At 72.1% G+C, this 42653-nt stretch carries 37 protein-coding genes and 1 pseudogene (1 of these 38 only partly in view); 17 read left to right on the forward strand and 21 right to left on the reverse strand.

What is annotated here, in order from left to right:
* Positions 1-316, forward strand: the end of a protein-coding gene (locus tag KME79_RS29715; RefSeq protein WP_148031320.1) for a DUF1444 domain-containing protein. The gene continues 542 nt to the left of window position 1, outside the view; the window shows 316 of its 858 coding nt (coding positions 543-858); its start codon lies off the left edge, out of view; its stop codon occupies positions 314-316.
* Positions 317-319: 3 nt separating this feature from the next.
* On the opposite strand, the gene KME79_RS29720 is transcribed toward KME79_RS29715, so the two are convergent.
* Both KME79_RS29720 and yczE read right to left on the reverse strand, forming a co-directional pair.
* Positions 320-2089 carry a glycoside hydrolase family 15 protein gene (locus tag KME79_RS29720; protein WP_219547723.1) on the reverse strand — a complete coding sequence of 590 codons (1770 nt, stop codon included), beginning with the start codon at positions 2087-2089 and terminating at the stop codon, positions 320-322.
* 15 nt (positions 2090-2104) lie between these two features.
* A complete protein-coding gene (yczE, locus tag KME79_RS29725; protein ID WP_219547725.1) occupies positions 2105-2707 on the reverse strand; it encodes a membrane protein YczE in 603 nt (200 codons plus the stop codon).
* Between the two features lie 63 nt (positions 2708-2770).
* On the opposite strand from yczE, the gene yczR reads away from it, so the two are divergent.
* Positions 2771-4201 carry a MocR-like transcription factor YczR gene (yczR, locus tag KME79_RS29730; protein WP_219547726.1) on the forward strand — a complete coding sequence of 477 codons (1431 nt, stop codon included), beginning with the start codon at positions 2771-2773 and terminating at the stop codon, positions 4199-4201.
* A 4-nt stretch (positions 4202-4205) separates the two neighbouring features.
* Here the strand turns inward: yczR and KME79_RS29735 are convergent, their stop codons facing one another.
* The gene (locus KME79_RS29735) at positions 4206-4814 is read right to left on the reverse strand and encodes a trimeric intracellular cation channel family protein (RefSeq protein WP_148031324.1); all 609 of its coding nucleotides are present in this window, start codon (positions 4812-4814) and stop codon (positions 4206-4208) included.
* A 10-nt stretch (positions 4815-4824) separates the two neighbouring features.
* Entirely contained in the window at positions 4825-6318 is a 1494-nt protein-coding gene (locus tag KME79_RS29740; protein WP_219547728.1) for a peptide MFS transporter, read from the reverse strand.
* Positions 6319-6453: 135 nt separating this feature from the next.
* Here KME79_RS29740 and KME79_RS29745 point away from each other — a divergent pair, with 135 nt between their 5' ends.
* From KME79_RS29745 to KME79_RS29755, 3 genes are all read left to right on the forward strand, one after another.
* Positions 6454-8289: an AMP-dependent synthetase/ligase gene (locus tag KME79_RS29745; RefSeq protein WP_219547730.1), complete on the forward strand. Its 1836-nt coding sequence runs from the start codon at positions 6454-6456 to the stop codon at positions 8287-8289.
* Positions 8290-8358: 69 nt separating this feature from the next.
* Positions 8359-9165, forward strand: coding sequence for an EMC1 family protein (locus tag KME79_RS29750; protein WP_219547732.1), 807 nt, complete (start codon positions 8359-8361; stop codon positions 9163-9165).
* 126 nt (positions 9166-9291) lie between these two features.
* Positions 9292-9768: a hypothetical protein gene (locus KME79_RS29755; RefSeq protein ID WP_219547734.1), complete on the forward strand. Its 477-nt coding sequence runs from the start codon at positions 9292-9294 to the stop codon at positions 9766-9768.
* 47 nt (positions 9769-9815) lie between these two features.
* On the opposite strand, the gene KME79_RS29760 is transcribed toward KME79_RS29755, so the two are convergent.
* Positions 9816-10568 (reverse strand): carbon-nitrogen hydrolase family protein, encoded by a 753-nt coding sequence (locus KME79_RS29760; RefSeq protein ID WP_219547736.1) that lies wholly within the window; start codon positions 10566-10568, stop codon positions 9816-9818.
* 135 nt (positions 10569-10703) lie between these two features.
* Here KME79_RS29760 and KME79_RS29765 point away from each other — a divergent pair, with 135 nt between their 5' ends.
* Positions 10704-11867: a pyridoxal phosphate-dependent aminotransferase gene (locus KME79_RS29765; RefSeq protein WP_219547738.1), complete on the forward strand. Its 1164-nt coding sequence runs from the start codon at positions 10704-10706 to the stop codon at positions 11865-11867.
* A gap of 118 nt (positions 11868-11985) precedes the next feature.
* Here the strand turns inward: KME79_RS29765 and KME79_RS29770 are convergent, their stop codons facing one another.
* The 3 genes from KME79_RS29770 to xylA all read right to left on the reverse strand — a co-directional run bounded on the left by KME79_RS29770 (position 11986) and on the right by xylA (position 14857).
* A complete protein-coding gene (locus KME79_RS29770) occupies positions 11986-12942 on the reverse strand; it encodes a CAP domain-containing protein (protein WP_219547740.1) in 957 nt (318 codons plus the stop codon).
* A 229-nt stretch (positions 12943-13171) separates the two neighbouring features.
* Positions 13172-13483 carry an STAS domain-containing protein gene (locus KME79_RS29775; RefSeq protein WP_219547742.1) on the reverse strand — a complete coding sequence of 104 codons (312 nt, stop codon included), beginning with the start codon at positions 13481-13483 and terminating at the stop codon, positions 13172-13174.
* A 198-nt stretch (positions 13484-13681) separates the two neighbouring features.
* Complete coding sequence (xylA, locus tag KME79_RS29780) at positions 13682-14857, reverse strand: xylose isomerase (protein WP_219547744.1); 1176 nt, start codon at positions 14855-14857, stop codon at positions 13682-13684.
* Positions 14858-14934: 77 nt separating this feature from the next.
* Here xylA and xylB point away from each other — a divergent pair, with 77 nt between their 5' ends.
* Both xylB and KME79_RS29790 read left to right on the forward strand, forming a co-directional pair.
* Positions 14935-16347: a xylulokinase gene (gene xylB, locus KME79_RS29785; protein ID WP_219547746.1), complete on the forward strand. Its 1413-nt coding sequence runs from the start codon at positions 14935-14937 to the stop codon at positions 16345-16347.
* A 573-nt stretch (positions 16348-16920) separates the two neighbouring features.
* Positions 16921-18558 carry an ROK family protein gene (locus KME79_RS29790; protein WP_219547747.1) on the forward strand — a complete coding sequence of 546 codons (1638 nt, stop codon included), beginning with the start codon at positions 16921-16923 and terminating at the stop codon, positions 18556-18558.
* A gap of 20 nt (positions 18559-18578) precedes the next feature.
* On the opposite strand, the pseudogene KME79_RS29795 reads toward KME79_RS29790, so the two are convergent.
* Positions 18579-19610: pseudogene (locus KME79_RS29795) on the reverse strand (LacI family DNA-binding transcriptional regulator); the annotation flags it as partial.
* Positions 19611-19691: 81 nt separating this feature from the next.
* Here KME79_RS29795 and KME79_RS29800 point away from each other — a divergent pair.
* The 5 genes from KME79_RS29800 to KME79_RS29820 are packed head-to-tail and all read left to right on the forward strand — an operon-like array spanning position 19692 to position 25304.
* Positions 19692-21041 (forward strand): ABC transporter substrate-binding protein, encoded by a 1350-nt coding sequence (locus KME79_RS29800; RefSeq protein ID WP_219547749.1) that lies wholly within the window; start codon positions 19692-19694, stop codon positions 21039-21041.
* Positions 21042-21090: 49 nt separating this feature from the next.
* Positions 21091-21972 (forward strand): carbohydrate ABC transporter permease, encoded by an 882-nt coding sequence (locus KME79_RS29805; RefSeq protein ID WP_219547751.1) that lies wholly within the window; start codon positions 21091-21093, stop codon positions 21970-21972.
* The gene (locus KME79_RS29810) at positions 21969-22796 is read left to right on the forward strand and encodes a carbohydrate ABC transporter permease (RefSeq protein ID WP_219547753.1); all 828 of its coding nucleotides are present in this window, start codon (positions 21969-21971) and stop codon (positions 22794-22796) included. The genes KME79_RS29805 and KME79_RS29810 overlap by 4 nt, the downstream gene beginning before the upstream one ends.
* Positions 22797-22824: 28 nt before the next feature.
* Positions 22825-24318 (forward strand): arabinosylfuranosidase ArfA, encoded by a 1494-nt coding sequence (gene arfA / locus KME79_RS29815; RefSeq protein WP_148031339.1) that lies wholly within the window; start codon positions 22825-22827, stop codon positions 24316-24318.
* Positions 24315-25304, forward strand: a complete 990-nt coding sequence (locus KME79_RS29820) for a glycoside hydrolase family 43 protein (protein ID WP_219547755.1) — start codon at positions 24315-24317, stop codon at positions 25302-25304. The genes arfA and KME79_RS29820 overlap by 4 nt, the downstream gene beginning before the upstream one ends.
* 10 nt (positions 25305-25314) lie before the next feature.
* Here the strand turns inward: KME79_RS29820 and KME79_RS29825 are convergent, their stop codons facing one another.
* A complete protein-coding gene (locus KME79_RS29825) occupies positions 25315-26031 on the reverse strand; it encodes a lytic polysaccharide monooxygenase auxiliary activity family 9 protein (RefSeq protein ID WP_308249099.1) in 717 nt (238 codons plus the stop codon).
* A 154-nt stretch (positions 26032-26185) separates the two neighbouring features.
* On the opposite strand from KME79_RS29825, the gene KME79_RS29830 reads away from it, so the two are divergent.
* Positions 26186-27325, forward strand: a complete 1140-nt coding sequence (locus KME79_RS29830; RefSeq protein ID WP_219547758.1) for an acyltransferase family protein — start codon at positions 26186-26188, stop codon at positions 27323-27325.
* On the opposite strand, the gene KME79_RS29835 is transcribed toward KME79_RS29830, so the two are convergent.
* On the reverse strand, positions 27231-29288 hold the full coding sequence (locus KME79_RS29835) for an ATP-binding protein (RefSeq protein ID WP_219547760.1): 2058 nt from the start codon (positions 29286-29288) through the stop codon (positions 27231-27233). The two genes, KME79_RS29830 and KME79_RS29835, sit on opposite strands and share 95 nt — an antisense overlap.
* A 261-nt stretch (positions 29289-29549) precedes the next feature.
* On the opposite strand from KME79_RS29835, the gene KME79_RS29840 reads away from it, so the two are divergent.
* The gene (locus tag KME79_RS29840; RefSeq protein WP_148031343.1) at positions 29550-29753 is read left to right on the forward strand and encodes a cold-shock protein; all 204 of its coding nucleotides are present in this window, start codon (positions 29550-29552) and stop codon (positions 29751-29753) included.
* 119 nt (positions 29754-29872) lie between these two features.
* Here the strand turns inward: KME79_RS29840 and KME79_RS29845 are convergent, their stop codons facing one another.
* Together KME79_RS29845 and rfaE2 are read right to left on the reverse strand one after the other, a co-directional pair.
* Complete coding sequence (locus tag KME79_RS29845; protein WP_219547762.1) at positions 29873-31582, reverse strand: carbamoyltransferase C-terminal domain-containing protein; 1710 nt, start codon at positions 31580-31582, stop codon at positions 29873-29875.
* Between the two features lie 81 nt (positions 31583-31663).
* Entirely contained in the window at positions 31664-33097 is a 1434-nt protein-coding gene (gene rfaE2, locus KME79_RS29850; protein WP_219547764.1) for a D-glycero-beta-D-manno-heptose 1-phosphate adenylyltransferase, read from the reverse strand.
* A 126-nt stretch (positions 33098-33223) separates the two neighbouring features.
* Between rfaE2 and KME79_RS29855 the strand changes: the two genes are divergently transcribed.
* A complete protein-coding gene (locus KME79_RS29855; protein WP_148031346.1) occupies positions 33224-33556 on the forward strand; it encodes a YnfA family protein in 333 nt (110 codons plus the stop codon).
* Here the strand turns inward: KME79_RS29855 and KME79_RS29860 are convergent.
* The 8 genes from KME79_RS29860 to KME79_RS29895 form a co-directional block, all read right to left on the reverse strand.
* Positions 33553-33888 (reverse strand): ArsR/SmtB family transcription factor, encoded by a 336-nt coding sequence (locus KME79_RS29860; protein ID WP_148031347.1) that lies wholly within the window; start codon positions 33886-33888, stop codon positions 33553-33555. The two genes, KME79_RS29855 and KME79_RS29860, sit on opposite strands and share 4 nt — an antisense overlap.
* A 19-nt stretch (positions 33889-33907) precedes the next feature.
* Positions 33908-35482, reverse strand: a complete 1575-nt coding sequence (locus tag KME79_RS29865) for a SpoIIE family protein phosphatase (protein ID WP_308249100.1) — start codon at positions 35480-35482, stop codon at positions 33908-33910.
* Positions 35475-37124 (reverse strand): ATP-binding protein, encoded by a 1650-nt coding sequence (locus tag KME79_RS29870; RefSeq protein WP_219547768.1) that lies wholly within the window; start codon positions 37122-37124, stop codon positions 35475-35477. Before KME79_RS29870 ends, KME79_RS29865 begins: the two co-directional genes overlap by 8 nt.
* Positions 37111-38121: an ATP-binding SpoIIE family protein phosphatase gene (locus KME79_RS29875; RefSeq protein ID WP_219547769.1), complete on the reverse strand. Its 1011-nt coding sequence runs from the start codon at positions 38119-38121 to the stop codon at positions 37111-37113. Before KME79_RS29875 ends, KME79_RS29870 begins: the two co-directional genes overlap by 14 nt.
* The gene (locus KME79_RS29880) at positions 38118-38522 is read right to left on the reverse strand and encodes an anti-sigma regulatory factor (RefSeq protein WP_219547770.1); all 405 of its coding nucleotides are present in this window, start codon (positions 38520-38522) and stop codon (positions 38118-38120) included. The genes KME79_RS29875 and KME79_RS29880 overlap by 4 nt, the downstream gene beginning before the upstream one ends.
* Positions 38519-38890 (reverse strand): STAS domain-containing protein, encoded by a 372-nt coding sequence (locus tag KME79_RS29885; protein WP_219547771.1) that lies wholly within the window; start codon positions 38888-38890, stop codon positions 38519-38521. Before KME79_RS29885 ends, KME79_RS29880 begins: the two co-directional genes overlap by 4 nt.
* Complete coding sequence (locus KME79_RS29890) at positions 38890-39726, reverse strand: STAS domain-containing protein (RefSeq protein WP_219547772.1); 837 nt, start codon at positions 39724-39726, stop codon at positions 38890-38892. Before KME79_RS29890 ends, KME79_RS29885 begins: the two co-directional genes overlap by 1 nt.
* A 187-nt stretch (positions 39727-39913) precedes the next feature.
* A complete protein-coding gene (locus tag KME79_RS29895; RefSeq protein ID WP_148031354.1) occupies positions 39914-40927 on the reverse strand; it encodes a LacI family DNA-binding transcriptional regulator in 1014 nt (337 codons plus the stop codon).
* Positions 40928-41237: 310 nt separating this feature from the next.
* Here KME79_RS29895 and KME79_RS29900 point away from each other — a divergent pair, with 310 nt between their 5' ends.
* Positions 41238-42536: an ABC transporter substrate-binding protein gene (locus KME79_RS29900; protein ID WP_219547773.1), complete on the forward strand. Its 1299-nt coding sequence runs from the start codon at positions 41238-41240 to the stop codon at positions 42534-42536.
* The last annotated feature ends 117 nt before the right edge of the window (positions 42537-42653 follow it).

Below are 42653 nucleotides of genomic sequence, written 5' to 3' on the forward strand. Positions count from 1 at the left end.
GACCCCGGCCGCCGCGACCCACCTGCGCTGGCTGGAGGAGTATCTCCCGGTGCCCGCCGACGGGGCGCTGGTCGTCCTGCCCGACCCGTACACCCTGCTCGTCCACCCGGTCGACGGGATCGGCGTGGTGCGCGCGATCGAGCGGCTGCGCGTGCACGCCGCCCGCACCGGCGGGCTCAGCTCGCAGGTCTACTGGTGGCACGACGGCCGGCTCGCGCTCATCAGGGCCGACATCGAGCTGCGGCAGGGCCAGACGAGGCTGGTCGTGGCCCCGCCGCCGGAGTTCGCCGAAGTGCTCGCCAGGCTGGCCGTCTAGGGCTCACATGAGCTTCGACAGCGCCCGCGCCGCGTGGATCAGCGGGACGTGCGAGAACGCCTGCGGGAAGTTGCCCACCAGCCTGTCGTAGCGCGGGTCGTACTCCTCGGCCAGCAGCCCGACGTCGTTGCGCAGCGCCAGCAGCCGGTCGAACAGCTCGGCCGCCTCCTCCTTGCGCCCCTGCATGGCCATGACCTCGACCAGCCAGAAGCTGCACGCCAGGAACGCGCCCTCGCCGCCGGGCAGCCCGTCGACGTCGTTGTCCTCGGCCACCGGGTAACGCAGCACGAAACCGTCGGCCATCAGCTCCTTCTCGATGGCCGCGACCGTGCCCGTCACCCGGGGGTCGTCGATCGGCAGGAACCCGAGCATGGGGATGAGCAGCAGCGCCGCGTCCAGCTCGTGGGAGCCGTAGGACTGGGTGAAGGTGTTGCGGTGCGGGTCGTAGCCCTTGTCGCAGATCTCGGCGTGCATCTTGTCGCGCGCCGCGCGCCAGCGGTCGGCCGGGCCGGTGCGGTCGAACCGCTCGACGTACTTGACCGCCCGGTCGAGGGCCACCCAGCACATCACCTTCGAGTGCACGAAGTGGCGGCGCGGGCCGCGCACCTCCCACAGGCCCTCGTCCGGCTCGTCCCAGTGTTCTTCGACGTAGTCGAGCAGCTTGCGCTGGATCGACCAGGCCCGCTCGTCCGGCCCCAGGCCGGAGGTACGGGCGAGGTAGAGCGAGCTCATCACCTCGCCGTACACGTCGAGCTGGAGCTGGTCGACCGCCTGGTTGCCGATCCTGACCGGGCGGGAGCGCTCGTAGCCGTCGAGCCAGCCGAGCTCCAGCTCCGGCAGCCGGCGCTCGCCCGCGACCCCGTACATGATCTGCAGGTCCTGCGGCCGGCCCGCGATGGCGCGCAGCAGCCACGCCCGCCACGCGGCGGCCTCCTCCAGGTAGCCGGAGCCGATGAGCGCATCCAGCGTCATGGTGGCGTCGCGCAGCCAGCAGTAGCGGTAGTCCCAGTTGCGCACGCCGCCGATGTCCTCGGGCAGGGAGGTGGTGGGCGCGGCCACGATGCCGCCCGTGGGGGCGTAGGTGAGCGCCTTGAGCGTGATCAGGGAGCGGATCACGGCGTCGCGCCACCTGTCCGGCCCCTGGTAGGAGCAGGCGCCCACCCAGCCGCGCCACATGACCTCGGTCTGCACGAGCTGGTCCTCGCACTCGATCTGGGGCGGCATCGGCTCGTGTGACGGGTGCCAGGTGAACACGAACGGCAGCCGGTCGCCCGCCTTCACCTCGAAGGTCGCGGTGTGCGCGTAGTCGCCGCCGCGCAGCGGGATCGGGGAGTGGAGCCAGGCCGAGTCAGGGCCGCCGACGGCCTGCAGGTGGCCGCCGTTGCGGCGCATCCACGGCACGATCCGGCCGTAGTCGAAGCGGACCCGCAGCTGGGTGGACATCTCGACGGTGCCCGACACCCCCTCCACGATGCGGACCACGTCGGGGTTGACGTCGCGCGGCGGCATGAAGTCGATCACCCGGACGGTGCCGGTGGGGGTGTCCCACTCGCTCTCCAGGATCAGCGTGTCAGGCCGGTAGCGGCGCCGGTCGGCCGGCCGCCTGCCGGTCGGGCCGAGCCACCAGTGTCCGTTGCGGTCGTTGCCCAGCAGGGCGGCGAAGCAGGCTGGGGAGTCGAACCTGGGCAGGCAGAGCCAGTCGATGGAGCCGTCCCTGCCGACCAGAGCCGCCGACTGCATGTCACCGATGAGCGCGTAGTCCTCGATCCGCATGCCCCGACACTAACCTCAATCGAGCGGGAACCAGCGGGTGAAGAGCTGGGTGAGCGGTCCGATGGCGAGCGCGAAGGCCAGGGTGCCGAGCCCTGCCGTGCCGCCGAGCAGCCATCCGGCGGCCAGCACGGTGATCTCGATGAGGAACCGGCTCAGCCGCACCGAGAGGCCGAGTTTGGTCAGGCCGGTCATGATGCCGTCACGCGGGCCCGCGCCCATCCTGGCGCTGATGTACAGGACCGTGGCCAGCGCGACGGACGTCACGCCGAGCGCGACGTAGAGCCAGCCGACGACCGGGTGCCCGGGGGAGGGCAGCAGGTGGAGCGCGGCGTCGGCGAACAGGCCGATGAAGATCACGTTGCTGATCGTGCCGAAGCCGGGCCGCTGCCGCAGCGGTATCCAGAACAGCATGACCACCGCGCCCACTATGATGATCATGGTTCCGATGGAGAGGCCGGTCCACAGCGCGGTCCCCTGGTGGAAGACGTCCCAGGGGCCGTTGCCGAGGCCGGATTCGATCTGGAGCCCGATGCCGCCCCCGTAGAGCGCCAGGCCGCCGTAGAGGCGGAGCAGGCGTCCGGGCAGGGAACCGGCATGCGGGATGGTCGCTTCGCTCATGATGACCTCACCGTGGCACACGGCCGGTTTGCCAAGACAGGGCCAATCCTGAAAAGTGGCCTTATGCGGTTTCTTTCGGCAGGTCAGGTGGCCCGGCTCGTCGACGCCGGTCCGCACGCGCGGCCCTACTACCGGGCGCTCGCCGACGCGATGCGCGCCGCCGTCATGGGCGGGCAGATCCCGGTCCGGGTACGCATGCCGGCCGAACGCGACCTGGCCAGGACGCTCGGCGTCAGCCGCACCACCGTGACCGCCGCCTACGACCTGCTGCGCGAGCGCGGCTTCCTGGAGAGCAGGCAGGGCTCGGGAAGCTGGACCGCGCTGCCCGACCCGGCCGTCACCGCCGACAACCCGTGGCTCGCCGTCGACGGCGAGGGTCTCATCCAGTTGCACGCCGCCGCCCCGCCCGCGCCGTCCGCGCTGCGCGCGGCCATGGCGCAGGCCGTCGAGGAGGTGCCCAGGTACGGCATGGGCAACGGCTACCACCCGCTCGGGCTGCCCGTGCTGCGCGAGCGGATCGCCGCCCGCTACACCGAGCGCGGCCTGGCCACCCGCCCGGAGCAGATCCTCGTCACCACCGGCTCGCAGCACGCCATCATGGTGGTGCTCGGCGTGCTGGCCGGCGCCGGCGACGCGATCATCGTGGAGTCGCCCACCTACCCGCACGCCATCGACGCCGCCCGCCGGCTCGGCGCCCGGGTCACGTCCGTCGGCGTCTCCTCGGGCGGCTGGCCGGAGGACCTGGTCTCCGGCGCGATGCGGCAGGCCGCCGCCCGGCTCGCCTACCTCATGCCCGACTTCCAGAACCCGACCGGCGCCCTCATGGACGACGCCACCAGGTCCGCCGTCGTGGGCGCCGCCAGGCGGGCCGGCACCTTCCTGCTCGTCGACGAGACCTGGTCGGAGCTGGCCCTGGACGAGGTGCCGCGCACCGCGCCGATGGCCGCGTTCGACACCGGCGGCACCGTGATCAGCATCGGCTCGGCGTCCAAGCTGTGGTGGGGCGGGCTGCGCATCGGCTGGATCCGCACCACGGCCGCGCTCGCCCGCCGGATGGCGCAGCACCGGGCGTCGGTCGACATCGCCAGCCCGGTGCTGGAGCAGCTCGTCGTGGCCGCGCTGTTCGAGCGCCTGGCGCAGACCAGGGCCGAGCGCCGCCGCACGCTGCGCGCCTCACGCGACGCGCTCGTGACCGAGCTGCGCGCACGGCTGCCGGGCTGGGAGTTCGCGGTGCCGGCGGGCGGCGGCACGCTCTGGATCCGGCTCGACTCCGGCTCGGCCGTCTCCCTCGCCGAGTCCGCCGCCTGTCATGGCGTACGGATCGCGCCCGGCCCTTGGTTCGGCCTGGAGGGGACGCTGGACGGCTACCTGCGGCTGCCCTTCACCCAGCCGCCCCAGGTGCTGAGGGAGGCGGTCACCCGGCTGCACACGGCCAGGCGCCTCGGCCTGACCGGGGCGGTGCGCAGGCCCGACGCGCTCAGTCCCATGGTGTGAGGGCTCATTCGCCGACGCCGCGGGCCAGGGGGGCGCGCCAGTTGTACCGCATCGCGGCGATGCGCAGCCCGAAGGTCAGCACCGCCGCCCCCAGCGCCACCGGCCAGCCGTTCAGCCCGGCCCACGACATCCCGGCCATCGCCGCCGAGCCGATGAGCGCGGGGACCGCGTACAGCTGCCTGTCGTACAGCAGCGTGGGGATCTCACCCGCGAGCACGTCGCGCAGCATGCCGCCGCCCACGCCGGTGGTGACGCCGAGCAGGGTGGCGTGCAGCGGGCTGAGCCCGTACTCCATCGCCTTGGCGGTGCCGACGGCGCAGAACAGGCCGAGCCCGGCCGCGTCCAGCACCAGGATGAGCGGCATCACCCGGGTGACGTGCGGATGCCAGAAGAACACCACGGTCGCCGCCGCCAGCGGCACCAGCACGTAGCCGAGACTCTGGAAGGCCACCGGGGAGACGTTCAGCACCAGGTCGCGCATGATGCCGCCGCCGAGCGCGGTGATCTCCGCCAGCACCGCCATGCCCACCACGTCCAGACGCTTGCGCACCCCCATCAGCGCGCCGGTGAGCGCGAAGACGAAGATGCCGACGAGATCGAAGAGTTCTGCCACGCTGGACTGTCTACCGGACCGGCGGCATCGCGGGTGGCGCGTGGTGCTCGGCCATCATGGCGCGCAGCTTGCGGTTGAACGCGAACAGCCCCAGCCCCGCGACGATCGCCATCGCGGCCAGCACCAGGTAGTAGGCCGGCTCGGACATCACGTCGCCGAGCCGCCCGGTCTGCCCGCCGACCGCGTCGCCCACCGACACCGCGATGAACCAGACCCCCAGCATCTGGCCCTTGAACGCGCGCGGCGCCAGCTTGGTCGTCACCGACAGCCCCACCGGGCTGAGCGCCAGTTCGCCGAACACCTGCACCAGGTAGACCAGCACCAGCCACCACACCGACACCCGGCCGCTCTCCGCCAGGTTCGCCGCCATCGCCATGACGACGAAGCTCAGCCCGACCATGACCAGCGCGAAGCCGAACTTCTGCGCCGTGCTCACCCGGTCGCCGAGCTTCACCCACAGCGCCGCGAACACCGGCACGAAGATCATGATGAAGAGCGGGTTGAACGACTGGGTGGTGGCCGCGTGGATCGGGATGCCGAGCAGCGACAGGTCGGTGTTGTTCTCGGCGAAGAACAGCAGCTTGCTGGGCGCCAGGTCGTAGATCATCCAGAAGATCGAGGCGGCGGCGAACAGCCAGATGTAGGCCTTCATCCTGGACCGCTCGTCCTCGCTCAGGTCGTGCGCGCCCAGCATGATGTAGCCGAAGTAGGCGATCGGCACCGCGATGATCACCGCCGTCATCACCGCGGTGAACCGGCCGAGCGTGAACGTGCCCGTCGCAGCCCAGGCGCCCAGCGCGATCGCCACCGCGCCCGCCACCCCCGCCGCCGTCAGCCCGACCCGCCGCAGCTCGTGCGGGTGCAGCGGGACCTCCGGCCGGTCGCCGACCCCGCGCAGGCTGACCCGGCCGCCGATCGTGTACTGCAGCAGGCCGAACGCCATGCCGACGGCCGCCGCGCCGAAGCCCAGATGCCACCGGTCGCCGGCCGCCAGCGAGCCGACCACGATCGGCGCGAAGAACGCGCCCAGGTTGATGCCCAGGTAGAACAGCGAGAACCCGGCGTCCCTGCGCGCGTCGTCGTCCTCCGGGTACAGCTTGCCCACCATGACGGAGATGTTGGGCTTCAGCAGCCCGGTGCCCAGGACGATCAGCAGCAGGCCGAGCCAGACGTAGGCCGGCGAAGGAACCGGGACGGCCATGCTGATGTGGCCGCACATGATGACGAACCCGCCCCAGAACACCGACCGGCGCGCGCCCAGGATCCGGTCCGCGATCCACCCGCCGGGCAGCGCCACCAGGTAGATCAGCGCGCCGTAGATGCCCACCACGGCCTGCGCGGTCTCCTGCGACAGGCCCAGCCCCTGATGGGCGGGTGAGGCGACCATGAACGTCGCCAGGATGGCGCGCAGCCCGTACCAGCTGAACCGCTCCCACATCTCCGTGCCGAACAGAGTCGCAAGCGCCCACGGGTGACCGAAGAACGTCTTGCCGTCGTTACCCATCCGGACCCTCCGGTCACAGGAAGCACGTGAATAATCACTGTACGTGACGGCTTCTCCAGATACTTGCCGCTACTCGCGCCGTATGGTGCGATGCATCCCAGCTGCGCAAGTGATTACTGACTGAAGGCGGGTGTCATGGCCGACGTCCTCGAGGTGCGGGCGGAGATCGAACGTTCCATCGCCGGGCTCACCCTGTGCGAGCAGTTGAGAAAGACCGCCGAACAATACCCCGACGCCCCCGCCTACTCCGATCCGGACGGCGACGGCTGGTCCACCCTCACCTACGGCCAGGCCAGGGAGCGGGTCCTGGAGATCGCGGCCGGCTTCGCGGCCCTGGGGCTGGAGCCCGGCGACGCGGTCGCGCTCATGATGGTCAACCGGAGCGAGCACGTGCTCGCCGACCTCGGCGCGGTGCACGCCGGAGGCGTCGGCTGCACCATCTACGGCACGTTCGCGCCGGACCAGGTCGCTTTCGTGGCGGGCGACGTGGCGGCCAAGATCGCGGTGATCGGCGGGCCCGCCGAGCTGGCCCGCTGGGAGCCGTCGCTCGACCGGCTGCCGGACCTCCGCAAGATCATCATGCTGGAGGGGGCGCCGGAGGGCGACCGCTTCATGTCCTGGCAGGACTTCCTCGACCTGGGCAGGGCCCGGCTGGCGGAGGACCCCGCCGCGGTCGAGGCCCGCTGGCGGGCCGTCACCGCCGGCGACCCCGTCACCGTCCTCTACACCTCGGGCACCACCGGCCAGCCGAAGGGCGTCCCGCTCAGCCACGCCAACGTCTTCTACGAGGTGGCCTGCACCGACCGGATGGCGAACCTGCCGCTGGAAGGCACCCAGATCTCCTACCTGACGTACGCGCACATCGCCGAGCGGGTGCTGAGCCTGTACCTGCCGCTGGTCAAGGTCTCCCACGTCTACTTCTGCACCGACCTGGCCAACCTCGGCGCGACGCTCGGGCAGGTCAGGCCCGTGCTGTTCTTCGGCGTGCCGCGCGTGTGGGAGAAGATGATGGCCCGGCTGCTCGCGGTCATGTCCACCCAGCCGGAGGAGCAGCAGGCCGCCGTGCGCCAGGCCATGGCCGCCGGCGTCGCCTGGGTGGAGGCCGGACAGTACGGCCACACCATGACGCCGGAGATCGAGGCCGCGTACGAGAAGGCCGACAGCTCGCTGCTGTCGATCATCCGCGGCATGATCGGGTTCGACCGCGCGGAGTGGACCGCCACCGGCGCCGCGCCGCTCCCCGGCGAGGTGCAGCGCTTCTACGCAGGGCTCGGGCTGAAGGTCATCGACGTGTACGGGATGACCGAGACGACCGGGGCGTTCACCGGCAACGCCCCCGACTGCTACCGCCTGGGCACCGTGGGCAGGGCCGAGCCGGGCGCCGAGGTCCGCATCGCCGAGGACGGCGAGATCCTCACCCGGAGCCCGCTCAACACCAGCGGCTACCTCAACCGGCCGGAGGCCACGGCCGAGCTCATCGACGCCGACGGCTGGGTGCACACCGGCGACATCGGCACCGTCGACGAGGACGGCTTCTACCGGGTGGTCGACCGCAAGAAGGAGCTCATCATCACGGCCGGCGGGGAGAACATCTCGCCCGCCGAGATCGAGAACCACCTCAAGGAGCACCCGCTGATCGGCCAGGCGCTCGCGTACGGCGACCGCCGCCCCTACCCGGTGGCCATCCTCACCCTCGACGGCGAGATCGCCCCCGGCTGGGCGCAGTCGCGCGGCATCTCCTACGCCACGCTCGCCGACCTGGCCGAGCACCCGGACGTGCTCAAGGAGGTGGGCGGCGCGGTGGAGACGGCCAACGCGAAGCTGGCCCGGGTGCAGCAGATCAAGAAGTGGGCGCTGCTGGGCACCGAGTGGACGCCCGAGAGCGAGGAGCTGACGCCCAGCCTCAAGCTCAAGCGGCGGGTGGTGCACAGCAAGTACGGCGATCTGATCGAGAGCCTCTACACCGACTGAGCCGGTTTTGCCATCAGGGGCGTGTGTCGTGGCCCCGGTCATGGCCGAGCGGTTCCTACCGTCTTGAGCATGATCAGATGCCTACTTCTCGCCTCGTTCGCGGCGGCGGCGCTGAGCGTGCCCGCTCCGGCGTCCGCCGCCGAGGACGAGCCCGTCATCAGGGAGATCGACGTACGGCCCGCCGCGCCCGTCGTCGGAGCCGAGGACTCCGTCCGTCTGGTGATCGACGTGGTCGCCAGGGGAGTGAGCGGGCGGCACGGGGTCGTCGTCGAGGTCGAGCCGGGCGCTCCGCCGGGGCCGGTGCTCGACAGCCGCCGGCCGGTCCGGCCGCCCGCCGCGGACGAGCGCGAGGAAGGCCGGTTCCCCCAGGAGGGACCCGGTGAGCCCAAGTCGAGCGGGTCCATCGCGGCCACGATGGCCTCGCGCCTGGTCACCGACGGCTGGCAGACCTGGCGGTTCCTGCCCGACAAGCGGCTCAACCGCTTCTATCCGGCCGGCGCCTGGACCGTGACCGTGACCGCCAGGGGCGAAGGGGGAGCGGAGCGGACCGCGTACGCCTCGTTCCAGCTCAGGCGGGAGACCAGGCTGGCGGCCGTGAAGGCGGAGCGCGACGGTGCGGGCGTGCGGGTGAGCGGCCGCCTGAAGAGGCTGGATCCGCGCGGCTACGCCGGATTCCTGCCGTTCCGCGAGCAGCGGGTCGAGATCCTGTGGCGGCGGGACGCGTCGGACGGCTGGGAACGCGCGGCCGAGGCCGTCACCGACGGCCAGGGCGGCTTCTCGCGCATCGTGCCCGGCCGGGAGGGCGGCGAGTGGCGGGTCCGCTACCCCGGGAACGGTCAGCAGGCCGAGGACGACTCGAAGATCCACCAGTTGTAGGGACAGCCGGCGGCGTTGCGGAATCGTGATCGGCTTTACCGCAACTTTTCCTTACCCTTACGCGTCATTGGCGTTGACGCGCCCTGTCGTGGGGCGCGTCCTCCTACGGGGAAGGAAGTCACTTTCATGATGCGACGACTCGCCGCCGGAGTGGCGGCGGCCGCCATGGGCGCCGCGGTGCTCGCCGGCACGGCCACCCCCGCGATGGCCGACGACGGAGGCCGCACGCGCCTGCAGATCGACGTCAACCCCGAGCCCGCGTGGCGCGGTCAGCCGCTGTCGGTCAAGGGCAAGCTCTCGGTGAAGTGCGACGAGGACTACATCGACGGCTTCGTGTCGGTCCACCACGCCGACCACTGCGACGAGACGGGCACCTGGCACCACCTCGGCTGGAAGCGGATCGTCATCCTCTTCAAGCCGGCCGGAAGCGGCAGGTGGGAGCACGTCGACACGGTCAAGACCTACCGTGACGGCTCCTTCCACACCAAGGTCAGGGCCCGCACGTCCGGCACCTGGCGCGGGGTCTTCGAAGGCTCCCGCCACCTGGCACCCTCCGAGGGCACCGACTGGGTGAAGGTCCTCGGCCACCGTCACCGCCACTGAGAAACGCACGATGTCGCCCGGTCCCCCTCGCGGGGCGACCGGGCGATCTACTTTGTAAAGGCGAAGCTCCGGTCGGCCCGGTTGCGGCGGAACCTGCCCAGCCGCTCGAAGTCCAGCTCGTACGCGGCGACGGCGGCCGACGGCTGGGCGGTGAAGAACCCCGCGCCGTCAGCCGGCGACGGGTTCGCCAGGCCGGTCACCCCCGCGCAGGGCTGCCCGTGGTACCCGGCCTCGTGATGCCAGTCGCTGACCGCCACGTACGTCATGAACTCGTACGCCCGCGCCACGCTCATGTGCTCCCACAGGCTGCGCGCCGGGCCGGGCGTGGGCCACTGTGTCACCGAGAACGCGGGCACCACCACCACGTCGGCCGGCGGGCCCGCCAGGCTCCCCGAGTACCACAGGTCGGCGCAGAGCAGCACCCGCACCCGGCGGCCGGCCACCTCGAAGCCGTCCCCGATCGGCGCGGGCACGACCCCGTCGTCCCGCTCGACCCCGTACGGGTGGGACTTGCCGTACCCGGCCAGCACCTCGCCGGACGCGGAGACCGCCAGACCCTGGTTGACCTTGTCGGCGCCGGCGGGCGCGTAGTGGGAGCCGCCCACGACGGCGGCGCGGGCCCGTGCCGCCAGGCCGCGCAGCCGCTCCAGGTACTCCCGCCGCGGCAGCTCGGAGCCGGCCAGCTCGGGGAGCACCACCAGGTCGGCGGGCGGGGCGCCGGCCAGCAGCGTCTCGACGGCGGTGAGGTTCGCGTGGCCGTCGGGGGACCAGCGGGCGGGCTGGACGAGGAGGATCCGCACGAATCCGCTCCTTCGGGGGTTTTCCTCGCATCATGCCAGGCGGCCCCGAGGCGGCCTCGGGCCGTCCCCCCGCTGAACCCGGGTCTGCCCTGGCGCGTACCTTCTCACGTTCTGTTCAGGTGCCATGGAGGTGTCGTGGAGCTCAGCCTTTTGCGTGCCCAGGCGCACAGCCCTTCGTACTTCTCGTTGCTGCGCGGCTCCGACGGCCAGCGCCCGCCGGTGGACTTCTGCATCCCGTGCAACCCGTACTTCCCCACGCCGGAGATCTTCGAGCACCTGGGGAGGAACCTGGAGACGATCCTGAAGTTCTACCCGAGCGGAGCCGACACCATCACCGCCGAACTGGCGGCCACGATGGGGCTCCACCCCAAGACCGTGGCCATGGGCAACGGCTCCACCGAGCTGATCACCTGGATCGACCACCTGCTGGTGCGGGAGAGCCTGGCGATCCCCATCCCCACCTTCGGCCGCTGGACCGACCAGCCGATGGAGACCGGCAAGCGGGTCGACATGTATCCGCTGCTGGAGAGCCGGGGCTTCGCGCTCAACGTCAACGACTACGTGTCGTTCATCCGTACCCGCGGCTCCCGCGTCGCGGTCATCTGCAACCCGAACAACCCCGACGGCGGCTACCTGCCCAAGCACGAGGTGCTGCACCTGCTCGACCAGCTCATCGACCTCGACCTGGTGATCGTGGACGAGTCGTTCGGCGACTTCGTGGACGCCGAGCCCTACCCCGGGGTGGCGGCGGAGGCGGCGGTCCGGCCGAACGTGATCGTGCTGCGCAGCCTCGGCAAGAACTTCGGGCTGCACGGCATCCGCTTCGGCTACCTGGTCGCCAATCCGGCGCTGGCCGGGAAGATCGCGGACGCGCTGCCCAAGTGGAACCTGAACTCGTTCGCCGAGGTGGTCGTGTTCATGATGAAGCAGTGCATGGGCGAGTACCAGGAGAGCCTGCGGCGCCTCGCCCAGGACCGGCGCGCCATGTACCACCAGCTGTCGTGCATGCCGGAGCTGACGGTGTTCCCGTCGCAGGGCAACTTCCTGCTGGTGAAGCTGCCGTCCGGCTTCGACGGGGTGCCGCTGCGCGACCACCTGCTCGCCGAGCACGGCGTGTACGTCCGCGAGTGCGGCAACAAGCTGGGCACCACCAGCCAGTTCCTGCGCCTGGTGGTGCGCCCTCAGGAGGACGTGCGGCGGCTGCTGGTCGGCATGACCCAGTTCCTCTACTCGGGGAGCCTGCACGAGGTGCCGGTGATCGGGGTGCACCACCGTCACCCGAACTCGCTGTCGGCCTGACATGCCTGGTAGGTCTGGGGGGGGCGCGGCGGCTGACATGCCGCGGCGCCCCGCGGTGGGAGTCGCGAGGCGCCGCGGTCTCCTCCACACGCCGCGTGAGGAGAAGCTCAGCAGGCTGTCAGCGGGCGGCGAAGTTCTGGGTCCAGTAGATCTGGCCCGAGGAGTTCTTCACGGCGCCGACGCCGATCAGGTTGTACGAGCAGTTCATGATGTTGGCCCGGTGACCCGAGCTGTTCATCCAGGCCTTGACCACGTCGGCCGGCGTGCGCTGGCCCATGGCGATGTTCTCGGCCCAGCCGCGGCCGCCGGTGAAGCCGGCCTGCCGGATGCGGTCCATGAACGAGCGGCCGTCCTGCGAGGTGTGGCTGAAGTAGCCCTTCTTGGCCATGTCCGAGGAGTGCCCGGCGGCGGCCTTGTTCAGCTGCGGGTCGTGCTTGAGCGGCTGGCAGCCGCCCTTGGCGCGCTCGGCGTTGGTGAGGCGGACGACCTCGTTCTCCTCGGCCGTGCCCACCGTGCCCGGCGACGAGGTCGTGGTGGGCTGGGGAGCCTGGGTGGCGGTGCGGGTGGGGGTCGGCCTGGGCGTCTGCGTCGCCGTGCGGGTCTGGGTGGGCGTCGGCCTCGGCGCCTGCGTGGCGGTGCGGGTGGCCGTCGGAGCGGGCTGGGGAGTCCTCGTCGCGGTGGGGACCGGCGTGGCGGCCAGGTCGCACTCCTTCACGCGGACCGCCCGGGACTTGCCCGCGTGGCCGCGGTAGTCGGTGGCGACGGCGTAGTACGTGCCCGGTGCGCACGCCATCGCGACGGTGACGCGAGGGCTGCGGCCCCGGTCGGCGCCGCTCTTGAGGATCCGGTCCTTGCCCGGCACCGCTCGCAGGATGCGCACGCGTACCGTGCCGTAGCTGTAGCAGCCGCGCAGGGCGGCGGTCGCCCGGATCTTGCCGTCGTCGGCGAGACGCGGCTTGGTCACGGAGACGCGGCAGGCCGACTGGGGCACCGTCGCGGCGTTCGCCGTGGCGACGGGTGCCGAGAGCGCGGCCGCGCCCACGAGGCAAGCGAGTACCCCTAAGGGTCTACGCATGTGGGGATTCCTTCCAGTTTGCGGTAGAGAGGCTGGATGGATTCCGCATTCTGCCGAGTCCGTCTCGCCTTTGTCACCAAAAACCGGATATTTGTGTAAACCAAAGGGGCCTCTCAGGCGTCTGGGACGCCTGCGAGAGGCCCCTTCTCATGGGGATACGCGGACAGGTGGGACTCGGTTCACCACTGCCGCCGTCGAACGCGCGGCCACCGGCCCGCGCGGAGGCCGGTCAGCCGAGCCCGAAGGCGTCCAGGAGCCCGGCGATCCTGAGCTGGTCGAAGACCCGGGGGGTCGGGTTGACCACCCTGAACCCGGCCTCGACCTCCCACGCCGACTTCATGGCGTCGACCAGCACGCCGACTCCGGAGGAGTCGAGGAACGTCACCTCGCCCATCTCGACCCGCACCGCGCGGGGCCGCCGCGCCGTCACCGCGGAGGAGATCGTCTCCCGCACCCGCGCGGCGTTCGTGAAGTCGATGTCGCCGCGCAGCACCACGGTCAGCGTCCCGTCCGTGACCTCGCCCACCGAAACCACGTCCATGTCGCGTTCGCCTCCTCGGAGCCTGGGCGAGCCCTCGCCTGCTTGCCCGTACGCTGCCATACTCGGCCGCGTCCGGTCGAACCGGCCCGGCGCGGCGTCCGCGCCGGGCTTCCCCCACCGCTGTCTATCATCGGGACCTCCGCGCCGCTACGGCGGGCTGCCGGTCGATCGTGCGGCGGCGTGTGCGGGGACGGCCGGTCAGCGGGCGCCGAGCAGGTGGTCCATCGCCAGCTGGTCCAGGCGCTCGAACGCCATGCCGCGGCCGCCCGCCGCGTCCGCGTCGAACTCCTCGAAGGCGGTGCGGTCGGCCAGCAGGTCCGCCAGCGACTCCCCGTCCGCCAGCGTCGGGCGGGCCAGGTCGTCCAGCCGGGCCGCCCGCAGCGCCTCCTGCACCTCCGGGTCCGCGCGGAACGCCGCCGCGCGCTCCTTCAGCAGCAGGTACGTCCGCATGTTCCCGGCCGCCGAGGCCCACACGCCGTCGATGTCCTCGGTGCGCGGCGGCTTGAAGTCGAAGTGCCGCGGGCCGGCGTATCCGCCGGTCTCCAGCAGGTCCACCACCCAGAACGCGTCACGCAGGTTGCCGGCGCCGAACCGCAGGTCCTGGTCGTACTTGACGCCGGTCTGGCCGTTCAGGTCGATGTGGAAGAGCTTGCCGTGCCACAGCGCCTGGGCGATGCCGTGGGTGAAGTTGAGCCCGGCCATCTGCTCGTGGCCGGTCTCGGGGTTGACGCCGACCAGCTCGGGATGGGCGAGCTCCTCGATGAACGCCAGCGCGTGGCCGACGGTGGGCAGCAGGATGTCGCCGCGCGGCTCGTTCGGCTTGGGCTCGACCGCGAAGCGCAGATCGTACCCCTGGCCGAGCACGTACTCGCCGAGCAGGTCGAACGCCTCCTTGAGCCGGTCCAGGGCCACCCGCACGTCCTTGGCCGCGCCGGACTCGGCGCCCTCGCGCCCGCCCCACGCCACGTACACCTTGGCGCCCAGCTCGACGGCGAGGTCGATGTTGCGGATGGTCTTGCGCAGCGCGTAGCGGCGCACGTCGCGGTCGTTCGCGGTGAACGCGCCGTCCTTGAAGACCGGGTGCGTGAACAGGTTGGTGGTCGCCATCGGCACCACGAGGCCGGCCGCGTCCAGCGCCTGGCGGAAGCGCTTGACGTGGCCTTCGCGCTCGGCGTCGGTCGAACCGAACGGGATGAGGTCGTCGTCGTGGAAGGTCACGCCGTACGCGCCCAGCTCGGCGAGGCGGTTGACGCTCTCCACCGGGTCCAGCGGGGGGCGGGTGGCGTCGCCGAACGGGTCGCGGCCCTGCCATCCGACGGTCCACAGGCCGAACGAGAACTTGTGCTCCGGGCGGGGAGTGAGGCTGTCAGTCATCGGACTCCTATTCGTAAGGGCAAAAAACAAATTAATATGCGGGAGCGCGGTAGGGAAGCCCACAACCGGGAGGCACCATGTCGGCACAGCGCGTCGTCATCGGCATCGACAGCTCCACCCAGTCGGCGAAGGCCGTCGCCGTGGACGTGGACACCGGCGCGATCGTGGGAGAGGGCCGCGCCCCGCACAGCGTGACCTCGGGCGCGGGCCGCGAGAGCGACCCGGAGCAGTGGTGGCGGGCGCTGTGCGCGGCCGTCGAGCAGACCGGCTGGGCCGGCCGGGCCGGCGCGGTCTCCGTCGGCGGCCAGCAGCACGGCCTGGTCACCCTCGACGAGTCCGGCGCGCCCGTCCGGCCCGCCCTGCTCTGGAACGACGTCCGCTCCGCCGGGCAGGCGGCCGCGCTGGCCGACAAGTACGGCCCCGAGACGCTCGCCCGGCGCACCGGCAGCGTGCCGACGGCGGCGTTCACCATCTCCAAGTGGCTGTGGCTGCGCGAGAACGAGCCGCACCACGCCGCGCGGGCCGCGGCCGTCCGGCTGCCGCACGACTACCTCACCGAGCGCCTGACCGGCGAGGGCGTCACCGACCGCGGCGACGCCTCCGGCACCGGCTGGTGGACACCCCAGGGGTACGACACGGACCTGCTGCGCGACATCGGGCTCGACCCCGCGCTGCTGCCCAGGGTCGTCTCGGGACGGGCGGGCACCGTACGGGCGGGCGGGCCGCTGCCCGAGGGCACCCTCGTCGCCTCGGGCACCGGCGACAACATGGCCGCCGCGCTCGGCCTCGGCCTCGAACCCGGCACCCCCGTGCTCAGCCTCGGCACCTCCGGCACCGTCTACGCCGTCACCCGGCAGCACCCCGAGGACCCGACCGGCATCGTCGCCGGGTTCGCCGACGCGCTGGACAACTGGCTGCCGCTGGCCTGCACGCTCAACTGCACCCAGGCCATCGACAAGATCGCCGCCCTGCTCGGCCGGGACCGGGAGGCGGTCGAGCCGGGCGGCGACGCCGTCGTGCTGCCGTTCCTCGACGGCGAGCGGACCCCCAACCTGCCGCACGCCGCCGGGCTCGTGTACGGGCTGCGTCACGACACCACCGCCGGGCAGGTGCTGCAGGCCGCCTACGACGGCGCCGCCGCGGCCCTGCTGGCGGCGCTCGACGACGTGCTGCGCGCCGGCGGCGAGCGGCCCGACCCGGCCACGCCGCTGCTGCTCATCGGCGGCGGCGCCAGGGGCGCCGCCTGGCGGCAGACGATCCTGCGCCTGTCCGGGCGGCCGGTGCTGGTGCCGGCCGCGGCCGAGCTCGTCGCCCTCGGCGCCGCCGCCCAGGCCGCGGCCCTCCTCACGGGCGAGGCCCCGGACGCGGTCGCCCGCCGCTGGGGCACGGCCCGCGGCGAGCTCCTGGAGCCGGTGCCCAGGGACGTCGCGGCGGTGGAACGAATCGCCGGCACCCTGCCCCGCGCCGGCCAGCTCTTCACCCGGCTCTGATGTCGGAAGAACCGCCATGCGCCCCCACCGGCTCCGATCCGCGAGAACCGCCATACGTCCCACCGGCTCTGATCCGAGAGAACCGTCATGCACCCCTTCCCTCAGCCCCACGCCACCGGCCCCCCTGCCCGCCCAACCCTCCACCCCCGCCCCTCGTACCCTTCCTGGTCCGTCTTCCCTCCTGTACCGGCGCGGAGACCTGCTGACCACGCCGGGAGCCCTCGCAGGCTGTCCCCGGCCACGGCGCGTACGCTCCCTGGTCCGGGCCGCGTACGTTCCCTGCTCTGGTCCTTCGGTCAGTGCGACGGGGGCAGTGCTGGGGATGCCCGCCGGTCTTGGTCTTTGGCGCGGGCTGTGTGGGGCGGGTCGGGCGCTCCCCACTCCGGTTTTCCGCCCGCACCGAGTACGCTCCCCGGCCCGGTTCTTGGGTCTGTGTGATCGAGGGTGACGCGCGGGTGAGCGTTGGTCTGGGTTTTTGGTGGGCGGGCCCGGCTGTTTGGTTGGCGCTTCGGTACGGTTTGCGCCGTTGGGGGTGGTCGGTCAGGTGAGGGCGTTGTTCGGGGGAGGTCCGGGGTGAGAGGCGGGACGCGGCCCGCGTCGCAGCGGAGCATGCGGCAGCACAACCTGGCCCTGGTCATGGGCACTGTCGCCGAACGCGGCCCGGTGTCCAGGGCGGCCGTCGCCGGGCACACCGGGCTGACCAGGGCGGCCGTGTCGAGCCTGGTCGACGAGCTGCTCGCCGCCGGGCTGCTGACCGAGCTGGGACCGGCCGCCAACGGGCGGGTCGGGCGGCCGGGCAGCGCGCTCATGGTCAGCGACCGGGGTCCAGCCGGGCTCGGGCTGGAGGTCGGCGTCGAGCACCTGGGCGTGTGCGTGACCGACCTGCGCGGCCAGGTACGCGCCTGGACGGTGGTGGACAGCCCGAACGCCGCTCTGCCGCCCGCCGAGGTGCTCGCCCGGCTGTCCGCGCTCGCCGACGACGCGACGGCAGACGCTGCCGGGCTGGGGTTGCGGCCGGTGGCGGCGGTGATGGCCGTGCCCGGCCTGGTCGCCGACGCCTCCGGCACCGTCGGGAGCGCCCCCAACCTGGGCTGGCACGACGTGCCCGTGGCGGACCTGTGGCCGGGCGCGCTGCCGCCGCGGGTCGAGAACGAGGCCAACCTGGGGGCGCTCGCCGAGCTCTGGGCGCACCCGGTGGCGTCCGACTTCATCCACGTCTCGGCGGAGAGCGGCATCGGCGCCGCCCTGGTGGTGGGCGGCCGCCTCTTCACCGGCGCACGCGGCCTTGCCGGCGAACTGGGCCACATGCCGGTCCACCCCGACGGCCCGCCCTGCTCCTGCGGCGCCCGCGGCTGCCTGGAGCAGTACGCCGCCAAAGCCGCCGTCCTCCGCACCGCCGGCCTCCCTTCCCCCTCCGCCCCCACCACCCCTGGGGTAGAACCTCGGATGACGGCCCTTTCACCTGACCTGGGTGCCGCGCCGGCGAGGCAGCAAGCGGCTCCTTCCGGTTCCGGGAACCCTCCGGCGACGTCTTCCGGGAGCGGGGGCACTCCGGCGGATCCTCTCTACGATTCAGGCGCCCCCGGGCGGCAGGCGGCTCTGCCTTACGGAGCGGCTGCCGGTCAGGCTGGGCACGAGGCGGCTCCTTCCTCGGGTTCCAGAGGCTTGGGGGCAGGGCTCCCGGCGGCTCTTCCGTACGGACCCAAGGGCGTCTCGACAGAGGGCCGTGCGACGGTTCCCGGTGCGCACGAGGCGGGGCTTCCGGCGGCTTCCTCTGATCCCGGAATACCTGTGGCCGGCCTCCTGGTGGATCCCGATGCGCCTGGGGCGGGGATCCAAGAGCGGTCTGGCGGATGGGGTGGACGGATGCCCGGTCCCGATGGGATCGGGTTGCTGGCGGCGCGGGCGCGGGAGGGGGACGCGCGGGTGGTGGCGGCGCTGGAGGAGGCTGGGAGGGCGCTGGGGACGGCGCTGGCCGGGGCGGTGAATCTGCTCGACCCGGCCGCCGTGGTGCTCGGCGGGGCCTATGCGGAGCTGGGGGAGTGGCTGGTGCCGCCGATACGGCGGGAGCTGGCCGCGCGGGTGACCGTACGGGAGTGGGACCCGGAGGCGCTGACCGTGTCGGAGCTGGGGAGGCGGGGGCCGCTGCTGGGAGCGGCGCTGGCCACGGTGCGCTCGGTGCTGGAGGACCCGGCCGCGCTCTGGGCCTGAACCCCGAGGGTGCTCTCCCGGGCGATCAGCGTGTGGGAGGCGCACACCTCCTGAGGACGCCGGTCGGGAGCCGGGCCCGCCAGGAGGCCGGCGAGCAGGTCGACGGCCGTCTGGGCGATGCCCGCGCGGTCGGGCGCGATGGTCGACAGCGACGGGGTGGAGAACCGCCCGTCCTCGATGTCGTCGAAGCCGAACAGCGCGATGTCGTCCGGCACCCGCACCCCGCGCGACAGCAGCGTGCGCAGCGCGCCCAGGGCGAGCGTGTCGTTGAAGCAGAAGACCGCGTCCGGCCCGGCCCCGGAGTCCAGCAGATCGGCCATCGCCCGGGCCCCGTCCGCGCGGTGGAAGGCGTCCACGGGCACGACCAGCGCGGGGTCCTCCGCGAGCCCGGCGGCGGCCAGCGCCTGCCGGTAGCCGCGCAGCCGCAGCCGCGCCGTCGCCCCGGACGCGGCCTGGCGCGCGCCTATCGCCGCGATGCGGCGCCTGCCCAGCCCGGTCAGGTGCGAGGTGGCCTCTTGCGCCGCGGCCACGTTGTCGATGCAGACATGGTCGTACGCGGTGCGCCGCCGGCCGATCCGCTCGCCGAGCAGCACCATCGGCGTGTGGTCGGCGCGCTGGGCGAGGTCGGCGGCGGTGAGCGCGAGCGGGCTGAACAGCAGGCCGTCGATGAGGTGGGCCCGGATGCCCGACACGACCAGGCGCTCCTTGGCGCGGTCGCCCTGCGTCTGGTCGATGAGCACGGTCCAGCCGTGCCGGTCCGCCGCGGTGATCACGTTGGTGGCCAGCTCGGCGAAGTAGGGGATGTCCAGGTCGGGCACCGCCAGCGCGATCACCCCCGACCGGCCCTGCCGCAGGTTGCGCGCGGTCAGGTTGGGCCGGTAGTTCAGCTCGGCGATGGCCCGCTCCACCCGCTCCCGGGTCTCCGGCTTGACGAACGGATAGCCGTTGACGACGTTGGAGACCGTCTTGATCGACACTCCGGCGAGCTCGGCGACGTCCTTCAGTCGTGGCTGCACAGAGGCACTATAGCCGGGTTTCCAACGATGTAACACTTCAGTCTCCTCCTGTTTACAACGTTGGATTCATCGATGTAGAAATGCGGTCATCTCACCACCGTTGGGGAAGTGATCGTGATGACCGAGACGTCTACCCACACCCTCACCCGCCGCGGCCTGCTCGGCCTCGGCGCCGGCGCCGGCACCGCCCTGCTCCTCGCGGCCTGCGGCGGAGGCGGCGGTCCCGCCGGCCCCGCGGCCCGTCAATCCGGCCCCGCCTCCGCCGCCCCGACCGCCTACACGGGCCCGAACGTGACCCTGTCCTTCTGGAACGGCTTCACCGGCGGTGACGGCCCGTACATGAAGAAGCTCGTGGACCAGTTCAACGGCGAGCACCCCAACATCAAGGTGACGATGAACGTCTACCAGTGGGCGGACTACTACGCGAAGGTGCCCGCCGCGGTCACCGCGGGACAGGGGCCAGACCTGGGCATCATGCACGTCGACAGCGTGGCGACCAACGCCGCCCGCCAGATCGTGCTGCCGCTGGACGACCTGGCCGCCTCGCTCCAGCTCGCCGAGGCCGACTTCTCCCCGCCGGTCTGGCAGGCCGGCACCTACAAGGGCGGCAGGTACGCCATCCCGCTGGACGTGCACCCGCTCGGCATGTTCTACAACAAGACCGTCATGCGGGAGGCCGGCCTCGACCCGGAGAAGCCGCCGCAGACCGCCGGCGACTACCTGGCCGCGCTGGAGGAGCTGAAGAAGGCCGGCGTGCAGGGCCACTGGGCGACCCCGTTCCCGTTCACCGGCACGTTCCAGTTCACCAGCCTCCTCTACCAGCACGGCGGCACGCTCTTCAACGACGACGCCTCCACGGCCATGTTCGGCGGGGACGCCGGCGTGCAGGCCCTGACCTGGCTCGTCGACCTGGTCAAGAAGGGCTACAGCCCGAAGAACGTGGGCCAGGACGCCGACGTCATCGCGCTGAAGAACGGCAAGGCCGCCTTCAACTGGAACGGCATCTGGACCATCAACACCCTCAACGAGGTCGAGGGCCTGGAGTGGGGCGTCGCGCCGCTGCCGCAGATCGGCTCCCAGCCGGCGGCGTGGGCGGGCTCGCACCAGTTCGTGGTGTTCAAGCAGCGCAGCCAGGACGACGACAAGCTCACCGCGGCCAAGGTGTTCATCAACTGGATCAGCCGCCACTCCCTGGAGTGGGCCAAGGGCGGCCAGGTCCCCGCCCGCAAGGCGATCAGGGAGAGCGCCGAGTTCCAGGCGCTGAAGGAGCAGGCGACCATCGGCTCCCAGATCGACCACCTGTTCTTCCCGCCGCCGGTCGCGGGCGTCGCCGACGTCAGCCCGCTCATCGACACCGCCGTCAACAGCGCGATCCTGCTCAAGAAGGAGCCGGCGGCCGCCCTGTCGGACGCCGTGACCAAGGCCGACAAGCTCCTGGAGCAGAACCGCAAGAAGTACGGCGGCTGATCCCGTGGTGGACGTACGCATCCGGCGGCCCGCACCGGTCGGGGGAGGCATGACGGCGCCCCCCGTGCGCAGGCGCGGGCGGCTCACGCCGCTGTTCTTCCTGAGCCCGTACCTGCTGCTGTTCTGCCTGTTCGTGGCCGTGCCGGCGGTGTACGGCCTCTACATCAGCCTGCACGAGTGGGACTACCTGCTGCCCGGCAAGCCGTTCGTCGGGCTGGACAACTACGCGGCGTTGTTCGACCCGGACTCGCCGGTGCACGACAACTTCTGGACCTCGATGAAGGCCACCGGCGTCTTCACCCTCGGCAGCGTGCCGCCGCTGGTGGTGCTGCCGCTCGGGGTGGCGATGATCCTGAACCGGCGCTTCCCCGGCCGCACGTTCTTCCGCGCGGTGTTCTTCCTGCCGTTCGTGCTCGGCGTCGCGGTCATCGGCGTCATGTGGCGCATCCTGCTCGACCCGAACCTGGGGTTCGTCAACCACCTGTTCGGCCTGGACATCCCGTGGACGACCGACCTGCCGTGGGCGTGGGTGTCGCTGATCGGCATCACGGTGTGGTGGACGCTCGGCTTCAACGCCGTCATCTACCTGGCCGGGCTGCAGGACATCCCGCGCGAGCTGTACGACGCCGCGTCCGTGGACGGGGCGGGCGCCTGGCAGCGGTTCGTGCACGTCACCCTGCCAGGGCTGCGGCCGGTGGCGGTGTTCGTCACCACCGTGACGATCCTGGCCTCGGCCAACATGTTCGGCCAGGCGCTGCTGGTCACCCAGGGCGCGCCCGGGATCGAGACCCGCACCGCGATCATGTACATCGCCCAGGAGGGTCTCGTCGACTACCGGATGGGCAGCGCCGCCGCCATGAGCTACGTGCTCACCCTCGCCCTCATCGTGGTCAGCGTGATCAACTTCCGGATCTTCAGGAGCAGGTCATGAAGACGCTGAAGGCGTCCGCCTGGTACGTCATGCTCGTCGGCTTCGCCGCGATCGTGATCGTGCCGCTGCTGTGGATGCTGCTCACCTCGCTCAAGACCAACGTCGAGGCGACCCGGATCCCGCCCACGTTCGTGCCCGAGGAGTGGAGCACCGGCGCCTACCGGACGCTCGCCGAGGGCACCAGCGAGACGCCGGTGCTGCGCTGGTTCCTCAACAGCATGGTCGCCGCCACCGGGCAGACCGTGCTCGTGCTGGTGGTCGCCTCCACCGCCGCCTACGCCCTGGCCCGGCTGGAGTTCCGCGGCCGCGGCCTGCTGTTCGGGATCATCGTGGGCACGCTGCTGGTGCCGAGCTTCACGCTGCTCATCCCGAACTTCCTCGTCGTGGACCAGCTCGGCTGGCTCGACAGCCCGTGGGCGCTCATCGTGCCCGGCGCTGCCAGCGCCTTCGGGGTGTTCTTCCTGCGCCAGTTCTTCCTGTCGCTGCCGCCCGAGCTGGAGGAGGCCGCCACCCTGGAGGGCGCCAACCACCTGCAGATCTTCCTGCGCATCGTGCTGCCGCTGGCCCGGCCCGCGCTGGCCACGCTGGCGGTGCTCACCTTCCTGAGCAACTGGAACGAGTTCATCTGGCCCATCTACGTGCTGTTCAGCCCGGACCAGTTCACGCTGCCGCCGGGGCTGTCCATCCTGCAGGGCGCCTACACCATCGACTATCCGGTGATCATGGCGGGCGCGGTGCTCGCCAGCGTCCCCGTCCTCGTCCTGTTCGTCATCGCCCAGCGCTACGTCATCGAGGGCGTGTCCCGGTCGGGCCTCAAGGGCTGACCCGTCCGCATCACAAGGAGCTGTTTACGTGGAGACCGCACGGCTGACCCTGGACCGCGACTTCACCATCGCCCCGGTCGGCAGGCGCCTGTTCGGCTCGTTCGTCGAACACATGGGCCGCTGCGTCTACACCGGGATCTTCGAACCCGGCCATCCGACCGCCGACGAGCACGGCTTCCGCGCCGACGTGCTGGAGCTGACCCGCGAGCTGGGGGTGAGCGTCGTACGGTACCCCGGCGGCAACTTCGTCTCCGGCTACCGCTGGGAGGACGGCGTCGGCCCGGTCGCCGACCGGCCCACCCGGCTGGACCTGGCCTGGCGGCAGATCGAGACCAACCGGTTCGGCCTCGACGAGTTCATGACCTGGACGCGGGCCGCCGGGGTGGAGCCGATGATGGCGGTCAACCTCGGCACCCGCGGCATCCAGGAGGCGTGCGACCTGCTGGAGTACGCCAACCACCCCGGCGGCACCCGCCTGTCCGACCTGCGGGCCGAGCACGGCAGGCCCGACCCGTACGGGATCCGGCTGTGGTGCCTGGGCAACGAGATGGACGGGCCGTGGCAGGTCGGCCACAAGACCGCCGACGAGTACGGCCGGCTCGCCAACGAGACGGCGCGGGCCATGCGGCTCGTCGACCCGGACGTGCGGCTGGTGCTCTGCGGCAGCTCCAACAGCCGGATGCCGACGTTCGGCGGCTGGGAGGCGACCGTGCTGGAGCACGCCTACGACGCCGTCGACTACCTGTCGCTGCACGCGTACTACGAGGAGGACGGCGACCTGCCCGGCTTCCTGGCCAGCGCGGCCGACATGGACCGGTTCATCTCCTCGGTGGTCGCCACCGCCGACCACGTCGCCGCCAAGCAGCGCACCCGCAAGCGGATCGACCTGTCCTTCGACGAGTGGAACGTGTGGAACCAGGCCGACTACCACGGCCGCGAGCGGGAGCCGTTCGAGGAGGCGCCGCGCCTCATCGAGGACACCTACACCGCCGCCGACGCCGTCGTCGTCGGCGACCTCCTCATCACGCTGCTGCGGCACGCCGACCGGGTGGCGGTCGCCTGCCAGGCGCAGCTCGCCAACATCATCGCGCCCATCCGCACCGAACCCGGCGGCCCCGCCTGGCGGCAGAGCATCTTCCACCCGTTCGCGCTGACCGCCCGGCACGCGCGCGGCGAGGTGCTGCGCGTCGAGCCGGTGTCGCCGTCGCTCGACACCGGGCGGCACGGCGAGGTGCCGCAGCTGTCCGCGGTGGCCACGCTCGACGAGGACGGGGTGACGCTGTTCGCCGTCAACCGGTCGCCGGACCGGCCGCTGGAGATGACCGCCGACCTGCGGGACGTGCACGCGGACCGCGTCGTCGAGGCGTGCACCCTCGCCGAGGACGACCCGCACCGGGTGGGCGGCCCGGCCGAGGAGGTGCGGCCCCGGCCGCTCGACGGCGTGAAGGCCGACGGCGGGACGCTCACCGCGGTGCTTCCCCCGGCCTCCTGGACAATGGTCAGACTGGGGCGCCGGGCATGAACCCCCGCGTCCTGGCGGGCGCGCTCCTGTGCCTGCTGGCCGCCTGTTCGACGGCAACCCCCACGGGAGAGAGCATGACCTTCACCAACCCGGTCCACGACGCGAACTTCCCCGACCCGGGCGCCCTCCGGGTGGGCGCGACCTGGTACGCGTACGGGACCAACGGGGGCGGCGCGAACGTGCCTCTGCTCACCTCGCCCGACCTGGTGACCTGGACGCCCCGCGGCGACGTGCTGCCCGAGCTCGGCTCGTGGGCCGAGCCGGGCCACACCTGGGCGCCGGAGGCGATCCAGGTGACCGGCGACCGGTTCGCCCTCTACTACACGGCCCGCGCCGCCGGGACCGGCCGCCAGTGCGTCGGCGTCGCCACCGCCGCCCGCCCGGAGGGGCCGTTCAGGGACGACTCCGGCACCCCGCTCGTCTGCCAGGCCGGCGAGGGCGGCTCCATCGACGCCAGCCCGTTCCGCGACGCCGACGGTGCGCTCTACCTCTACTGGAAGAACGACGGCAACGCGATCGGGGAGACCACCTGGCTGTACGGGCAGCGCCTCACCCCCGACGGGCTCGGCCTCGAAGGGGAGCGGGTGCGGCTGCTGGCGAACACCGCAGCCTGGCACGGCAAGGTCGTCGAGGCGCCCCAGCTCGTCCGCCACGAGGGCCGCTACTACCTGTTCTACTCGGCCAACGCCTTCGACGCCGCCGCGTACGCGGTCGGGTACGCCACCTGCGACACCCCGCTCGGCCCCTGCCACGACGCCCCCGAGAACCCGATCCTGTCCAGCGGCGAGGGGGCGGAAGGGCCCGGCCACAGCTACCTGGTGACCACGCCGGGCGGGCAGACCTGGCTGCTCTACCACGCCTGGCCGCCGGACGCGATCGGCAGCGTGGAGCCGGGGCGGCGGCTCTGGCTGGACCGGGTCGACTGGGAAGACGGCAAGCCGATCGTGCGCGGCCCCACCGCGACCCCCCAGCCCCACCCCGCGTAGGAGGGCCGGCCTAGCGTCTCCTGTCCTGGCGGCGGGCAAGCAGGGCCAGCCCGCCCGCCAGCGCGAGCAGGCCGCCGCCCGCCAGCCAGGGCAGGCCGGCGGCCCCGTCCGGCGGCTTCGCGGCGATCGTGAACACCACGTCCGAGCACGAGTAGTACGTGTCCGGAGTGTCGGTGTTGCGCCACACCGTGTAGATCAGGTGACGCCCCGTCTTGCCCGCGGGCAGGCGGCCCTCCATGACGTATGAGCCGTCCCGCATCGGCGGGTCGGTCGCCTCCACGAACGGGCGCGGCTCCAGGTCGTCCCAGCCGAGCGGCCGGGCGGGGTCGTAACCGTCAGCCGTCACGTACAGGTGGAAACTGCCCCGGTGCGGGATCGTGCCCCGGTACCTGAAGGTGAAGTCGCCGCCCCGCACGAGCGTGGTGGCGGGCCAGTCGGCGCGCGGCAGGTCCAGGCCCCGGTAGGCGTCGAGCCCGCCGCTGCACAGCCTGCCGTCGGGGATCACCTCGCGATCCCGCCCGCCGACGTCCGCCACCCGCAGGTCGTCCCACGCGTCCGGCAGGCCGCCGCCGCTCGCCGCCGCCGCGGCGGCGCACGCCGGCTCCCGCGGCGTCCCCTCCGCCCCGCAGGCCGCCGCCCGGCTGACGGGCTCCTCCAGCGCCCCGTGGGAGCCGGTCGCCCACAACCCCAGCACCGCGACGGCCACCCCGGCGATCCGCTGACGCACCTCGGCCGACCTCCTCCTCCGGCGACACCCTGCGCTCAGAGGTACGCCGCCGGGCCCCGGGCAGTTCAGGCCCATGGCGTAAAGGGGACATTGAGCAGTTAATGAGCATAGAACGACCTGTTGAGTGAACAATGCCCCGGCGCATGCTCGCCGGGTGAACAGGGGGCGGGACAAGGCGTACGAGAGCCGGCACCGCAAGGCGGACCGGCTGTACGAACTCGACGGGTTACGGCTGGCGGCGGCGCTGTGCGTGGTGCTCTTCCACTACACGTTCTCCGGGCCGGTGGGCGGCACGACGACGATCACGTATCCGGAGATCTCCGGTCTGACCCAGTACGGCTACCTGGGCGTGGACCTGTTCTTCCTCATCAGCGGCTTCGTGGTGCTGATGAGCGCCTGGGGCAAGAGCCCGCGCGCGTTCGCCGCCTCCCGGCTGGCCCGGCTCTACCCGGCCTACTGGCTGGGCGTGGCCGTGACCGCGCTGGTGACGGTGACGCTCGGCCAGGGCATGTTCGAGGTCTCGCCGGTCCAGGTGCTGGCCAACCTGACCATGTTCCAGTCGGTGGCCGACGTGCCGAACGTGGACGTCGTCTACTGGACGCTCTGGGCCGAGATGCGGTTCTACTTCCTCATCCTGGCGTTCGCCTGGGTGGGGATGACCAGGGGCCGGGTCATGGCCATGCTGTGGGGGTGGCTGGCCATGACCGCCCTGGTCCAGGCCGGGGTGCTGCCGGGAGTCGCCGACCTGGTCGTGCAGTCGGAGTTCGCGCACTACTTCATCGCCGGCATGGCGCTGTTCATGGTGTACCGGTTCGGGGTCACCTGGCAGACGCTGCTCCTCGTGCCGCTCTGCCTGGCCAACGCGGTGTACCGCGGCATCGGGTACGCCGACGCCGTCGGGCGGCGGTACGGGGCCGAGTACGACCCGTGGGTGATCGCGATCGTGATCGCGGCGGCCTTCCTGGTCATGACGCTGGTCGCGGTGCGCGCGCTGCGGCCGCTCGCCCGGCCCTGGCTGGTGACGGCGGGAGCGCTCACCTACCCGCTCTACCTGCTGCACGGTCACATCGGCTTCGTCGTCATCGAGCGGACCGGCGGCGTCGTGGACCGGTGGGTGCTGCTGGGGGCGCTGGTCGCGGTCATGTGCCTGGCCGCCCACGCCGTGCACCGCTGGGTGGAGCGGCCCGCCGCCCCGCTGGTCAGGCGTCTGGCCGGGCCCCGAACACCTCCTGGTGCCACAGGATCTCCGCCACCCGTTCCAGCCCGGCCGCCAGATGCCGCCGGTAGGTACTGAACGGCAGCCCCAGCCTCTCGGCCGCGGCCTCCTGGGTGGGGACGCGGCCGAAGTACGTGGTGGCCAGCGCCCGGTGGAAGCGGTCCGCGCGCGGGTCCTGCCGCACCTGCTCGACCGCCTGCTCCAGCAGGTCGCGCACGGCCCGCGCGGGGTCGCGCTCGGGGTGCACGGCGACCAGCCGGCACCGGGCCAGCGCGTTGCCCGCCAGCGCGTCCGGCCGCGACACGTTCCGCAGCGCGTCGCGTACCGCCGCGTCGAAGTCCGTACGCGCCAGCACCGCGAGCTCCTTGCCCTGCGGGGACGCGGGCCTGCGCAGGCCCAGCCCGCGCGTGCTCATCCGCTCCAGCCAGGCCTCCGGCGTGATGGTGCGCCAGTCGTGCGCGAACAGGCCGAACGTCTCGCGTCCCAGCGGGATGCGGGCGCCCAGGTCGTGCATGTCGTAGTGGCCCAGGTAGCGCCGCCACGAGTCAGGGTCCCGCATGACCAGGAACGTCCAGGCCAGCCGGTCGGAGCGCAGGCACTCGCCCACCGCGCGCCACTGCACCAGGTCCATGACCGGCGACCTGCCGTGGAAGGGGGGCAGCACCCAGGCTCGGGCCAGCGCGATGTGCTCGCCGGGCCGCGGCGGCGCGGTCTCCTCCACGTGCCGCCACGCCGCCGCGATGAGCGGGCAGTCGGCGTCCGGCTCGGCCGGGCCGCTCACCCGCACCCACGACATGAGCGCGACCGGCTCGCCGGTCTCGGTGCGCCGGTGCACCCAGAACCCCTCCGGCTGCCGGTCGATCCAGTAGGCGGCGTCCGAGGCCGACGCCTCGCCCTCGGCCTCGGCGGCCATCCGCAGGACCTCGTCGCGGTCCTCGGGGTTGAAGGCCTCCTCGTGCACCTCGCCGTCGCCCCGCCAGTTCTGGAACTTCGAGGTCACCCCGTCGTGGCGGTGCAGGAAGAACAGCGAGCCCATGGCCGTCAGCGTGTCCTGCCCTGCGGCGGCCCGCACCTGCGCGGCCAGGTGGGCGTGGATGCGGTGGTGCATGTCCGCGTACCCCTCGGGGTCGCGCCAGCGCAGGTCCGCCTCCAGCGCGTCGCGCACCACGTCGTGCGGGAACAGGCCGTGCCGGCCCGACTCGATGAACGGCAGCCGCCGCAGCCAGTCGAACAGCGGCTTCGGATGGTCGGGCAGCACCGCGCGCAGCAGCTCCTCGGTGGTGGCGTGGGCGTGGGCGCACACCTCCAGGGCATGGCGGTGGGCCGCCGAGGGCACCTCGCCGACGAGCTGGTCCAGCAGCGTCTCGGCGAGCTCCTCCGGGATGTCCTTGTCCAGGGTCCAGCGGGCCGAGGCCCGCTCGTCCTTGGCGGCGACGGCCGCGCCCAGGCACAGCGCCAGCGGGTGGCCTCCCGCGAAGGCCAGCAGGGGCTCGCGCAGGTCCGCCGCCACCCCGCGGGCGTCGATCAGCGCCATCGCCTCCTGCGGCGCGAGCGTGCGCAGCCGGATCACCCGCAGCACCTCGGCCCAGCCGGGGTCGGCCTGCCAGCGGAGGTCGGGCGGGTTGCGCCCGGCGACCACGACGAGGGCTCCCGCCGGCACCCGCGGCAGGAACCTCTCGCGCAGCCAGCCCTCCAGGCCCTGGCACCGCTCGAACGTGTCGACCAGGAGCACCCCGCGCTCCACGGTCAGCACCTGCCCGGCCTCGGCCTCGAAGCCGCCGGGCGACGGGTCGACGGTGTGCCCGTCCACCGTCACCACCGGACGGCCCGCCGCGGCGGCCTCGGCGGCGAACCGGCGCAGCAGCGCCGACTTGCCGATGCCGCCCGAGCCGTGCACGAACAGGACCATGAACGAGCGGTCCGTGCCGAGCGCGGATCGGAAGAGGGCCTGCTCCTCCTCCCGCCCTACGAACGCGCGGTCACGGGCGGCCTCCAGGCGCTGCCCCAGTGACGAGAATCCCGGCTCAGGACCCGATAACATGCGGGCCACGATAGCTGTGTGATCTTGACAAGGTCCGGCTAATACAGATCGTCAAACGTGAAAAATTCAACAGAATTTGCTCGCGAGTCATGTTGGCCGAGCACGCGCGGGGCCGTGCTAGTCTTAGAGACGTTGCAGTTCTGGTACCCATGACTTCGTGTGCGCCTAACGGTATGTAACCGTCGGGCGCATTTTGTTTTACCGGTCATTTCCGGATGGGTCCGGACACTCCGGCTCTGTACTCATCAAAGGAGAAATGACATGGCCACAGGCACCGTGAAGTGGTTCAACGCCGAAAAGGGCTTCGGCTTCATCGAGCAGGACGGCGGCGGCGCCGACGTCTTCGCCCACTACTCCAACATCGCCGCTCAGGGCTACCGCGAGCTGCGTGAGGGCCAGAAGGTGAGCTTCGACATCACCCAGGGCCAGAAGGGCCCGCAGGCGGAGAACATCGTCCCCGCCTGACGCTCCACGGCCGAGGGCCCGCATCCCGTTCCGGGGTGCGGGCCCTCGCTCGTTCCCGGCAGTTCCTCGGCCGCGCCCGCGCGCCGCCAGGCCATGGCGCTGCGGGTGCCCGCGACGTGCTAGACGGGACGCGCCGGAGGCTGCCAGTCGTCGCCGGGGACGGGCGGCTCGTCGCGCTTGCGGATGAGGTAGGGCGGCAGGGCCAGCGCGTGCAGGCCGGTCTTGCGCAGGGTGCCGACCGAGTGCTCCGGCGTCTCGGTGAGCGGGTCGCCCGGCCCGTTCAGCGAGGTGTTGACGAGCACCGGGCAGCCGGTCCTCTCGTGCCAGCGGGTCAGCAGCTCGTGCAGGAACGGCGTGCGGCCCGGCTCCACCGTCTGCGGCCGGGCGGTGCCGTCCACGTGCGTGACGCAGGGCAGCTCCTCGCGGTGCTCGGGCCGCACGTCGGCCGCGTACTGCATGAACGGCGCCGGCCGGTCCACGTCGAAGATCCGCCCCGCGTGCTCGGCCAGCACCAGCGGGGCCAGCGGCCGGAACCACTCGCGGCCCTTGACCTCGACGTTGACGTAGTCGCGCAGCTCGGGCACCCGCGGGTCGCCGAGGATGCTCCGGTTGCCCAGCGCGCGCGGCCCCGACTCGGAGCGCCCCCGGTGCAGGCCCACCGTCCGGCCGCCCGCCAGCAGCTCGACGATCGCGCCCGCCAGGTCGGCGGGCCGCTCGGCCGTCAGATCCTCCGGCAGCGCCCGCACCGCCGCGTCGATCTCGGCCGGGTCGGGTTCGGGCCCGAGGAAGTCGTCGGCCCACCGGAAGCCGCTCTCGGCGCCCAGGCACTCGATCATCCCGTACAGGGCGCAGCCCACGGCGGTGCCGCCGTCGTGCGGGCTCGGCGGGATGAACACCTCGCGGAACGGCGACCCGCGGATCAGCCGGCCGTTGGCCGTGCAGTTCAGCGCCGTGCCGCCCGCGAACACCAGGTCCGCCAGGCCCGTCCGCTCGTGCAGCCAGGCCGCGAGCCGGTCCAGCGCCCGCTCGAACGCGCGCTGACCGGCGGCGGCCAGGTTGGCCGACCGCTTGAACGTGCTCGCGCCGTTGGTCACGTAGCGGAACGCCGCGCCCTGGTCGAACGTGTCCAGCCACGCCCGCGGGATGAACACCTCGTGCCCGCGCACGTCCAGCTCCGGCAGCCCGAGCGCGTCCGGGTCGCCGAACGGGGCCAGGTCCATCACCTTGCCCTCGTCGCCCCCGCCGCTCGGCCAGAGCATCCGCGTCAGCAGCGCGTAGAAGCAGCCCAGCCCCGCGGGCCTGGCCCAGTCGCCGTCCCACAGCTGCTTGGCCAGGCATTCGACCCGGCCGCGCGAGCAGCGGTAGAAGGACGACACCTCCAGCAGGTCGCCCGGCGTGCCGCGGGGCAGCTCCACCCGCTCGGTGAAGTCCCGCACCCGGCTGCCCTGCGTGTCCACGACCAGCCCTGCGGCCTCCTCGAACGGCGACGGCGGGAAGGCGCTGTAGAGGTGGCTCAGATGGTGCGAGACGAGCACGACCGGCGTGTCCCCGGTCAGGCCGAGGGTCTCGCGCAACTCCGCACGGTAGGCGGCCAGGTTGCCGATCTCTGTGTCGGACGAGTAGCCCTCCACCACGAGGTCCACCGGCCCGGCGAGCTGGGGCAGCCGGGGCAGGTAGTGGTCCGGCAGGTCGCCGAGCCGGCCCCGGTGGTGCTCGCGGCGGGTCATCCGCTCCTTCTGGAGGCTGTGGACCGAGGTCCGGCCGCGGGCGACCGCGATCGACCCGTCCCGGGTACGGTTGACGCCGATCACGACAGGACTTCCGGTCATCTTCGAACCCCCCGAACGAGCGACGAACCAGGAGTCCCGTACCCCGATATCACGATATGTCACAGTATGGTGACACGGTGCTCATGAAGGCCCGGCCGGATCCTCTTCCGGCAGCGACCGCACCCGCTCGATGATCGCCGTCGTGGACCGGTCCGAGACGTAGTCCAGCACCCGCACCTCGCCGCCCATGGCCCGCACCAGCGGAGCCTCCTCCAGCATCTCCGGCGTGTAGTCGCCGCCCTTCACGTACAGGTCGGGGCGGACCATCCGCAGCAGCCGCTCGGGCGTGTCCTCCTCGAACGAGATCACGTAATCGACGTAACCGAGCGCCGCCAGCACCGACATGCGGTCCTCGCACGAGTTGACGGGCCGCCCCGGCCCCTTCAGCCGCGCCGTGCTCGCGTCGCTGTTGACCGCCACCACCAGCACGTCGCCGAGCCGGGCGGCCCGTTCGAGGTACGTCACGTGCCCCCGGTGCAGCACGTCGAAGCAGCCGTTGGTGAACACGATCCGCTGCCCGCGCCGCCGGTGCTCGTCCAGCCGGGCCGCCAGCCGCTCCGGCGTCTGCGCCCGCCCGTCCTCCCGGTGCAACGCCCGCAGCAGCTCCTGCCTGGTGCAGGTGGCGGTGCCCGGCCTGCGCACCACCACCCCGGCGGCGGCCTGCGCGGCCTGCGCCGCCTGCTCCGGGGTCGCCCCGCCGGCCAGCCACAGCGCGAACGCCGCCGTGTAGGTGTCGCCCGCCCCGGTCGTCATGTGGTCCGGCGCCGGCTCGGCGTAGGTCCGGTACGGCGGCCGTCCCTCCTGGTGCAGCAGGGTGCCCTCGCCGTCCAGCGTGGTCACCACCATCCGCGCGCCCGACTCCGCCAGCAGCCGGCCGGAACGCTCGGTGAGGAAGCGCACCCGGTCGTCGTGGCCGCCGTCCTCGCCCAGCAGTTGCAGGACCTCGCCGTAGTTCGGCAGCACCACCGCGGGCGCGCAGGTCCGCCACGGCGTGATGGCGTGCGCGTCCACCACCAGCAGGGGCAGCCCGGCCAGCGCCCGCCGCACCGCGTCCGTGCACCCGCCCGCCCCGTAGTCGCAGGCGATCACCACGTCTGCGCCGGGCAGCGACTCCCGCAGCTCCTCGATCACGCGGGCCGCGGCCGCGGCCGGGATCGGGTCGCGGTCCTCCTCGTCGTAGCGGGCGATGAGCTGCTCGCCGACCATGAGCCGCTGCTTGTGCGGGGTGCGCCTGCCGGGCACGGTCACCATGCGGGCGTCCACGCCCAGCAGGCTGAGCGCCGTGGCCAGCTGCTCGGCGCAGGCGTCGTCGCCGACCGGCCCGATCAGCCGCACGCGCGCGCCCAGCGCGGCCAGGTTGGCCGCCGTGTTGCCCGCCCCGCCCGGCGCGTCCTCGGTGGCCTCGACACTCACCACGGGGACCGGCGCCTCCTGGGCGATGCGCTTGACCGGCCCGCGCAGCCACGAGTCGAGCATCACATCACCGACGACCACGGCCTGGATGTCCCTATCCATAGAAGGGCGACTACCAGGAGGAACGGTTCTCAAACGGTCGCGCTGATCTCACGACCCGGCAGGTCCCCGGATGGCGGCGGCGCACCCCGTGATCCGCTCGGCTGTCCCGCTCTATACAGTCGCCCCATGACGACCGTCCGCTCCCTGATCCTGTTCGCGCTGGCCGCCGTCGCGGAGATCGGCGGGGCCTGGCTGGTGTGGCAGGGGGTGCGGGAGCAGCGCGGGCTCCTCTGGATCGCCGCCGGCGTGCTCGCGCTCGGCGCCTACGGTTTCGTCGCCGCCTTCCAGCCGGACCCGCACTTCGGGCGCATCCTCGCCGCGTACGGCGGCGTGTTCGTGGCCGGGTCGCTGCTGTGGGGGGTGCTGGTCGACGGCTTCCGGCCGGACCGCTGGGACCTCGCGGGCGCGGCGATCTGCCTGGTCGGCGTGGCGGTCATCATGTACGCGCCGCGCGCCTAGTCGCAGAGCCGGGCGTCCGGCAGAGGCCGGCCCATCACCACGTCGGCGGCCGTCGGGAAGGCGCCGACGCACTGCTCGTTGATGCGGTAGAGGCTGGACGTGCCCTGACGCTCCACCAGCACGAAGCCGACGTCGGCGAGGATCTTCAGATGGTGGGACACGGTCGACTGGCCCACCCCGGACGCCGCCACGACCTCCCCGACGCTCATCGGCCCCCGGCGCCGGGCGAGCAGCGACACGATCTGGATGCGGGTGGCGTCGGCCAGAGCCCGGAACCAGCTCGCGTACTCTTCCGCCGCTGCGCGGTCCAGCGGCTGCGTCGACTCGTTCATCGGCCACCCACGATAGCCGTCAGGCGTCCCGCCGCAGCACCACGAGCGCCACGTCGTCCTCGCGCGACCCGAAGGCGGCCAGCATCCGGTCGCAGAAATGCTCCAGGTCGTCCTCGACCGTCTCCGCCAGCTCCCTGGCCCGCTCCAGGCTGACGTCCAGCAGCACGTCGCGGTCTTCGAGCAGCCCGTCGGTGAACAGGACGATCGTGCCGCCCGGCGGGAGCATCAAGTGGTCCACCTTGTACTCCTCCTCCGCCACCCCGAGCAGCAGATTGCCCATCCCGTGGTAACGCGCCCCGTCGCCGACCAGCAGGGGAGGGATGTGACCGGCGTTGGCGAGCTGGACCTCGCCGGTGCCGGGGTGCAGCAGCAGCATGCAGACCGTGGCCGTCATGCCCGGGTGGTAACGGCGCAGGACCTTGTTCAGCAGGCTCATCGAGGCCGCCAGGTCCACCTGGTCCATCACCGCGGCGCGCAGCGCGTGCCGCAGCTCGGCCATGACGGTGGCGGCGTGCAGGGAGTGGCCCATCACGTCGCCGATCGCCACCAGCACCCGGTCGTCGGCCTCCAGCACCTCGTAGAAGTCGCCGCCGACCTCCACGCTGTCGACCGCGGGCCGGTAACGCAGCCCCACCGACAGCCCCGGCACCTCGGGCACCCGCGTCGGCAGCAGGCTGCGCTGCAGGGTGAGCGAGATCGTGTGTTCCTGGGTGTAGGCCCGCAGCGCCTCCACGGCGAGCGCCAGCTCCTGGGCGAGCTGCCGCAGCAGGTTGATCTCGTTGCCGTCGAGTATGGGATCGGCCTCCACGCCCAGGAACACCGGCGGCCTGCCCTTCTTGGTGCGGCACAGCACACCCACGACGGGCCGCGTGACCTCCGAGGCCGGCATCAGCGTGGCCCAGTCGGCGGGGGAGATGGTGACCAGCTCGGCGCCGGCGCTCGGGCCCAGGACCATCTCGCACAACCGGTCGAGCAGGTCGGGCGCGACGTTCCTGGTGACGGCGCGCTCGCCCGGCTGGCCGAGGTAGCGGCGCAGCCGCCCGTCGGCCGGCACCGCCAGTGCCCTCGCCTGGCGGCCCAGGATCGAGGCGGTGCCCTGGACGGCCACCTCCTGCAGGCGTTCGAACGAGTCGGACCGGTTGATCCGCAGCGTCACCTCGGCCAGCTCGGCCAGCCGGTCGGCCATCACCTCCGCCCGCCGCCGCGCGCGCGAGTAGCGCAGCGTCGCCTCCACGGTCGCGATGAACTCGCTCGGCTCGATCGGCTCCGCCAGGTAGGCGTCGGCTCCCCGCTCCAGACCCTCGGTACGGTCCTGCACGGTGACGGCGTTGCCCGACACCTGGATGACCGGGATGGACGCCGTCGCCGGATCGGCCTTGATCCGCTCGCACACCTCGAAGCCGCTCATGTCGGGCAGCCAGACGTCCAGGACCACCAGGTCGGGATGGTGCGCGTACAGCACCGCCATCGCTTCCTCGCCGCCGCCCGCCTCGATCACGCTGTGACCGGCGCGGCGCAGCCAGCTGGACAGGATGTAGCGCTTGGCCGGCGTGTCGTCGACCACCAGCACGCTGGCCGGGCCGGAGTCAGGCACCGCGCCCCCTGGCCGCCTCGCGCACCGCCTCCAGCAGGTCATGACGGCGCATCCCCTGCTTCGACAGCACGGGATGGCCCTCCGCCGCCTTGCCGGGCGCCACTGTCACCACGACCACCGAGACCTCCCCCAGGTTCTCGTCCTCCGACATCCGCTGCAGGAGCGCGTTGCCGTCAAGCCTGGGCATCAGCATGTCCAGCACGAGGACGTCCGGGGGCCGCGCCGTCATCAGCTCCAGCGCCTCGATGCCGTCGGCGGCCTCCTCGATCTCGCTCGCGACCCCGTACAGCATCCTACGGGCCAGCTCGCGGAAGCCCTGGTCGTCGTCGGCGATGAGCAGCCGCCCGATCTCGGGAGGCCGGTGGCGGCGGGGGAGCCGCAGGGTGGCGGTCGTGCCGGAGCCGGGCGCGCTGGTCAGCTCCAGCTGACCGTCGAGCGCCTCGGCCAGCCTGCGCGCGTACGGCAGGCCGAGGCCGGTGCCCTTGGTCTTGACCTGCAGCGCGTTGGGCACCTGGAAGAACTCCTCGAACACGCGGCTCAGGTGTTCCTCGGAGATGCCGATGCCGGTGTCGGACACCGTGATCATCACCTGGCCGGCCTCCTCGTCGAGGCGGGCGCTCAGCCGCACCTCGCCCTCCTGGGTGTACTTCAGCGCGTTCGCCACCAGGTTGCGCAGCACCCGGGTGAGCATGCCCTCGTCGGTGTAGATCTCGCCCACCTCCGGCGCCACCTCGGTGTGCAGGGCGACGTCGCTGGTGGGCTGCATGGTGGCTCTGAGCTGGTGCACGAGCCTGACGAGGTTCACGGAACCGAGCTGGGGATGGAGCGGGCCCGACTCGGCCTTGGCCATGTCGAGCAGCTCGCCGACGAGCGCCAGCAGCGTCTCCGCCGAGCTGCCGATGAACCCGATCTGCTGCTCCTGCTCCCCGGAGAGCGGCTCGCCGCCCGGGCCGGTCAGCAGCCGTACCAGGCCGATGATGGAGTTGAGCGGGGTGCGCAGCTCGTGGCTGACCGTGGCCCAGAACCGGTTCCTGGTCTCGGCCACCTCACGCAGCTGGCTGGACTTCTCGTCCAGCTCGGCGTAGAGGGCGACCACGCCCCTGTTGGTCTCCTCCAGCTCCGTGGACAGCTCGTTGTACAGGGCCAGCACGCCCGCGTTGGTCTCCTGCAGCTCGGCGTTGAGCCGCAGCACATCCTCCAGGGTCGCGGCCAGCTCCCTGTTCTGCTGGCGCAGCTCCTCCATCGCGGTGGTGGGGGCCACGCGGGCCAGTTGCTCGCGGATCCGGGCGGCCGGCATCGAGGGCCTGCGCCCCGGCAGCCGCTTGACGATGGTGACCCGCTCGCCGCCCGTGGTGACGCTGTCCACCAGGCGGCGGGCCAGCGCCACGCCGTCCGACCCGGCCGGGTCGGCGGCCGCGGCGTGCTCGATCGTGATGAGCAGTTCGTCGGCGTCCAGAGCGAGACGCACGAGGGCGCCCGAACCGATGACCTCCCGGCCGACCTCGCTGAGCGCGGTGGCGATCCGGATCTGGTCCTGCGCGTCCATCCCGGCCAGCTCGGCGGCGGCGCGGCAGAGCCGGCGCAGCACGAACACGTCCCGGTCCTCGGCCAGGCGCATCCTGGCCAGCTCAAGCGCGGTCACGTCGCGGCCTCACGATCACTACGCAGGCGTCGTCCCGCCGGCTGCCCGCGTCGCGGAGCAGCCCGGCGGCGATCACGGCGGGGGAGCGGGAGAACAGGCCCGGCATGGTGGTGGGCGACCACCGGTCCGTGAGCCCGTCGGAGTGCAGCACGACCGTCGCGTGCTCGTCCAGTTCGTACTCGTACTGCCTGAGGCGCCGCCGCTGGTGGCCGGTGATGCCGGGCACCGACACCATGCCCTGGCGGTCGTCGGCGTGCGTGATCCAGCCGGAGATGTTGCCCAGCCCGGCGTAGCTCACCCGCGCGGGGGTGACCCGCGCGACCGCGGCCGCGCCGCCGCGGGTGTGCGCCAGCCCGTCGTGCAGGCGGCGCAGGATGGCCAGCGGCTCGTCGTCCGGCCCTTCCAGGAAGAGCTCGACCGCCTCCCTGGAGGCGTGCGCGGCGGCCGGTCCGTGGCCCAGCCCGTCGAACAGCAGGACGGTGATGTCCTGCTCGCCGGTGGACACGGCGAAGGCGTCACCCGAGACGACCTCCTCGCCGATGGGGCGGACGAGGCCGCTGGCCGGCGGCGGCTCGGTCGTTCCCTTCGCGGCGAACTGGACGGCGAGCAGCGTTCCCCGGCCCGGCAGGGAGTGCACGTCGTACGAGGAGGCCATGCGGGTGATGGCGCCCAGTCCGATGCCGAGCGTGCCGGAGGTCGAGTAGCCGTCGCGCAGCGCCCGCGCCACGTCCGGCATGCCCGGCCCCCGGTCCAGCGTGATCAGTTCGACCACCTGCGGCGCGACGGGGCAGGGGCGGACCAGGGCCACACCCTGCACGGCATGCTTGACCAGGTTGGAGACGGCCTCGGTGACCGCCACCGCCACCTGGCCGACACGCTCGTCGCCGAACCCGGCCGTCTTGGCGAGGTCGATGGCCAGCCTGCGCACCGCCCCCACCGCGCTGGGCTCCTCGGCGCGGATCCAGGCGTCGTCGCGGACCTGGTCGGCTTCGATCATCCTCGGGCCCACTTCGTCACGACGATCGTGGTGCCCTCACCGGGGGCGGAGGTCAGGTCGAACTGGTCGACCAGCCGCCGCGAGCCGCCGAGGCCGAGGCCCAGCCCGGGGCCGGTGGTGTAGCCGTCGACCAGCGCCTGTTCCACGTCGGCGATGCCGGGCCCCTCGTCGCTGAAGGCCAGACGCAGCCCGCGACGCCGGCCGTCGTCGACGACCTCGACGGTGACGCGGCCCCCGCCGGCGTGCACCAGCACGTTGCGTGCCAGCTCGCTCGCCGCCGTCACCACCTTCGTCTGGTCTATCAAGGACATGCCGGCCTCGATCGCGACGGCGCGCACCTGCTGGCGGACCGCCACCACGTCGGCGTTGCTGGCGATGGGCATCCGGCCGCCGTCCGTCATCGCGTCGTGTCCCTGCCGTGGAGGTGGCCGAGCGCCGCGACGCCCTTCTCCAGGTCGAGCGCGGTGCGCACACCGCCGAGTGACAGACCGAGCTCCACCAGGGTGATGGCCACGGCCGGGCGCATGCCGACGACCACGGTGTCGGCGTCGAGCAGCCGGCACATGGCCGCGATGGTGGCGAGCATCCTGCCGATGAACGAGTCGATGATCTCGACCGCGGTGATGTCGATGACGACGCCCCGGGCGCCGGTCGCGACGACCCGTTCCGCCAGGTCCTCCTGCAGGCCCAGCACGCTCTGGTCGTCGAGGTCGATCTGGATGGAGATGATCAGGATGTCGCCGAGTTTGAGGATGGGGACACGTTCCATCACGCGTCCTCCGCGCGGATCGCGATCTGCGTCCGCCGGCCCTCGCCGAACTCGATGCCGCTGCGCCGCAGCGTGTACGCGAGCGCGTCGGCCAGCGTGGCCTTGGTCACGATGTCGCCGAACTCGATGCCGAGCGTGACGATCGTGTACGCGATCTGCGGGCTGATGCCGGAGATCACGCACTCGGCGCCCATGAGCCGCGCGGCCACCACGGTCTTGAGCAGGTGCTGGGCCACCTGCGTGTCGACGGCGGGCACGCCGGTGATGTCGATGACGGCGTGCTCGGACCCGGTGTCGACCAGGGTCTGCAGCAGCTTCTCCATCACGACCTGGGTCCTGGCCGAGTCGAGGGTGCCGACCAGGGGCACGGCCACGATGCCGTCCCAGAGCTTGACCACCGGGGTGGACAGCTCCAGGAGCTGCTCGGCCTGGTCCAGGATGACCTTCTCCCTGGCGGTCGCGTACGTCTCGATGGTGTACAGGCCCAGGTCGTCGATCAGCCGCGAGAACCAGATGAACCCGCGCAGCGCCTCGGGCCCCCCGTCGGCCTCGACGACCTCGTACACCGCCTCCTTGAGGCCGAACACCGCGCGTGCGGTGTCGGAGGGGGTGTGGCCCCGGCGGACGCGGTCGCGCGAGAGCTCCGCGAGCAGGCCGCGAATGTCGGCGAGGTCACTGCCTTCCTCCGCCAAGGCGGTGCGCAGGGCCTGGTAGAGCTCCTTCAGCTCGTCTACCGGGGCCTTGGCGAGGGCGCTCCAGCGGCGCAGGATCTGCTCGTCCGAAGTGCCCAGCAGCTCCTCTATGCGTCGCCTGGCGACGTCGGCATGGACGTTCAAATGGACTCCTGATGATACGTATGACGCACTGCCGGGCAAAGATTAACGCCCGATTGGTCCGGCAGGTGAAAGATGTGTGATTTGTCCCGAACCGTGTGCTCTCACGACGATATCCGATGCTGAGCACCACACCGCGTACCGAGATATTCCCGTGGCGCGAAAGCGGGAAGCCGCTGTCCGGGCCTGGTCAGGACACCGCCGCCGTGGTACGCCGGGGCACCAGCGTGGGCGTGATCGAGATGCGCGCCGACGCCGTCCGGCCGCCGATGCGCTCCAGCAGCAGCCGGCCCGCCGTGCGGCCCATGGTGACGCCCGACTGGTCGACGCTGGTGAGCGAGATGTGCGCCAGCGCGGCCAGCCAGCTGTTGTCGTATCCGGCGACCGAGACGTCGTCCGGCACGGCGAGCCCGGCCTCGCGCAGTGCGGCGAGGGCGCCGATGGCGGCCAGGTCGGCGCCCGCGAAGATCGCCGTCGGCGGCTCCGGCCGGCTCAGCAGCTCGCCGACGCCCTTGTGGCCGCCTTCCTCGGTGTACGTGGTCCACGCGATGTCGGCGTGCTCGCCCAGACCCAGCCGGACCATGGCCCGCTCGTACGCCCGCGCGCGGATGGCCTGCAGCAGGGTGGCGGGCTCGCCCCGGCTGGAGTCGCGGTGGGCGATGTGCGCGATGCGGCGGTGGCCCAGGCCGGCCAGGTGCTCGACCACGAGCTCGGCGCCCACCTCGTCGTCGTCGAAGACGGCGTCGTAGCGGGGGGAGCGGTCGTGGCGGCCGAGCACCACGACCGGCACCGTGGCGGCGATCGCCTCCAGATCGGACTGCGGGCTGAGGGGGGCGACCAGCACGATCCCGCCCACCGACTGGTCGATGAGCGCGTGGATGGCCCGCGACTCGCTCGCCGGGCCGCGGCCCCCCTGGCTGATCACGACCTCGTACCCGGTGCCGGCGATCTCCTCGACGACGCCGTCGACCAGGTCGGGGAAGAACGGGTTGCGCAGGTCGGGCAGGAGCACGCCGAGAGTGGAGGTGTGGCCGCGCAGCGCGCGGGCCGCCACGTGCGGCCGGTAGCCCAGCTCGTCGATGGCCGCCAGCACCCGGGCGCGCATGGAGGGGCTGACCCCGTAGGCGTCGCGGAGCACCTTGGACACCGCCGACCTGGACACCTGGGCGTGCAGCGCCACGTCCGCGATGGTCACCCTGGTCATCCGGCCTCCCCGTAGAACGAACCACACCAGACGTGCCGTCGAGCCTCTTGACACCCCTCCGGAGCGGAGGATAGCAATGGAGAACGTTCTACATCCCGTCTCGGACCACCCGGATTTGCTCGGCGTCGCCCGCTTTCACGGCATAACCGGAAAGCGGCCTTTCCGCATGCCATGAATTTCCGGAAATATTCCCGATGAGCATCGTTATCCGGACAAGGTCTTGACGCTGCCGAATCGCAAAGTTTAAGTTAGCGGCGATTGGGGGGCTTGAAACGATTTAATGGTCCATGCGAAATTCCTGGAGGGCGTCATGAAGGCCGCTTGCCTCAGAGTCGCAGCCGCCGCCACCGCCGTGGTCACGTCACTGACCTCATGCGGGTCGTCCGAGCCGACCTCGGCCGACGGGACCGTCACGCTCAAGCTGCTCATCGACAACGCCGAGGCCACCGTGGCCGCCGCAGAATCCGTGGTGCGGGCGTTCGAGGCCGCCGAGCCCACTGTCGAAATCGACACCGAGACCCGTCCCGGCGGCGCCGAAGGCGACAACATCGTCAAAACCCGGCTCTCCACCGGCGAAATGGCCGACGTTTTCTGGTACAACTCGGGCTCGCTCATCCAGGCGCTCAACCCGAGCCAGACGCTCGTCGACCTCACCGGCGACCCCGTCCTCGCGAACGTGCAGGAGTCCTATCTGCCGGTGGTGTCCCACCAGGACAAGGTGTACGGGGTTCCGGCCGGCACCGCGGCCGGCGGCGGCATCCTCTACAACCGCAAGGTCTACGCAGACCTCGGCCTGGAGACGCCCAGGTCCTGGGCCGAGTTCATGGCCAACAACGACAAGGTCAAGGCCGCCGGCCTGGCGCCGGTCATCTCCACCTTCAAGGAGACCTGGACCTCGCAGCTGTTCGTGCTCGGCGACTTCTACAACGTCCAGGCCGCCGTGCCCGCCTTCGCCGCCGGCTACACCGCCAACAAGGCCAAGTACGCCACCACCCCGGCCGCGCTGTCGGGGTTCCGGAAGCTCGCCGAGGTGCACGCCGCCGGCCTGCTGAACGACGGGTTCGGCTCGGCCACCCTGGACAACGGGCTGAAGCTGCTGGCCGAGGGCAAGGGCGCGCACTACCCCATGCTCACCGGCGTGATGCCGGCCCTCATCGAGCAGTACCCGTCCGTCAAGACCGACATCGGCTTCTTCGGCATCCCCGGCGACGACCCGGGCACCCACGGCGCCACCGTCTGGGAGCCCGCCGGCGCCTACATCCCCGCCTCCAGCGAGCACGTCGACGCGGCCAAGAAGTTCCTCGCCTTCATCGCCTCACCGGCCGGCGCCCAGGCGTTCTCCGAGGGCGTCGCCCCGACGGGACCGTACCGGATCAAGGGCGCCGAGCTGCCCGAGGACGTCATCCAGGTGGCCAGGGACCTCAGCGCCTACATCGAGAGCGGCGCATCCGCGCCCGCGCTGGAGTTCGTCTCGCCGGTGAAGGGCCCGTCGCTGGAGCAGATCACCGTCGCCGTCGGCTCCGGGCTCACCACGCCGGCGGAAGGCGCGGCCCAGTACGACAAGGACGTGGAGAAGCAGGCCAGGCAACTGGGGCTGGCCGGATGGTGACCTCGGCCCAGCCTCGCCGGGCGGCCGCTCCGGAGAGCGGCCGCCGCCCGGCCCGGCCCAGGGCCCGCGCGGTCTACCCGTACGCGTTCTACCTGCCGGCAGGGATCGTCTACACCG

Source organism: Nonomuraea harbinensis, assembly GCF_019396385.1.
Lineage (GTDB): Bacteria > Actinomycetota > Actinomycetes > Streptosporangiales > Streptosporangiaceae > Nonomuraea > Nonomuraea ferruginea.

Excerpts from the sequence above, each read along its gene's own strand:
- KME79_RS29720 (WP_219547723.1), bottom strand. The coding sequence starts at position 2,089 with ATGCGGATCGAGGACTACGCGCTCATCGGTGACATGCAGTCGGCGGCT.
- yczE (WP_219547725.1), bottom strand. The coding sequence starts at position 2,707 with ATGAGCGAAGCGACCATCCCGCATGCCGGTTCCCTGCCCGGACGCCTG.
- yczR (WP_219547726.1), top strand. The coding sequence starts at position 2,771 with ATGCGGTTTCTTTCGGCAGGTCAGGTGGCCCGGCTCGTCGACGCCGGT.
- KME79_RS29740 (WP_219547728.1), bottom strand. The coding sequence starts at position 6,318 with ATGGGTAACGACGGCAAGACGTTCTTCGGTCACCCGTGGGCGCTTGCG.
- KME79_RS29745 (WP_219547730.1), top strand. The coding sequence starts at position 6,454 with ATGGCCGACGTCCTCGAGGTGCGGGCGGAGATCGAACGTTCCATCGCC.
- KME79_RS29750 (WP_219547732.1), top strand. The coding sequence starts at position 8,359 with ATGATCAGATGCCTACTTCTCGCCTCGTTCGCGGCGGCGGCGCTGAGC.
- KME79_RS29755 (WP_219547734.1), top strand. The coding sequence starts at position 9,292 with ATGATGCGACGACTCGCCGCCGGAGTGGCGGCGGCCGCCATGGGCGCC.
- KME79_RS29770 (WP_219547740.1), bottom strand. The coding sequence starts at position 12,942 with ATGCGTAGACCCTTAGGGGTACTCGCTTGCCTCGTGGGCGCGGCCGCG.
- KME79_RS29775 (WP_219547742.1), bottom strand. The coding sequence starts at position 13,483 with ATGGACGTGGTTTCGGTGGGCGAGGTCACGGACGGGACGCTGACCGTG.
- xylA (WP_219547744.1), bottom strand. The coding sequence starts at position 14,857 with ATGACTGACAGCCTCACTCCCCGCCCGGAGCACAAGTTCTCGTTCGGC.
- xylB (WP_219547746.1), top strand. The coding sequence starts at position 14,935 with ATGTCGGCACAGCGCGTCGTCATCGGCATCGACAGCTCCACCCAGTCG.
- KME79_RS29800 (WP_219547749.1), top strand. The coding sequence starts at position 19,692 with ATGACCGAGACGTCTACCCACACCCTCACCCGCCGCGGCCTGCTCGGC.
- KME79_RS29805 (WP_219547751.1), top strand. The coding sequence starts at position 21,091 with ATGACGGCGCCCCCCGTGCGCAGGCGCGGGCGGCTCACGCCGCTGTTC.
- KME79_RS29810 (WP_219547753.1), top strand. The coding sequence starts at position 21,969 with ATGAAGACGCTGAAGGCGTCCGCCTGGTACGTCATGCTCGTCGGCTTC.
- KME79_RS29820 (WP_219547755.1), top strand. The coding sequence starts at position 24,315 with ATGAACCCCCGCGTCCTGGCGGGCGCGCTCCTGTGCCTGCTGGCCGCC.
- KME79_RS29835 (WP_219547760.1), bottom strand. The coding sequence starts at position 29,288 with ATGTTATCGGGTCCTGAGCCGGGATTCTCGTCACTGGGGCAGCGCCTG.
- KME79_RS29840 (WP_148031343.1), top strand. The coding sequence starts at position 29,550 with ATGGCCACAGGCACCGTGAAGTGGTTCAACGCCGAAAAGGGCTTCGGC.
- KME79_RS29845 (WP_219547762.1), bottom strand. The coding sequence starts at position 31,582 with ATGACCGGAAGTCCTGTCGTGATCGGCGTCAACCGTACCCGGGACGGG.
- rfaE2 (WP_219547764.1), bottom strand. The coding sequence starts at position 33,097 with ATGGATAGGGACATCCAGGCCGTGGTCGTCGGTGATGTGATGCTCGAC.
- KME79_RS29855 (WP_148031346.1), top strand. The coding sequence starts at position 33,224 with ATGACGACCGTCCGCTCCCTGATCCTGTTCGCGCTGGCCGCCGTCGCG.
- KME79_RS29860 (WP_148031347.1), bottom strand. The coding sequence starts at position 33,888 with ATGAACGAGTCGACGCAGCCGCTGGACCGCGCAGCGGCGGAAGAGTAC.
- KME79_RS29875 (WP_219547769.1), bottom strand. The coding sequence starts at position 38,121 with ATGATCGAAGCCGACCAGGTCCGCGACGACGCCTGGATCCGCGCCGAG.
- KME79_RS29880 (WP_219547770.1), bottom strand. The coding sequence starts at position 38,522 with ATGACGGACGGCGGCCGGATGCCCATCGCCAGCAACGCCGACGTGGTG.
- KME79_RS29885 (WP_219547771.1), bottom strand. The coding sequence starts at position 38,890 with ATGGAACGTGTCCCCATCCTCAAACTCGGCGACATCCTGATCATCTCC.
- KME79_RS29895 (WP_148031354.1), bottom strand. The coding sequence starts at position 40,927 with ATGACCAGGGTGACCATCGCGGACGTGGCGCTGCACGCCCAGGTGTCC.
- KME79_RS29900 (WP_219547773.1), top strand. The coding sequence starts at position 41,238 with ATGAAGGCCGCTTGCCTCAGAGTCGCAGCCGCCGCCACCGCCGTGGTC.